Source organism: Nonomuraea sp. NPDC049649, assembly GCF_040675175.1.
Lineage (GTDB): Bacteria > Actinomycetota > Actinomycetes > Streptosporangiales > Streptosporangiaceae > Nonomuraea.
Map to the genome: position 1 here is coordinate 1 of NZ_JBFAOH010000043.1, position 56,280 is coordinate 56,280.

The following is a 56,280-nucleotide window of genomic DNA, read 5'->3' on the forward strand; positions in this document are numbered from 1 at the left end:
GGTCGCGTTTGTCATCTCTCCAGCGGGGTGCCCTCTTCCGCCTGCCCGGGCCAGGGGTGGGGCCGTCTCACCAGTCGAGAACGCATCGGCCTTGGCCATGCTCCAGCGACGGCGATGGTTGTCCACAGGGACGGGAATCCATGCCTTTGCCGTCAACCCGCGGGTCTAACCTCGCTCCGGGCGTTACGTTGGCGCCCGAATCCGACCGAGGAGACGACCCATGCGGATCATGCTCACCGTGCTCGGCGAGCAGGGCGATCGTGACGTCGTGATCAACGGTGACGACGACGCCACCGTGGCCACGGTGAGCGCCGCCCTCGGCGATCTGGGGCCGCTCGCCCCCGTCGTCCGCCTGCCCCGGGCCCGGGCGCCCTACGGCATGTCCCCCGACCCGGCCCACCGGGCGCCCTCCGCCCCCCACCCGTCCCCGCTGCGCGGCACCGGCCTGCGCGGCGTGCCCGGCCAGCGGCGTCCCGCCCACGACATGGGCCACCGGCCCGCCCCGCCCGCCGAGGCCGCCTTCCTCTGGCACAACGGCCGGCCTCTCGACCCGCGCGCCCCCGCCCGTGCCGTGCTGCGCGACGGCGACAAGGTCACCCTCGACGCGCGGCTCGCCCGTACCACGATCGTGGAGGAGCCCGCGGGCGTGGCCGAGGTCCGCGTGGTCGGCGGCCCGGCCGCCGGGGCGGTGCACCGGCTCGGCCTGGGCGCGCACGTCATCGGCTCCGACCCCAGGTGCGCGATCGCCGTGGCCGACCCCGCGCTCGCGCCCGAGGCCGTCGTCGTCCGCGTGACCCCCGACGCCATCACGGTGGAGCGGGCCCTGCGCGCCGCCCCCGAGCAGGCGCGGCTCAGGCTCAAGGGCCGCTGGGCCGACGAGGTCGCCGAGATGTCCGCCCGGGTGGCGGAGCGGGAGGCCGCCGAGTTCGCCGCCGAGGCCGGCCTGCCGCCGCCCGAGCTGGGCTCCGAGCCGCTGGGAGAGGCCGTCGAGTGGCCCGGCGACACGCTGCTCTCCTGCGGCTCCTCGCTGTTCACGCTGACCGCCGTCGAGCCGCGAGACGCCCACCTGACGCCCCGGCTGGAGGGCGGCGTCGCCTACAACCGGCCGCCCCGGCTGCGCCGTCCCGATGTGCGTCGTACGTTCAAGAAGCCCAAGGAGCCGACCCGGGCGGAGGGCATGCGGCTGCAGCTGCTGGCCGCGTTCCTGCCCGCCGTCGTCGGGGTCACGCTCGCGTACGTGCTCGACCAGTGGTACTTCCTGCTGTTCGCGCTGATGACGCCGGTCATCATGATCGGCCAGTGGTGGAGCGACCGCCGCCACGGCAAGAAGCAGCACCGCAAGGCCATGAAGGAGTACCGCGCGCAGCTCGCCGCCTACGACGAGGAGGTGGAGGCGGCCAGGGCCGCCGACGAGCGGCGGCGCCGGTCCGACTCCCCCGACCCGGCCCAGGTGCTGCTGACCGCCATCGGCCCGCGCCGGCGGCTGTGGGAGCGCCGGATCCACGACGACGACGCGCTCAAGCTGCGGGTCGGGCTCGCCGACCTGCCCGCCGACCTGGAGCTGAGCGAGGAGCAGGGCGGGGCGATCGACCCGCCGCTCTGCCGGGCCGTGCCGGTCTCGCTGCCGATGCGCAGGCTCGGCGTCGCGGGCGTCACCGGCCCCCGCGACGCCGCCACCGGCCTGGCCGGATGGCTCGTCGGCCAGGCGGCGACCCTGCACAGCCCGCGCGACCTGGCCATCGTGATCCTCTCCGCGCACCCCGACGGCGAGCGCCGCTGGGGCTGGGCGCGCTGGCTGCCCCACTGCGCGCCGCGCGGCGGCGAGGAGTGCCTGGCGCTGATCGGCGCCGACCCGGAGTCGGCGGCCAAGCGGGTCGCCGAGCTCGTCGCCCTCATCGACGAACGCCAGAACACCGCGATCCCCGAGCTCGGCAAGGTCCCGACCGGCTGGGACGACCTGGGCGGGCCGGAGCCCCCGGCCTTCGCCGCGTTCGACACCCGCCCGTACGACGTGCTGGTCATCGTCGACGGGGCCCAGGCGCTGCGCGGCGTGCCGGGCATGCCGCAGGTGCTGCGCCAGGGGCCCCGGGCGGGCGTCTACACGCTGGCGCTCGACGAGGACCAGCGGCTGCTGCCCGAGGAGTGCGCCACGGTCGCCGACTGCGGCGACGGCGACCAGGTGGTGCTGCGCGGCGGCGGGCTCGACGTCATCGGCCCCGTGCTGGCCGACCTGGTGCCGCCGTCCTGGTGCGACCGCCTGGCCCGGGCGCTCTCCCCCATCCGCGACGTCAGCAGGCAGGACTCGGAGGGCGCCCTGCCCGACTCGGTGCGCCTGCTCGACCTGCTGGGCCTGCGCTCCGCCACCGGCCGCGAGCTGGCCGCCCGCTGGCGCGACCGGGGCTCGACCGAGGCGGTCATCGGCATGGACGCCGACGGCCCGTTCGCCGTCGACCTGCGGGTGGACGGCCCGCACGCGCTGATCGCGGGCACCACCGGCGCGGGCAAGTCCGAGCTGCTGCAGACGCTCATCTGCGCGCTGGCCGTCGCCAACCGGCCCGACCAGCTCACGTTCGTGCTGATCGACTACAAGGGCGGCGCCGCCTTCAAGGAATGCACCCGCCTGCCGCACACCGTCGGCATGGTCAGCGACCTCGACGGCCACCTCACGCAGCGCGCCCTCGACTCGCTGGCGGCCGAGATCCGCCGCCGCGAACGTCTCCTGCTCGCCGCCGGGGCCAAGGACATCGAGGACTACGCGGGGGCCGAGCCGATGCCCCGGCTGGTGCTCATCATCGACGAGTTCGCGGCGCTGGTGGCCGAGCTGCCCGAGTTCGTCGCGGGCCTGGTCGACATCGCCCGGCGGGGGCGCTCACTGGGCATCCACCTGATCCTGGCCACCCAGCGGCCGGCGGGCGTGGTCACGGCCGACATCCAGGCCAACACCTCGCTCCGGATCGCGCTGCGGGTGACCGAGCCCGCCGAGTCCTCGGACGTCATCGACCTGCCCGACGCCGCCCACATCTCGAAGAACACTCCCGGGCGCTGCTATGTGCGCTCGGGGATGGGGGCGGCGTCGGCGGTGCAGACGGCCCGGGTCGGCGGGCGGGCCCCGGCGGCGGCCGGCCCGCACGACAAGCGGGCCGCGAGCGTCCGGGTCATCGACGTCGGATGGCGCGAGGTGGGGCGGCCGCTGCCCCGGCCGCCGGAGCCGGAGGAGGACGCGGAGGTCACGGACCTCACGCTGGTGACGGACGCGCTGATCGAGGCGGCCCGGCTGGCCGGTGTGCCCGCCCAGCCCAGCCCCTGGCTCGACCCGCTGCCCAGCCACCTCGTCCTGCCTCTGCCCGACACCGCCTCCGCCGGGTCGTCCTCACCGGACTCGGGCGCCGGTGCTGTGCCCGGAGTGCCGCCACTTCGAGCTTCGGGGGTTCCGTTCCGTGGTGAGGCCGGTCCTGCCCTGGTGAAGGGGCCTGCCGAGGAGGAATTCGGCGAGGTGGCGCCGGTGCCGTTCGGGATCACCGACCGGCCGTGGGCGCAGGACCGGCGGCCGCTGACGCTCGACCTGGCTCACGGAGGGCACCTGCTGATCGCGGGTGCCGCGCGCAGCGGCCGGTCGACGGCGCTGCGGACCATCGCCGGGTCCATTGCGGCGCACGTCTCCCCCGCCGACGCGCACGTCCACGCGATCGACTGCGGGTCGGGGGCGCTGCTCCCGCTCGTGGCGATGCCCCACTGCGGGGCGGTGGTGACCCGTGACCAGCTCGACCGGGTGGAGCGCCTGCTCACCAGGCTCCGGGCCGAGGTCGGCCGGCGTCAGCAGCTGCTCGCCGAGGCCGGGCACGCGTCCCTGGCCGAATACCGGCAGGCGGGTCACCGGCTTCCCTGGCTGGTGTTCATGCTCGACCGCTGGGAGGGGTTCGTGGCCGCGTTCGAGGGCTACGACTACGGGCGGCTCATCGAGGCGCTGCTCCAGCTCCTGCGGGAGGGCCCGGCCGTGGGGTTGCGGGCGGTCATCACCAGCGACCGGTCGGGGCTGCTGGGGCAGGTGTCCACGATCTTCGAGGACCGGCTGCTGCTGCGCCTGTCCGATCCGGCCGACTACGGGCTGGCCGGTTTCCCGGTCAAGGGGCTGCCTTCGTCGATTCCGCCCGGCCGTGCGCTGTCTCTCGGCGACCACGGCATCGTCGAGCACCACATCGCGCTGCTCGCCTCCGATCCCGCCGGTCCCGCCCAGGTTGCCGCGTTGCAGGCGCTCGCCCGTACCGCCGCCGAGCGGATGGCGGGCGGCGATCGGAGCGGTGCGGGCGGCGGGCTGTGGCGTGAGGTCGGTGAGAAGCCGCTGCGGGTGGATGCGCTGCCGATGCGGGTCACGGCGGCGGAGGCGCTCGCCCTCGACCCGTCGTTCAGCCCGCCGTCGCCGCTCTGGGCGCTGGTGGGGGCGGGCGGCGACGCGCTCGCGCCGCTGGGGCTCGACCTGCTGGCGCACGGGCCGGGCGCGGTGATCGCCGGTCCCTCCCGTTCCGGCCGCTCGTCCGCGCTGATGACGGCGGCCCGGTCCCTGATGTCGCGGGGCACCCCGGTGATCGCCGTGGCCCCGCGGCGCAGTCCGCTGCGGGAGCTGGACGGGGCGCTGGCGGTGCTCGGCGGTGACGCGACCGACCTCGCCGAACTGGTCGCCGACCTGAGCCAGTACGTGGTGCTGGTGGACGACGCCGAGCTGGTCAACCCCGACTCGCCGCTCGGGACCGCACTGGAGGAGGTGCTGCGTTCCGGCCGGGACGGCGACCACGGGCTGCTCATCGCCGGGACGACCGGGGACCTGGCCGTCGCCTACCGCGGGTTCGTCGCGGAGACCCGCAAGTCCCGTACGGGGGTACTGCTCGCGGTGCAGGGCCAGGCCGACGGCGACCTGTTCTCCATCCGCCTGCCGCGCGGCACAGCAGGAGGCCCGCCAGGCCGGGGCTTCCTCGTGACCACCGGAAACATCACCCCCATCCAGACCGCCCTCCCCAGCCTGGGGTAAGCGGATAGAGCCAGGCCCAACCCGGCAAGCAAAGCCGGACAGCGTCAGCCTGACCCAGCCAGACGCGTGAAGCCGGGCGGCGTCAGCCCTAGCGCCCGGCGGGTGAGGCCGAGCGGAGTCAGCGGGTGCGGCAAGTCGACAGGTGGCTCCGGGCGGCGTCAGCCGATCCTGCTGCTGACCGAGCCGGTGTCGTCGCCCCAGACGTCGTCGTCCTCGTGCAGCCAGGTCGTCGACTCACGGTCCTTCGACTCACCGCCGCCGCCCGCGCCGCCCGCGCCGCTCATCGGGAGGAAGGGCATGCCGCCGCCGACACCGGTGCCGGCGCGGGTGCTGAGGCTGGTGGGCTGGCCAGGGACGACTCCGCCGCCCGTGCCGGTGCCGCCGTAGGTCCCGTACGTGCCGGGCGTCGTCGGGTGAGTGGGGGCGTTGTAGCCGGAAGTGGTCGACGTCGGTGACGTGATTCCGGGGGTGGTCGGCTTGTAGTCCGCCAGGCTGGTGGTGGAGCCGGCCCCGTCCCCCGACGGATCGCGGTTCAGGCCGGGAGTGTCACCGACCGACGGCGGGGTGCCCGCGCCAGGGTAAGTGGGGACGTCCGTGCCGGAGGGGTTGGTGGAGCCCACCGGGGTGGTGCTTCCCGGCGGCACCGTGGTTCCGGGTGGGTAGCTGCCGTTCGGGTCCACGCCAGGGGTGCGGGCGAAACCGGTGCTCGGGTCGTACGCGCCGAGGTCTGGACCGTTGACGGCGCCTACACTGTTTCTGCCCCCGCTCAAGTCGGCTCCGCCGTTAGAGGGAAACGTGTAACCTCCGGTGTTGCCGGTGGTACCGGAAGGGTACGGGATCTGCGTCGGCTCTTCCGCTGGGGGCTTTGGAGGGCTGATTTTACGCAAACCGGTCTGGATGGACTCTGGGATGTCTCTGTACACGCTGTCGAGGTCACTGGTGAAGATGAGCAGGTGCTGACCAGCGTGGTGGTTCGGCGATCCCCATTTGCCCGTGGCGTTGTCGCCGTTGTGATAGCCGGTGTAGGTGGCATAGAAGTCCGGGATACTGTCATTCCAGGTACCACCCAATAAGCCGCCCTGCGGGACCCAGGTCGACATGATGCCCTTCACCGGATCGTTGACGAATGCCTGATGCCTGGTCACCACAGTGGCCAGGTTGTCAATGGGCGAATGCATCTTCTTGAGCTTCTCGGACAGCTCGCCCATCGTCTGGTACAAGATGCCGAGCGCTGTCTGGGCTTCTACCGCGGCTTCGCCGCCCCACACTTCGGCGAGCTTCACGGCTTCTTTCCTGATGGCCTCCCTGGCCGTCTCGACCGCATCCGAAGCGTCTTTGTAGCATGTCGCCGCCTTGCTGATGGTCTGAGAATCGAGACCTTGGATGAGGTTCACGACCTCGGCGACGTTGCGATTCTCGGTATCCGCACCATAAACACTGCATGTGTTCTTGATGACGTGCTGCTTGAATTCGGTGTCACCCATCCGGATCAGGCCCCTAGATTGGCTATGTTCGTCACCCGGTAGGTGCCTGCCCCCTCTTCCACCAAGGTGATCGCGGTGGAGAAGTTCTCCAGAACGTCCTCGTAGACGTCGAGGAACGCCCGTTCCGCGGACTCCAGCGTGGTGGCGAACTCCTCGCCGCCTTCCCAGCGATCGACGGTCTTCAACTGCGTGGTCACCAGCGAGAGCGTGCCGTTCACGCTCAGGTCCTGAATCGAGCCCGAGCGCGTGCCGTAACCACCACCGCCGATGGGCTTCATGATCTCGCGTAGCTCCTTGGCGATGGCCGCGATCTTCTCGGCGTCATACTCGACGCCGTCGTCCTCGGGGTCCAGCCCCGGCCAGTCCTCAGGCGGTCGCGTTAGCGTCACGAAACCTCCCCGTTCGGTACTCGATCAAGCACTTTAGTCGAAGAGTTCCTTTGCCGCACAGAAGACACATAGTCAACTTGCGTAACATGTGGCGCTATGCAGACCCAGAAGGATCTTTACCAGGCGCACCGTCTCATGACTCAGCGCCTGGGTCTGGCGCTGATGCGGGGCGAGCCGGACCTCCCCGAGTCGCCGATGCGCCGGCAGACCGTGGCGACGTTCGCGGGGATCCTGGTGGCCGTCCTGGTCACGGCCGCGTTCGGGATCTGGGGGCTGCTGAGCCCAGGGAACGCCACCAAGCTGACCGACCCCGGGCAGTTGCTGGTCGAAGAGGAGACCGGCGCCTCCTACGTCTACAACCAGCAGACCGGCAGGCTGCAGCCGGTGGCCAACTACGTCTCCGCACGGCTGCTGCTCGACAGCGACGACGTCAACGTCAGGGCGGTGTCGGCCGCGTCGCTGGCCGGCTTCGCCCGCGGGCAGGAGGTCGGCATCCAGGGGGCGCCGAACTCGCTGCCCGACAAGGAACGACTGGTCAAAAGCCCGTGGTCGGTGTGCGTCGTGGAGGGGGCCGACGCGGCTGGAGTGCGCAGGCCGTTCGTGACGCTCGTGGCCGGAACCGAGCTCGGCGGGACGCCCGTGGGCGACGAGGCGCTGGTCGTCAGCGACGGACAGCAGAACTGGGTGCTCTGGGCCAACCAGCGCATGCGGGTGGCGAACGTGAACCGGCTCACCGACCAGACGCCGCGCCGTGTCCCCGCCGCGTGGATCAACGCCATCCCGGCGGGCGTGGACTTCGTCGCGCCCAAGATCGCGCAGCGTGGGAAGAGGGTGAAGGGGCCGGACGGCAGGGCGTCGCGGGTCGGGCAGGTGTACAAGGTGGAGTCGGTGGCGGGTGCGGCCGAGCGGTGGTACGTGCTGCTCGCCGACGGTCTCGCCCCGATCGACCACACGCAGGCGATGCTGCTGCTCCTGGACCCGGCCAGCAAGGCCGCCTACGGCAAGCGGCCGGTGCGGGAGACGGCGATCGACGCGGCGACCGCCAACGCCGCCAAGGCCTCCGCGCGGCGCCTGCTCGACAGCGGGCTCCCGGCCACCATGCCGAGCTTCCGCTCGCCCGGAATGTCGGCGCCGCTCTGCGCGGTGTACGCGGACACCGTCAGGGGCTCTGCCAAGGCCGTGCTGACCACGGGCAGCCGGATCGGCATCCCGACGCCGGGGGCGAGCGCCGGCGGGGACAAGGTCGACCAGGTGCTGCTGCCGCCGGGCGGCGCGGTGCTGGCGGGAGTCCTGCCGGGTGAAGGCCAGTTGTCCTCGGTGAACCAGTACTGGCTCGTCACCGACCAGGGCAAGCGGTTCCAGCTGACCTCGGCGGATCTGGTGAGCAAGCTCGGGTACGACGCGGAGGACGTCGCGCCGGTCCCCGCCCACCTGCTGCGGCTGATCCCCGACGGTCCGGTGCTGGACCCGGCGGCGGCCCGGACGCCGGTGCAGGAGGTGCAGCCGATCCAGCGGCAGGCCGGTCAGTGAGCTTCTGGCTCGTCCAGCTCTTAGACCGGGGTCGCCGCCCCTCCGGAGTTCGTCGAGCCGTCCTACTGACTGGAGCCCTCTGACTCCGTCGAGCCGTCCGGCTTCGTGGGGCTTTCGCCCTCCGCCGGTGTGAGCGTGCCTGACCTTTCGTCGTACTCCATGCCGACGTTCATGAACGGCATCTTCATGCTCGACGGGTCCGTGGGGTCACCCTTCATCGACGTGTCCCTCGGGACGGGGTCGAGGGTCGGGAACATCCGGGCAGTGGTGTGGGTGTAGGCCACGACCCCCGTCATGACCAGGGCAAGGATGCCCATCGCCCTGACGTTGTTCGCGAGGATTTTTCTGAGGGCCGCGAGAATGGCCTTGCCCAGAGCAGCGCTCAGGCCGTACACGGTCACGGCGGCGACCGGATGCCAGCGGGTCGCGAAGCAGAAGACACCCCAGGCGAACATGACAGCCGCGATGCCGAATACGACCCAGGAGACGATTTTGAGAAACTCGGCCGTCGAGGAGACGGAACTGCCGGTCTCGTTCCGGATCTCTTTGAGATCCCCGATCGATGCTACGAAGTTGCTGTGGACCTGCTCGAATGACTGGAAAGCGCCCCCTTCCCAGGTGGCCTCTTTCTCCAGCCGCTCCTTGAGCAAATTCAGCTCTCGTAACAGCTGGTCGAGCTCCTCGGTCACCCCATCCTCATCACGGGTACGCCAGTTCTTGGCGGAGTCCGCCATGCCATCGGGGTTGGACACCAGGGTGCCGATCGCGATGGCGACGTAGAACGCCCAAGGTTGGGCGATCATGAACGCGGCCGCAGTCGACATGGAGGCAGCGGCGGCGAAGGCGTTCTTGCTCACAGCTCCTCCTGCCCGATCACCTGAGGCGCGATGTCCTCGTCGCCGCCCCAGACGCCCTCGTCCTCGGACAGCCCGACGGTCTTGTCGCGGTCGCGTTCCTCGTTGTTGCCCGCGCCCGCGCCACCCATCGGCATCATGGGCATCATCGGCATGCCGGGCCCGCCCGCTCCGCCGCGGAGTCCGGCCGCGGCGCCGGGGGCGAGGCCGTTGCCTCCACCGGTGCCGGGCACACCGGAGATGGGATTCCCGGTGCGGGTGTTGAGGCCGGTGACCGACGGATCGGCGGACGCCATATTCGGCGTGGTGGGGTTGTAGGACGACAGATCGGTCTTGTTCGGATTCAGTGCGGCGTCGAGGTCGGGAACTCGGGTGTTCACCGGGTCGGTGCTCGGCAAGTTCTGCTGCGGCAGATCAGTGCCAGGAAGACCGGTGCCCGGCAGATCCACCCCGGGCGGATTCGTCCCGGGCAGGTCGCTGCCCGGGAGATCGGTGCCGGGAAGGTCAGTACCGGGAACATCCGTTCCAGGAAGATCTGTGCCGGGCAGCTTCGTTCCCGGCAAATCTGTCTTGGGCAGGTCTGTTGTGGGCAGACCGGTGCCGGGCATCTGCGGACCCCCAAGGCCTGGCATGTCGCCGAGCCCATCGGGCAGCCCACCCTTGCCGCCTGGCGGCCCTCCGCTGTCGTCGTCGGCCTTGCGGTAGTTCTCGTCGGCCGACTTGAGCGCGCCTTCCCAGCTGGCCAGCGCTGTCTTGGCGCGCTCCAGCACCTTGCGCTGGGAGTCGATCGCCGATTCGTGCGCGCTGTGGACGCCGAAGCCGAGTACCCCGAAGTGGGGCCACGGCACGCTCAACGTGTCCGCTTTCCCTTCGAGATTCTGAAAAAGGCCAACGTTGCCCTGAATTTGCCCGCTGACGCGGTCAAGTCCCCCCTTGGTGAAGGAGATGTTCGACGACGGCTTGCCGTCGGGGCCGAACGAGGGGAAGGAAGGCCAGTTGTCGCCCATCAGCTCATCCGATCACGGGGTCCGTCGTGTCATGGGCGGTCGTCCAGCAGTTGGGGTCTTCCGAGAGGTACGTGGTGCGCTCGAGGTCGCTGTGGCCGCCTCCGCCGCCCGCGCCGCCGCCCATCATCGGCATCATCGGCATGCCGCCCGCCATTCCCGGGGCGCCGCGCCCGCCGGCCAGCATCGAGACCTGACCGGGGCCGCCGACTCCCGGTGAGCCGATCACCGAGGGGGTGCCGGGGGACGAGCCGATCGGGGTGAGCACGCCGGGCGGGTTCACCGTGGGGGTCGTCGGGGTGAAGGTCGTGGGGGTGACGGTGTTGGGCGGCGGGGTGAACGCCAAGTCCGTCCGGCGCGGGTCCACCGGGTTCCTGCCGTCGGTGGTGGTCTGGTCTTCCCCTCCGATCACCGGCGGTGTGGTGCCGTCGTCGGGCTGCGTGTTCTGGCCCGGGTCCTGGAATTCGGGCGAGGCCGGGTCCTGAGCGCCCGGGGGGGTGGAGCCGTCCGGGTTGGGATCGGAAGAGCCGTCTGGGTCGGAGCCTCCTGGGTTCGTCCCGCCCGGGTCCGTCGCGCCGGGGTTCGTTCCGTCCGGATTCGTACCGCCCGGATTCGTCCCGCCGGGGTACGTGATGCCCGGAGTCGTGCCGCCCGAGGTCGGTCCTCCCTGGGTCGTGCCGCCGCCGCCCGTGGGATCGCTCCCCAGCGAACCGAAGGTGGGGCCTCTGCCGCCGGAGCCCGTCGGGTATCCCGGATCGCCGTAACCGCCGGAGCCTCCGGGAAGGCTGACCGTCGGGAGCTCGTACATGATGTACTGCGGAACTTCGAAGTTGTAGATCGAGACGATCTCGGTGTTGAGCTTGTGCAGCGCTTCCTGTGCCGCCTTGTCCCTGGGACTGTCGATCAAGTTCCAGCTGTGCCCGGAACCGTAGGCCGTGTGGTTCCCGGACCCTGATGTCCAGATCGGCGTCTTCTGGGCTTCCTCCTTGGCCGTCGTGAGGTCGTCGGCGTACTTGGTCAGCGCGCTGCCCATCTTCTGCATCTTGTCGGCCAGTTCGAGGCCGGTGGCGTGCAACAGCAGCAGCGCTTCGCGGGCCTTGGCCGCGTCCGGCCCCTTCCAGATCTGGGAGATCCTGGCGGCGTGCGTCTCCAGTGCGCTGACGGCCTGATTCACCTTGCCGGAGGCGAACGTATACGTCTGGCCGGAGCCCCTGATGTAACCCGGGTCGGTGTTGCTCAGCCAGCTGTTGATCTGCTCGTAGGACGCTGTCGGCTTCTCACCCGACGGCGCCTTGGTGTAGGAGGGGATGACGACCGTTTCCCGCTTACTCACCTGGCGTTCACCCCTCGTTGGCTACGCGTGCGCCGTCGTGGTTGTCGGCACTGGCCTCGACCGCCTCGACCACGCTGGTGTACGCGTCGATGAACTTCTGGTAGACCTCGGCGAACTTCTTGCCCGCGTTGTGCGAGCCGACCGTCTCCGCGAGGGCGGACGCGTCGGGCCAGCTGCCGATGTGGGTGGTGGTCAGCGGGATGTCGCTGTCCGTGGGCTCGCTGGCGGTCGAGATCTGGTTGACGTTGCCATTGGGCCGCCCGCCGTTGCCCAGCATGGCTTCGAGGTTGATCCTCAGTTCCTCAGCGATGGCCCGGATGTCGGACGGCGAGTTCTCTCGCTCGTCGAAGAGGCCGGAATCGATCGGAAGGTCAACTTCATCCCCAGGCGGGACACCCATGCTCCGTCATGCCTTTCCCTAGCAGCAAGACTCTCGGCCACCGCCGACCGTACGATGACCGAGAGGTGGTACGAATCGACTAGTCAGTCCAGATGCTGATGTTGCGCCGCTCGGCTTCCTGGTAGTTGCCCTTGGCGACGTTCACCGCCGACGCGGCCTGGAACAGCTGCTGGCCCATCGCCTTCTCGTGGGCGTTCCACTGCTGCCGCTTGGTCTCGAAGAACTTCTCGGCCTCGCCTTCCCAGCTGGACCCGAGTTCGCGCTTGATGTCCTGGTAGAGGTCGTCGGTGGCCCGGTCGAGCTCGGTGACGATCTTTTTGAGCTCCTCGTAGGCATGCTCCATCGAGCCGAATCGGACATACGTGTAGTCGTCAGCCGTCATGGCGTTCCCTCCGAATCTGCTCAGCGGTTGGCGTTGATGAGGGAGTCGATGCGCCCGGCCTCACCCGCGCCGACGAAGCCGCCGGCGATGTCCATGTTCTGGTCGGCGGCGTTGCGGTAGACGCCGGCGCCGATGTTCAGGCGGTCGTAGATGTCTTCGAGGATCTTGATGACCCCCTTGAACTCGGTGTCCCACTGGGTGAGGGCCGTGGCGAACTTCTGCGCCGCGCCGCCCTTCCAGCCCTGGGTGGTGAGGTCGGCCTTGATCTGCTCGACCCGCTGCCGCATGCCCTCGATGTACTGCGCGGTGTCCTGGCAGTAGCCTGCCGCGGTGGTCAGCTGGGTCGGACTCGCCCCGTACAAGCTCACTGGACCCTCCAAGTCCTCAGCGGACGATCAACCAGAGATACGGTCTGACCCCCCGCGAACAACATCAAAAAGCATGCTAGTCAACATCGGCCCCAAGATTCCCACTAATCTCAGATAACGGATTTGTCGCACTGTAGCGACGCTTCGGGGACCGCTCCGGCCGCGGAGCCGGGTGAACTGACACCGGCCGCGGGTTCGATGTGGTGGCCTCAGTCAGAGCTGATACCGCCGGCGGATGCGGTCGAGCTCCCCCATGACGTCGTTGAACGCCTGGTCGTAGACCTTCTCCACCCGCTTGATCTCGTCGATCATGGCGTCCTGGTTCTCGGCGGCCTTCAGGGGGTTGTCCTTCTCGCCGAACACCTCGCCGGCCATCTCGGTGAGCCTGCGCTGGAAGTCGTCCGTCGCCTCGGCCAGCACCTGTTTGATCAGGTCGGCCAGCTCGCCCGAACTGAGCCGCATGGCCTTGGGGTGCAGGGTCAGCTCGCGCACGCCGGTCTGGCCGTACTCCACGACGACGAAGCCGTCCTCGTCCTCGGCCCGGCCCACGCAGTCGCCCACAACCCGCTGGAACTCCTCCAGACGGGCGAACTGGTCGTCCATGCCGCTGAGCAGCTTGTCGATGTCGATGTTGGCGAAGTCGCCGAAGCCCTGCATCCCCTCAACCTCCCGTACGAGTTCAGCCGGACAGCCCGCGCACCCACGTGTAGACCTCCAGGACGCCCAGCGCGAGCGGGAAGAGCTGGACGATCAGCGCCATGTCGAGGATGTCGGCGGCGCGCCCCCAGAACGGCGACGGCTTCCCCGTCGCGAGCCAGACCCCGATGCCCACCGTCATCAGTGCGAGCCAGAGGATCCCGGTGGCCAGGGCCACCGAGCCGACGATCCCGCCCTCGCCGGCCATCGAGATCGCCAGCATGGCCGGGCCTGCCAGGCCGGTGCCGATCAGCCAGAGGCGCTGGCCGAGCCCGTGGAAGATCCGGGCCCGCATGATGAGCGTGAGCGACAGCGACACCGTCATGGCGGTGGCGACCCAGCCGTCGGCGAGCACCAGCAGCAGCAGGGCGGCCAGCGAGCTGAGCGCGATCGCGGCGATCATTCCGGTGGCGTAGCCCTGGGCGACCCGGGTGCGTTCCTGGATGGCCGGGGCGTCCAGGCGCTGGTTGTCGTTGCGCAGTTCCTCGGCGGTGGTCGGCATGGCGGGCAGCGGCACCTTGGCCAGCCGGAACGACAGCGTGGGCACCAGCGGGCTGAGCGCCAGCAGCAGCGCGACGGCCAGGGCGGCGACCCCGGCGGGCGGCGGCGACCACACCATGATGACGGCCGAGCAGATCCCGCCCACGGTGGCCGCCCCGGCCGTGCCGAGGAAGCCGGGCACGCCGTCGCCGATCAGCGCGCCGGCCACCGCGGCCACCAGGGCCAGGCAGGCCAGCGCCGCCAGCAGGTGCGGGACGCCGATCCCGGCGGAGGTCCCGGGCGCGAACAGGCCGGCGACGAACCCGTACGGCAGCGCCGCGTGCCCGATCAGCGCCCCGGACATGGAGTCCCCGACCGCCCGCGACAGCAGGGTGCCGGTGACGATCAGCAGCAGTGCCAGCAGCCCGGCCACGATGGCGACGGTCAGCGCGGGCATGCCGGACATCGCCAGCCCGGCCGCGCCCAGGACGAGCAGGGCGGTCGCGCCGCCGGCGCCGGTGATTCTGGTCTGCTTGGCCGTCCAGGCGCCGCGGCCCTCGCGCACCCCGGTGGCGACCAGGTCCGCCACGTCGTCGTACAGGGCGGGCGGCAGGATCGCCTCCCGCGGCCGGAGGTAGAGGATCTCACCGTCGAGCACGCCCAGGGTGCCCAGGCTCTGCCCCAGGTCGAGCGGTGCGCCGCCGAGCCGCTGCAGGGTCCAGCCGGGGGCGGCGGCGGAGTCACCGCCCACCTCGCCCAGCGCGCGCAGCAGGCTGGGCAGCACGTTCGGCAGCGGGATGTCGGCGGGCAGCGCCAGGTCGGCCTTGCGCCGCGGGCCGACGATCGTCACGTGGCACTGGGCCGGCAGCGGCACCGGAACCTGCGGCAGGGCGCCCTGCTGGATCGGCCCGCGGGGCGGTCCGGGCGGCCCGGATAACCCGCCGGGGCCCCGGTAACCGGGCGGCGGCCCCTGCATAGGCGGCGGTCCGGGAGGGGGAGTCGGCGGGCCGGGCGGTGGGCCCTGAACCATCTGTCCCAACGTCACTCTCCGCTCCACCGGTAGTCATGGACAACAGAGAACATATCGGGTCTCTTCTGGTAAGAACGTCTCGATGAGCATCGTCGTCGTACGCCGCCCGGAACGCCGCCCCGGCCCGCAGCCGCCACGCGGCGAGGTGCTGCTCGAGTCGCCTCCGGAGATTCCCGAGGTCCAGCCGCAGGGCTTCATGATGGTCCTCACGTACCTGCCCATGCTGGCGGGCGCGGCGGCGATGGCCCTCATGTTCACCGCCTTCGGCAACGCCAACCCGATCATGTACGTGGCGAGCGGCCTGTTCGCGTTATCCATGGTCGGCATGACGCTGGGCCAGATCGGGCGCCAGGCCGGCGAGCGCAAGCACAAGCTCAACGGCGCCCGCCGCGACTACTTCCGCTACCTGGGCCAGGTGCGCAAGAAGACCCGCCGCGCGGCCAAGCAGCAACGCGAGGCCCTGGAGTGGAGCGGGCCCGAGCCCGACGCGCTGTGGTGGATCGCCATGGGCCCCCGGCTGTGGGAGCGGCGCCCGCGCGACGAGGACTTCGCCACGGTGCGGCTCGGCACCGGCGTGCAGAAGCTGGCCGTCCAGCTCATCCCGCCGGACTCCAAGCCCGTCGAGGACCTGGACGCGCTCTCGGCCGGCGCGCTGCGCAGGTTCATCAGGGCGCACTCCACGGTCGCCGAACTGCCGGTCGCCGTGGCGCTCGGCTCGTTCGCCAGGATCCGCGTCAACGGAGACCCGGGCGCCGTGCGCGACCTGGTGCGCTCCATGATCGCCCAGTTGACCGTGTTCCACTGCCCCGACGACATGCGGATCATGGTGTGCGCCGCGGCCGACCGGATGCCGCAGTGGGAGTGGGTCAAGTGGCTGCCGCACGCCCTGCACCCCGAGGAGGTGGACGCGGCCGGGCAGGTGCGGCTGATGACCGAGAACATGAGCGAGCTGGACCGGCTGGTCGGCGGCGAGCTCAAGGAACGCGCCCGGTTCCGGCCCGGCGCCGCGGCCGACTCGCTCCCGTACCACGTGCTCATCCTGGACGGCGGGCACGTGCCGCAGGACTCGCAGCTGGGCAGCGACGCCATCCAGGGCGTCACGGTCATCGACCTGTCGGGCTCGTCCGCCGACGTGGAGGAGAAGAGCACGCTGCGGCTGGACGTCCGGGCGGACGGGTTCCACATGGTGAAGCTCGACCACGCCGGCAAGGAGCACCGGACCCGGCTCGGCGATCCCGACCGGCTCGACTACCTGCGGGCCGAGGGCCTGGCCAGGCAGCTCGCGCCGTTACGCACGTCGGCCTCCGGCGGCGGCGACGCCGAGGACGTGCTGACGGCCAACACCACGCTGTCCGATCTGCTGGGCGTCGGCGACCCGGCGCTGCTGGACCCGGCGGTCTCCTGGCGGCCGCGGGCCGGACGGAACCGGCTGCGCGTGCCGATCGGCCTCGGCGCCGACGGCCGGGTGGTGGAGCTGGACATCAAGGAGTCCGCGCAGGGCGGCATGGGGCCGCACGGGCTGGTCATCGGGGCGACCGGCTCCGGCAAGTCGGAGCTGCTGCGCACGCTGGTGCTCGGCATGGCGATGACGCACTCGTCCGAGATCCTGAACTTCGTCCTGGTCGACTTCAAGGGCGGCGCGACCTTCCTCGGCCTCGACTCGCTCTCCCACGTCTCGGCGGTCATCACCAACCTGGAGGACGAGCTCCCCCTGGTCGACCGGATGTACGACGCGCTGCACGGCGAGATGGTGCGCCGCCAGGAACTGCTGCGGGCGGCCGGCAACTACGCCTCGCTGCGCGACTACGAGCGGGCCAGGGAGCAGGGCGCCGAGCTGGCGCCGCTGCCGACGCTCTTCGTGGTGCTGGACGAGTTCAGCGAGCTGCTGTCGGCCAAGCCGGAGTTCATCGAGCTGTTCGTCATGATCGGCCGGCTGGGCCGCTCCCTGGGCGTGCACCTGCTGCTGGCCTCGCAGCGGCTGGAGGAAGGGCGGCTGCGCGGACTGGACACCCACCTGTCGTACCGGATCGGCCTGCGGACGTTCTCCGCGATGGAGAGCCGCGTGGTGCTGGGCGTGGCCGACGCCTACGAGCTGCCGTCCGCGCCGGGCAACGGCTACCTCAAGTTCGACACCACCGGCATGACGCGTTTCAAGGCCGCGTACGTGTCGGGCCCCTACCAGCCGGACGGCCGCCGCGCCGCCTCCGACGACGGCCAGACGATCGTGCGCCAGGTCGTCGAGTACGGCTCCGCGTACGTGCCGCTCCCCGCCACGCCGAAGCCCAAGGAGGAGGCCCCGGCGGCGGAGGTGGAGGAGCGCTCCTCGCAGACCAGCCTGCTCGACGTCATCGTGGGGCGGCTGCAGGGGCACGGCCCGGCCGCCCACCCCATCTGGCTGCCCCCGCTCAGCGAGCCGCCCACGCTGGCGCACCTGCTGCCGCCGCTCACGGTGACCCAGGAGCTCGGGCTGTCCACGCCCGGCTGGAACGGCAGGGGGACGCTGCACGCCGTCATCGGCATCATCGACAAGCCGTTCGAGCAGCGGCGCGACCCGTACTGGCTGGACCTGTCCGGCGCGGCCGGGCACGTCGGCGTGGCCGGCGGGCCGCAGAGCGGCAAGAGCAACGTGCTGCGCACGCTGATCACCGGCATGGCGCTCACCCACACCCCGCGCGAGGTGCAGTTCTACTGCCTCGACTTCGGCGGCGGCGGCCTGGCCGCGCTGGAGTCGCTGCCGCACGTCGGCGGCGTGGCCACCAGGCTGGACACCGACCGGGTGCGCAGGACCGTGGCCGAGGTGTCGGGGATCCTGCGCCAGCGCGAGCAGGGCTTCGCCGAGCGCGGCATCGAGTCCATCGCCGCCTACCGCAAGATGGTCGCCGAGGGCTCCGTCGACAGCGACGGCTTCGGAGACGTGTTCCTGGTCGTCGACGGCTGGCTGACGGTCAGGCAGGAGTTCGAGAGCCTGGAAGCGGTGATCACCGACCTGGCGGCCCGCGGTCTCGGATACGGCATCCATGTGGTGGCCTCGACCAACAAGTGGTCGGAGTTCCGGCCGAGCATCAGGGACCTGTTCGGCACCAGGATCGAGTTCAAGCTGGGCGACGCGTACGAGTCGGAGATCAGCAGAAAGGCGTCCCTCGCCGTCCCGGAGGGCACCCCGGGGCGCGGCCTGACCAGGGACGGCATGCACTTCCTCGCGGCGCTGCCACGGGTGGACGGCAAGCGCGGCGCCGAGGACGTCTCCGAGGGCATGCGCGCGCTGGTGGACAGCGTGAAGCAGGCGTGGCGGGGGCCGAAGGCGGCGCCCGTGCGCCTGCTGCCGGCGCTGCTGCCCGCGGCCGACCTGCCGGGGCTGGAGCGGACGGGCCCGCGCCGGATCCCGATCGGCATCGACGAGGACTCGCTCTCCCCCGTCATGCTCGACTTCGAGAACGACCCGCACTTCGCGGTGTTCGGCGACAACGAGTGCGGCAAGTCCAACGTGCTCAAGCTGATCATGGAGGGCGTGGTCGCGCGCAGGACGCCGAGCGAGGCCATGATGATCGTGATCGACTACCGGCGGTCGCTGCTGGACACGGCCGTGACGGACCACCGCATCGGCTACGCCGCCTCCAGCACGGCCGCCGCCGAGCTGATCCGGGACGCCCGCTCGGCCCTGCTCAAGCGGCTGCCGCCGGCCGACCTCACCCCCGAGCAGCTGCGCTCGCGGAGCTGGTGGCAGGGCTCGGACCTGTACATCGTCGTCGACGACTACGACCTCGTGGCGACCTCCAACAACCCGCTGGCGCCGCTGGCCGACCTGCTGCCACAGGCCCGCGACATCGGGCTGCACCTGGTGCTGGCCCGGCAGAGCGGCGGCGCCGGCCGCGCCATGTTCGACCCGGCCGTACAGCGGCTCAAGGAGATGGCCAGCCCGGCGCTGATCATGTCGGGCAACCGGGACGAAGGCCAGCTGTTCGGCAACGTCCGGCCGCAGCCGCTGCCCGCGGGACGTGGCTTCTACGTCGACCGGAGGACCGGCTCGCGCCTCATCCAGACCGCCTACCTGGAACAGGAGCAGCCGTGACCTTCATCGACGTGCACACGCAGGCGATCGAGGAGTGCGCGGGACAGGTGCTCCGCGTGAAGAACATGCTCCACGTCGACGACGCGCTCCACGGCACCGAGCTGAAGGCGCCGGACAAGGACATCGACTCCGCCATCTTCGGTGACCTGGACGGCGCGGAAGGAGTCGCCGGCAAGATCGACGCGGTCTGGGACTCGGTACGGGAGGACCTCGGCGCGGGGCGTAACCGCCTGGGCAACGTCGAGCGCGCGCTCGGCGAGGTCACGGGCAACTTCCGCGGCGCCGAGGGGGTCTCGGCCGTATGAGCGTCGTGTCGGAGCTCTCCACGCTCAAGGAGAAGCTGGCCGGCAACCCCCAGGCGATCAGGGACCTGGCGGACGGGCTGCGCACGGTCGGCGGGCACGTCTCCTCCGCCACCGACCTGCTGGTCGGGAAGGTGAACGAGGTCGGCAAGGCGTGGGAGGGCGAGTCCGCCGGCGCCTTCACCCGTTACATGAAGGCCTACCCGACGGCCGGGAACGATCTCCGGACCGCGCTCTCCTCCTGCGCCACGGCCCTCGACACCCTCGCCACCGCGCTGGAGACCGCCCACGGCACGGTCGAGGAGCTGCACGACGCGGCCGTGACGGCCGACGGCGAGTACCGGGGCTCGCACGCCGACGCCACTCAGGCCGAGATCGACGCGCACGTGAAGAGCACGCTCGGCGGCGACCCCGTCGGCGACGCCAGCGAGGCCGTGGGCGAGGCCGAGGAGGCGCTGACCACGGCCAAGACCACGCTGACGACGCAGCTGGGCGAGGAGGGCTTCGGTTTCTTCCGCGGCATCCGCCAGCCCGGCGGCGCCGACTTCCTGACCGAGAAGCGCGAGCCCGACTGGCGCAAGGTCCCCGGCTACACCCCCACCGCGTACTTCGAACCGACCGGCTACGACCCGACCACGTTCGCCGGGGGCGGCGACCCGGGGGCCGTCTTCTACGGCGGCGGGGCCGGCGCGGCGTCCTCGTACGGCAACGTCCCGGCGCCGCGGGCCCAGGTGGTCGAGTGGATCAAAGAGGCGCTCACCGTCATCAAGTCGCCGGAGATGGCCGCGATCATGCGCCAGCGCGGCCTGGACGTGAGCGACCTCGACCCCGACGACCCGCAGGACGTCCAGCGCATCTGGACGATCATCCACCACGAGTCCGGCGGCAACCCCAACGCGATCAACAACTGGGACATCAACGCCCGCAACGGCGTGCCGTCCCAGGGGCTCATGCAGACCATCCCGCCCACGTTCAACGCCCATCACCTGCCCGGCTACGGCCAGATCCGGGAGCCGGTGGACAACATCATCGCCGGGGTGCTCTACACCTACAGCCGGTACGGCGACCTGGCCGGACATCCCGGCATCGCCTCCCTGGAGCGCGGCGGCGGCTACAAGCCCTACTGACCCTCAGGGAAATCCTCGGTTACGCGGACCTGAACGATGATCGCATTTTCGCCTTCACCTGGGCGAACGCCGGTTTCCGCGGCGTGTTCGGGTGCTAGAAAGATCGCGTGTCGACCGATTCACTGACCAGCCCGTGCCCGCACACCCCCGCGTGCCCGCCGCCCGTCTGCCTGCCAGAGGCGCTGCGGACCGCGCCGCCCCCGGCCACCACCGGCGGCACCGACCCAAGCGGCTACGAGAGCACGATCAGCCACATCGACGGGTTCGCCGGCACATTGACAGAGGCCGCGGAGGGCGTGGGCCTCATCAGGCAGCGGACCCCGCGGTTCGAGGGCTGGAACCTGGTCCCGCTCGCCGGCGTCCCCGCCGTCGGCCTGCTGTTCGCCGGCCGCTTCAACGCAATCGCCGACACCTGGGACGACAGCGCGGGCATCCTGAGCGACGTCCTGCTGACCGACTCCGGGAAGGTGGGCAGGTCGGCCGCTAACTACCGGCAGGCGGAGAGCGCCTCATGACGACTCCCCCGAACCAGCCGCCCAAGCTGGTCGTGCCCGGCCAGACCACGCCCCCGCAGGGCACCCAGCCGCTCTACCTGGCGGACAACCGCGGCACGGTCACCAGGACCGTCCAGGTGCCGCCCGCCGTCACCCGCACCGACCCCGGCTTCTTCAAGCGCCTGGTCACCCAGCTCAACCCGCTCCGGCAGACCACCAGGGGCGCGATGCTGCTGTCCGGGCTCGGCGTGGCCGCGCTCGCCATGGACGTGGCGGCCACGGCCAATCTGGGCAACCCCTTCCTCTTCTACGACCGGCGCGAGACCTGGAAGGAGATGTCCGGCTCGCTGGAGGGCGGCAAGTGGAACGTCTGGCGCGGCTACTTCGACGACGTGGCGCCGAACTGGAAGGGCCAGGCCTCCTCGATGCTGAACCAGTACGTCCGGTTCAACGTCACCGGCCTGTTCGACCAGCTCGGCAAGGTCGGCGACGAGATGAGCGGCGCCATGCACAACCAGTTCAAGGAGGTCCTCGAGTACGACCTGTCCGTCCTGGGGCTGTACGCGGGCTCGGCGCCGATCCTGCGGGCCCTGGCGGCCATGAGCGCGCACCCCGTCGGCCGGGTCGCCCTCATGACCCAGGTCGGCGTCTTCACGACCGCGCTGGGCAACCTTGTCAAGCAGTTCGCCGACGTCTACAACTCGTACGAGGGCGACCTCAACAAGCTGGAGCTGAAGCTCAACGACCTCAGGGGCGCCTTCTACCGGTCCGGCGACCCTGACCTGGGGCCGCGCGACCTGGGCCTGTCGTCCACGATCGAGGACCCGGGCCGGACAGGCGACCTGTGGGTGCCGGCGCCGGAGGCCGGATGAGCGAGATCGGCAGGTTCGCATCAGGCGGGGAGGGCGACCTCGCCGCCCTGCTGCGCGAGGTGAACGGCTGGACGGCCGGGCTCTCCGGCACGCTGGACGAGCTGGCCCGGGAGACGTTCGACGGCACCGACGCCGGCGGCACGGTCAGGGCCCGGATCTCCGGAGCCGGACGGCTGCTCAAGCTGGACATCGACGCGAAGGGCCTGCGCGATCTGGACCACGTCGAGCTGGCCGAGGCCGTCAAGGAGGCCGTCGGGGCGGCCCACGCGGCGCTCGGCGACCAGCTCACGGAACTCACCGGCGAGACGTCCGGGGACGCCGCCGATCCGCTGGCGGCCCACGTCGAGCGCGTCATACGGGAGGGATGAACGGTGGGTGACATGGACGAGGCGATGGCGCGCCTCGACGAGATACTCTCCTCCGCGCGGCGGGCCGAGGAGACGGCGGCGCAGTGGAGCGCCCGCCGGTTCACCGGCCGCGCCGACGGGGGCCGTATCGTGGCCACGACGGACGCCCTCGGCGTCCTGCTCGACCTGAGCATCCACCCGCTGAGCCGGAGCCGGCTGGACGCCCGGCGCCTCGCCGACGAGATCCTCTCCGCCATCACCAGGGCGGAGCGGGATGCCGAGAGCGCCATGCCCCGCCTCCCCTGACAAGCCGGGAAGACAGAACCCCTCCGGAACGGCCCGGAGGGGTTCTCACGATCGAGGTCAGCCGCAGTTGGCCCAGTCTGACCGGAATCCCTCATCACCGACGCTGCCGGCGAAGCGGACACACTTCCCCTTGGCTGACATCTTGACCGGCCCGGCGTAGTACTTGTAGTTGCCCCGTTCGATCTTGGAGTCGCCGCCCTGCACCTCCAGGGCCGCGCTCACCTCGGTCGCCTTGCCGAGGTTCGCCCTCTTCAGGGTGACCACGCAGTTCTCACCGGTGTCCCTGCTGTAGAGCTGGTAGGTCTCACCACCGGGGTAGCTCTCCTTGCGCTGCACGTAGAAGCCCTCACCGCAGACCTGGACGGCCGTGTACGGGTTCGTCGCCGGAGGCTTGGCCGTCTTGGTCGCCGTCGGCTTGGCGGTGGCCGTCGGCTTGGCGGTCGCCGTCGGCTTCGCAGTCGCCGTCGGCTTGGCGGTCGCCGTCGGCTCGGCGGTGGGCGTCGGCGTCTCCGTAGGCGTCTCCGTGACGGTCACCGTCGGCACCGGCGTCTCCGTGGGCGTCGGGGTCGGCGTCTCGGTCACGGTGACCGTCGGCGTCGGCGTCGCGGTCACCGTGACGGTCGGCGACGGGTGGACCATGTCCGTCGGGGTAGGCGTCGGAGTCGGGGTGGGCGTCGCCTCCGGAGTCGCCGTCACGGTCACCGTGGGCTGGACCGGGGTCGGCTGCACCACCGGCTGGGTGACGATCGGGGCCGGCGTCGGCACCGTGGTCAGGTCGGGGGTCGCCGGCGGCTGCGTCGCCCAGTCGTTGGGCAGCACCATCGGGCCGACGTCGTTCGCGGCAGCGGTCGGGCTGGCCCACGGCACCACCACCTCGGGCTGGCCCTGCTCGGGCTGGCCCTGCGGCTGCCCCTGCTGCGGCTGGCCCTGCGAGGGCGGGTTCTGCTCGGCCAGGGCGACGCCGTTCTCCACCTTCTCGCTGCCGGAGCCGCGCCTTTCGGCCTGGTCACCGGCCGCGGCGACCGGCTCGAAACGCTGCGTCGAGGCGTACTGGTTGGCGCCCCAGAGCCCGGCACCGGAGAGCAGCGCCAGCGCGCCCACCGCGGCGACCAGCCCCACAGGGAACTTGCGCGGCGGGCGGGAGGACACGGTCTGACCGGCGACGGCGGCCTGGGGTGCCGGCTCCTGGGGCGGCTCCCACGCCGGTCCGCCGGGCGGCACCGGCACGCCCTGCACCGGCTCGCCGCCGCCCGGCAGCGCGCCCTGCGGCGGCGGGCCCCACGTCTGCCCGGCCTCCGGCGGCACACCGCCGGCGGGCGGCCCCCACGTCTGCCCTGGGTGCGGCGGCACACCCCCGGGGGGCGGGCCCCACGTCTGCCCGGCCTGCGGCGGCACGGGCACACCCTGCAAGGGCTCCCCGTCGGACGGAACGCCCTTGGCGAGGCCGGCGGGCCCGCCGCGCTTGTCGCCGAGGAGCTGCAGCAGCGCCATGTAGGTGGTCGGCCGCTGCGCCACGTCCTTGGAGAGCGCCGACAGCACCACCCGGCGCAGCGGCTCGGCCAGGTCGCCCAGCTCGGGCTGCGCGTTCAGCACCGCGCCCTCGTCCTGGCCGAACGGCGGCTGCCCGGTCGCGGCGAACGCCACCGTCGCCGCCCAGGCGAACACGTCGGCGTAGGGGCCGTACGACAGGCCCCGGAGCTGCTCGGGCGCCCGGTAGCCCACCTCGCCGACGGGCTCGCCGAGGTCGATGTCCGTCACCCGGGGACCGTCGGGGCCCATGATCACGTTGTGCGGGGTGAGCCCGCGGTGGGTGATGCCGGCCAGGTGCACCGCGGTCAGCGCGGTGAGCACGCCGACCGCGACCCGTTCGAGCGCGTCGCCGTCGAGAGGGCCGTCCGCGGCCACGACCTCGGCGAGGCTGCGTCCTTCGACGTGCTCGCGTACGAGGTAGCGGTGGTCGTCGTGTTTCCCGGCATCCAGCGTCCTGGCGACGTACGCGCTGGAGACGCGCTGGACCCCGGTGAGCCGGGCTACGTCGTCGCCCTCCTCCGCCGTGGGAGGCAGTAACTTGATCACTCTCTGCGGCGCGTCGTCGGACTCCTTGCCGAGGAACGCCGCTCCGCGCGGACCGTCGGCCAATCGCCCCAAGACGACGTACGCGCCCAGCTTCTCGGGATCACCCGGACGCAGGGGGTGCATCTTCGTCCCTTCAATAATCCAAGATCCTGAAGGGACATTGAATCGCATGCGTCACAGACGTAGCAGTAGTTTCACTGACAAATTGACTATTTCATCCACAAGTCGTAATCAAGACACCCTTCCGGCGCGCCAGCCCCGCCGCCGTCCCAGCGGAACGAGCAGCGCCAGCGCGCCGGCCACCATGGCGGCCAGCAGCGCGCCGGCCCCCACCGCCGTGGCGATCCCCTCGGCGGTCTCGTCGCGGGACGGGACCTTGGCGATCGCGTCGGCGGGCAGCGCGGACGGTGGCGGATCGGCCACCACGGGCACGCTCGCGTTCTCGTACGGGAGCACCGCCGTGAGCGCGAGCACCGGGTTCACCATGCCCGCGCCGGTGCCCGCGCCGGCCGCGCCGTCGGCGGTGGCGATGATGCGCCGGCGCACCTGCTCCTGGTTCAGCCCGGGGAAGCGGGCCCGGACCAGGGCGGCGGTGCCCGCCACGTACGGGGTGGCGTAGCTGGTGCCCTCCAGCCCGCGCCGGTAGCTGCGGCCCGGCCAGGGGGCGGTGAGGTCCGTGCCGGGGCCGATCACGCCCACGGGGGTGGCGGCGTTGGACGAGTCGACGCGGCTGCCGTCGGGCGCCGCCCCGCCCACGGACAGCACGCCGTCGTAGGCGGCCGGATACGCGGGCACGTTCTCGTCGTCGGGGCCGGTGACGTTGCCCGCGGCGGCCACCACGACGATGTCGGCGGCCAGCGCCCGCTGGACGGCGGCCCGCAGCGACGGATGGTCGGAGGCCCGGACGGAGACATTGATCACATCTGCGCGGGCGGCGACCGCGTCGTTGATCGCGTCGACGAGCTTGGCGATGTCGCCTTCGCGCTTGTTGCTCTGCTTGACCACCACGAGCTTGGCGTCCGGGGCGACGCCGTGGAAGGGAACGCCGGCCAGGTAGCGGGCGCCGATGATGCCGGTGACGGCGGTGCCGTGGCCGACGCAGTCGTGGTGGCCGGTGTGCGTCTGATCGATGACCTTGGAGATGCGCAACTGCGGATGGCGGTAGTCGACGCCGCTGTCGACGACGGCGACGGTGACCCCGGCGCCGGTGGTCAGCCGCCAGGCGGTCTTGATGTCGAGCCGTTTCTGCGCCCACGGCTCACCGGCGGGCAGCTTGACCGTGCCCTTCTCCGGTTTGCAGTCGTCCGGCGCGGCCGCCGCCGGGGCCGCGGCGAGGTGCAGGGCGAGCAGGCTCGCCAGGAGGACGCGCACGATCATGTCGGGAGAGCGTAGCGCGCCCGTTCCGCCCTGGTGGAGGCCTCGGCGGGACCGGGGCCTCCACCACGGCGCACTCAGCGGGTGGCGGACTCGATGTTGCCCCGGTAGGTGTCGATGACCCGGGACGCCTCGATCAGCTCCTCGGTCATGCGCTGGAAGGCGGTCCGGTAGTTCTGCCACGCGCCCTGGAACTTCTGGGCGCCGGGGCCGGTCCAGGCCGTGCCGACCTTGGCGGCCTCCTTGTCCAGCGCCGACATCGTGGCGCGCACGGCCTCGGACTGCTGCTTGAACTGTGCGGACATCGCCTGCATCTCCGCAGGGTCGCCGCCGAGCATGCTCTGGCTCATGCAAACCTCCTGGCTGGGAAGCTGGATTCGGACGGGGAAGCGCCCTCACCCTAGATGCGCCGTGACCGCCTGGACGGCCTCTATACCAAGCGGCTATCAGTCCATCAGACCGCCCCACCTGCAGATGATCGATTTAGAGCACCTAAACTCCCCTTCAGTAGTCACCCAGGAAGGATGGATGTCGGGTGCAGAAGGTTCTCATCGCCAACCGCGGCGAGATCGCCGTCCGGGTGGCTCGCGCGTGCAAAGACGCCGGGATCGGCAGCGTAGCCGTCTACGCCGACCAGGACCGTGACGCGCTTCACGTGAGAGCGGCCGACGAGGCCTACGCCCTGGGCGGCCAGTCCCCGGCGGAGACCTACCTCGACATCGGCAAGCTGCTCGACGTCGCGGCGCGCTCGGGTGCCGACGCGGTCCACCCCGGCTACGGCTTCCTGGCCGAGAACGCCGACTTCGCGCGGGCGGTCACCGACGCCGGCCTGATCTGGATCGGCCCGCCGCCCGAGGCGATCGCCGCGCTCGGCGACAAGGTGCAGGCCAGGCACATCGCCCAGAAGGTGGGCGCCCCGCTGGTCGCCGGCACCAAGGACCCGGTCTCCGGGGTCGAGGAGGTCGTGGCGTTCGCCGAGGAGCACGGCCTGCCGATCGCGATCAAGGCCGCGTACGGCGGCGGCGGGCGCGGCATCAAGGTGGCCCGCCGTCTGGAGGAGGTCCCCGAGCTGTACGAGTCGGCGGTGCGTGAGGCGACGGCCGCCTTCGGCCGCGGCGAGTGCTTCGTCGAGCGCTACCTCGACCGGCCCCGGCACGTCGAGACCCAGTGCCTGGCCGACCGCCACGGGAACGTCGTCGTCGTCTCCACCCGCGACTGCTCCCTGCAGCGCCGCCACCAGAAGCTGGTGGAGGAGGCCCCCGCGCCCTTCCTCAGCCAGGAGCAGATCGACATCCTCTACTCCAGCTCCAAGGCCATCCTCAAGGAGGCCGGCTACGTGGGGGCGGGCACCTGTGAGTTCCTCGTCGGCCAGGACGGCACGATCTCCTTCCTGGAGGTCAACACCCGCCTCCAGGTGGAGCACCCGGTGACCGAGGAGATCGCCGGCGTCGACCTCGTACGCGAGATGTTCCGGATCGCCGACGGCGAGCCGCTCGGCTACGACGACCCGGAGCTGCGCGGCCACTCGTTCGAGTTCCGGATCAACGCCGAGGACGCGGGCCGCGACTTCATGCCCGCGCCGGGCACGCTCACCGCCATGCGGGTGCCGTCGGGCCCCGGCGTCCGGGTGGACGCCGGCTACGAGGCCGGGATGACGGTGCCGGGCGCGTTCGACTCGCTGGTGGGCAAGCTGATCGTGACCGGCCGCACCCGCCAGGAGGCGCTGGAGCGGTCGCGGCGGGCGCTGGCCGAGTTCGAGATCGACGGCATGCCGACGGTGCTGCCGTTCCACCGGGTGGTGGTGTCGGACCCGGCGTTCACCTCCGAGCCGTTCACCGTCCACACGCGGTGGATCGAGACCGAGTTCGAGAACACCATCGCCCCGTACGCGGGTGAGATCGCCGCCGACGAGCCCGAGCCGCGTGAGACGGTCACGGTCGAGGTCGGCGGGAAGCGGCTGGAGGTCGTGCTGCCCGGCGGGTTCGGCGCGGCGACGGCGGGCTCGTCCGCCGCGAAGAAGCCCCGGCGCTCCGGCGGCGGCGCGAAGAAGGCCGCCGCGGGCGGCGACGCGCTTGTCTCCCCGATGCAGGGCACGATCGTCAAGGTCGTGGCCGGCGACGGCGACACGGTGGCCGAGGGCGACACCGTGGTGGTGCTGGAGGCCATGAAGATGGAGCAGCCGCTGGCCGCGCACAAGTCCGGGGTCATCACCGGCCTCACCGCGGAGATCGGCCAGACGGTCACGTCCGGGGCGGCGATCTGCGAGATCAAGGACGCGTGAAACCGGGCCCGCCGCGGGCCCGGTTTCGGAGCTGCCGGAAGTCCGGGACGCGCGTGGTTCAGCGAGACTGCGCGCTCCCGGAAGGTTCATGGCGGGTAACGTGCGCAGTGAGGAACTTCGCCGACCGCCCGTTCGTCCTCATGGGCGAAGGAGGCTTGCTGCCAATGAAAGATTCGCTGCGCCGCGCAGGGGCCGCGATCGCGGTTCTTATTGCCGGTCTGATGGTCACTCTTGCGCTGTCCCCTGCCGCCCAAGCGGCGGCGGCGCCGCCCGACGCCCAGACGGTGCTCTCCACCTGGAAGGGAGGCGACCCGCTCTTCGTGGCCCCGGGCTCGTCGCTCAGCGCCGACCAGCAGTCGGAGATCCGTGACGCGCTCAAGAGCTCGAAGAACAAGATTTACCTGGCCGCGCTGCCCGACAACACCGTGACCGACCCCGCCGGCTACATCAAGCAGCTCGGCGACGCGGTGAACGCGGCCAAGCAGGGCGGCCAGTGGACGGTCGCCGTGCTCGACGGCCCGTCGCTGTTCGCCGCGTCCAACTTCGGCCGGGCCGGCATGACCGACCAGCTGTCGAAGCTGGCGGTGCGCAACAACGAGGACGTCGTCTCCGGCATGGAGGACTTCATCGCCCGGGTCAACCTGATGGCCGAGGGCAAGACCCGTTCGGCCCTCGACTCCGGGCCGATCAACGACGGCAGCGGCTTCGGCGCGCTGGCCACGCTGGGTGTGCTCGCGCTGGCGGGCGGCGGCGGCTACTTCCTCTACTCGCGCAACAAGAAGAAGAAGCAGGCCATCCAGGACGCCAAGGACCTGGCCGCGGTCAAGCAGACCGTCGAGGAGGACGTCACCAAGTTCGGTGAGGAGATCACCGCGCTCGACACCGACGTGGTCCTCGCCGGCCAGGGCGGCGGGCACATCGAGGAGTGGCAGCAGGCTCTCGACTCCTACGAGAAGGCCAAGACGCAGCTCGCCGCGATCGAGCGGGCCGACCAGGTCCGCGAGGTCACCGGCACCCTCGAGGAGGGCCGTTACGCGCTGGCCGTGGTGAAGGCCCGGGTCAACAACGAGCCGGTGCCCGAGCGGCGCGCGCCCTGCTTCTTCAACCCGCAGCACGGCCCGTCGGTGCGCGACGTGCGCTGGGCTCCGGCCGGCGGCGCGGTGCGCGACGTGCCCGCCTGCAAGTCCGACGCCGAGGCGGTGGAGCGCGGCTTCGACCCGCAGATGCGCGAGGTCATGGTCGACGGCCAGATGCGGCCCTACTACGACGCGGGCCCGGCCTACCAGCCGTACGCCTACGGCTACTACGGCGGCTTCGGCGACATCATGACCGGCATGTTCATCGGCACCATGATGGGCTCCATGATGGGCTGGGGCATGGGCGGCATGATGATGGGCGGCATGATGGGCGGCGGCTACGACGCCGGCGCCGGTGGCGGCGACTTCGGCGGTGGCGGCGATTTCGGCGGCGGTGGAGACTTCGGCGGCGGTGGCGGCTGGAGCGACTTCGGCGGCGGCGATTTCGGCGGCGGCGACTGGTAATCCCGTCCTCAGCTGACACGAGAGCGCGTCCCCTTCCCTGGGGGCGCGCTCTCGTTCTGTTGAGGGCCCGGCTTTGGCTGAAATTCCGAAATTACGTAGTATCGAAGTATGAAGCGAGCCGCACTACTGGCCGCCCTCGTCGTGGCCGCCCTCGCCCTGTTCGTCTCCCCCGGCCCGCCGCGGCTGGGCGCCGCGACGACCGGCGACGCCACCCTGGCGGAGCTGGTACGGGACGCGGCGGGTGACGGCGCTCACCGGGGCCTGTCCGTGGCCCTCATCGAGGACGGCCGGGTCCGGTACGCCGGAGCGGGCGACACCGGCGGCCCCGACGCCCGCCCGGTGGACCAGGACACGCCCTACGAGCTCGGCTCGATCACCAAGCCGCTGACCGGGATGCTGCTGGCGAGCCTGGCCGGGGACGGCCTCTCCCCCGACACCCCGGTCCGTGAGCTGCTGCCGGACGTCCGCTTCTCCGATCCGGCGGTGGGCGCGGCCACCCTCGCCGAGCTGTCCTCGCACCGCGCCGGGGTGCCCAGTGTCCGCTTCACGCCCGCCGCTTTCCTCCGCTCCTACCTGTACGTCTTCGCGGGCGAGAACCCGTACGGCACGGCGGGCGTCGAGAGCATGCTGAACGACGCGGCGGCGGTCTCGGCGCGGGACCGGGGCGAGGTCTCGTACTCGAACCTGGGCGCGGCGCTGCTCGGCGAGGCGCTGGCCCGGCACGCCGGGACCGGCTACGAGGACCTGCTGCGCGCCCGGATCCTCGGCCCGCTCGGCATGGACGCCACCGTCGTGGTCCAGCCCGACGAGCCGCTGCCCGCCGGGCACGCGCACGGCGCGGGGGCGAACGGGCAGCCCGCGGAGCCCTGGCGCGACCACGGGCACGCGGGGGCGGGCGGCGCTGTCTGGTCCACCGCGCACGACGTCGCCCGGCTCGTCCAGAGCGTGATGGCGGGCTCCGCGCCGGGCGCGGACGCGGCCACGCCGCGCTTCGACGCGGGCGAGAACGAGCGGGTGGGCTACGGCTGGTTCACCACCCGCTACGGCGACCGGGAGATCACCTGGCACAACGGCGGCACCGGCGGGTTCCGGACGTACGCGGGCTTCGACCGGGCGTCCGGGCAGGGCGTGGTCGTCATGGGCAACACCGGGACGCCGGTGGACGGCATCGGCCTGCGCCTGCTCGGTGTCGAGGCCCCGGACGGCGGGAACCCGGACTTCCGGCCGCTGATCTTCGCCCTCGTCTTCCCGTTCGCCGGGCTCGGGCTGCTCTACTCGGCGTTCCGCAACCCGGGGCTCGACCGGCTGTCGGTGGTGCGGCGGGGGCTGTGGGCGGCGCTGTTCCTCGGGCTGGCGTACACGGCGGGCGGCTGGGACGTCGTCCCGCCGTTCGTGTGGGCTCTCGGCGCGGGCGTCCTGGCCGCGGCCATCGCCGCCTGCGCGGCCCGCTGGCCTGCCCTGCCGCTCAGCGCCAAGCCGGTGAAGTGGCACACCTGGCTGTCCCCCGCGTTCCCGGCGCTCCTGCTGGCCGGTTTCGCGCTCGTCCTGACGACCTAGGCGCTGGAGCCGGCCGGTTTCGCGTTCGTCCTGGCGACCTAGGTGCTGGAGCGGAGGGCCAGTTGCGGGGTGAGCAGGGTGGCCTCCGGGACGATCTTGCCGTCGAGCTTCTCCATCACCAGCCGGACCGCCTCCCGGCCCACCTCCTCGGCCGGGATCAGCACCGAGGTGAGCGGCGGGCTGGCGCGCTCCGCCACGTCGTCCGGGCAGATGGCGACCACCGCCACGTCCTCGGGGACGCGCCGGCCGAGCTGGCGCAGGGCGCTCAGCACGTGACCGACCGCGGCCTCGTTGTGGACCACGAGCCCCGACAGGTCCGGCTGGTCCCGCAGCAGCCTGCTCAGCGTCGCGTACACCTCGTCGAACGTCTCCTCGCAGGGCAGCGCCAGCCCCTTCACCCGGTGCGCGGCGACGGCGGCGACGAAACCCTCCCGGGTGCGGCGCGCGAACCCGGTGCCGCGCTCGTACACGACGGCGGGCGCGCCGAGCAGCGCGATGCGGGTGTGGCCGCGCTCGGCCAGGTGGGCGACGCACTGCCCGCCGGCGGCGGCGAAGTCCAGATCGACGCAGGTGAGGCCGGCCGGTTCGGCGGGGAAGCCGATGAGCACGCTGGGCTCGGCCAGTTCGCGCAGGAGCGGCACCCGGTTGTCGTCCAGTTCGACGTCCATGAGCACGAACGCGTCGACCAGCGCGCTGGCCGCCACCCGCCGGATGCCGTCGGTGCCCTCGTCGGCGGTCAGCAGCAGCACGTCGTGGTCGTAGCGGCGGGCGGCGGTGACGACCGCGCTGGCGAAGCGCATCAGCACGGGCACGTGCATGCCGGCGCGGAGCGGCAGCACCAGCGCGATCACGTTGGCCCGCTTGCTGGCCAGCGCGCGGGCGCCGGCGTGCGGGTGGTAGCCGAGCGCGTCGATGCTGTCGAGCACCCGCCGCCGGGTGCCGGCCGAGATCGTGCGTTTGCCGCTGAGCACGTACGAGACGGTGCTCACGGCCACTCCGGCGTGCCGGGCGACCTCGGTGATGGTGACCGTGCGCCCGCTCATGTCGCCGCCGCGAAGTCGATCTGGCTGAGCGTGACGCCTTCGTTCTCGAACACGACATAAAGATCGTGCACTCCCGGCGAGGCCGCAAGGGAGGCGGCGATGGGATGCAGGTCGTACCGCCCGGTCCGGGGGACGGGGAAGGTCGCGACGGTCCGCCCGTAGAGCGGGTCCCCGATCCGCAGCGTGAGCACGCCGCCCTCGGTGCTGCCGAGCACGGCCAGGCAGGAGGCCGCGCCGGTGAGGTCCACCTGCCGGAACAGGATCCAGGCGCCCTCGGTGTCGGCCCGGACGGCGTCGCCGCGCTCGCGGCTCGCCTCGGTGAACGTGATCGCGTCGTACTCGTCGTGGTCGGCGGCGCGCAGCGGGCCGCGGCGCGGCGGGACGGTCTCGCCGTCGATCTCGAAGCCGGCGGTGACGCGCAGGTCGGTGGCGCTGCGGCCGGCCATGAGCCGGTGCCGGGCCCGCTCCACGACGAACCGGCCGCGGGTCACGTCCCACCAGGCCAGCTCCCGTACGGGCAGGTCGAGCCGGACGGTGCGGCTCTCGCCGGGCGCGAGCCGGACCTTCTCGAAGCCGCGCAGGCGGCGCAGCGGCTGCTTGACGCGGGAGCGCCGCTGGTGGGTGTAGAACTGGACGACCTCGACGCCTTCGCGCGGCCCGGTGTTGGTGACGGTCACCTCGGCCCGGACCGTCTCGCCGTCGACCTCGGCGGTGAGGCCGGAGTAGCCGAAGCCGGTGTAGCTGAGCCCGTGCCCGAACGGGTAGCGCGGCGTCCCCCGGAAGTACATGTAGGTGGCGTCGGCGGTGATGATGTCGTAGTCGAGCAGGTCGGGCAGCTCCTGCTCGGAGCGGTACCAGGTCTGCGTGAGGCGGCCCTCCGGGTCGGCGTCGCCGAACAGGATCTCGGCCAGCGCGTGCCCGTACTCCTGCCCGCCGTGCGCGGACCAGAGCACCGCGGGCACCCCGGAGGCGGTCCAGGTGAGCGGGCAGCCGCTGCTGATCACCATGACCGTGCGCGGGTTGGCGGCGTGCACGGCCTTCACCACGGCGTCCTGGGCGGGGGCGAGCGCGAGCGTGCCGCGGTCCTCGGTCTCACGGCCGTTCACCAGCGGGTGGTCGCCCACCACGACGACGGCCACGTCCGCGGCGGCGGCCAGTCCGGCGGCCTTCACGGCGCCGCTCTCGACCACGTCGAGCTCCAGCCAGAGCGCCTGGTCGGCGTCGTCGACCAGGCGGAGCGTGCCGTCGCCGGCGGCGCCGACGTAGCAGCCGGTGGAGATGTGCCGCAGCGTCACGGAGCCGCGCGGCCGCTCCTCGATCCGGAACGTCTGGCGCACCTCCCACCCGTTCGGCCCCGGCTGGTCGTTGACGAGCACGCCGTCGTCCACGGAGACGAACCGGCCGGTGGCCGCGGCGCGCAGCGCGTAGGCGCCGCCGCCCCAGTCGAACACGTCGAACTCACCGGGCTCGGTGCCGAGGCTGAGCGGCCCGCCCGCCGGGTCGGCCGTCACGCCGCCGGCCTCGGCGGTCAGCGTCACCCGGTCGACGCCCTCGCAGAACACGGTCTCGCACCGCTCGGCCAGCCCGCCGCGGGCTGTCACTGCGTACGGGAGCGTCCCGCTGTACCAGTCCTCCATGAGCGTGTCGCCGAGCTGGCCGATCACCGCGACCGTGGTGACGCCGCCGAGCGGCAGCAGCCCGTCGTTCTCCAGCAGCACGAACGAGCGCCGCGCGGCCTCGCGGGCGAGGTCCTGGTGGCGCGGGCAGTTGACGACTTCCTCGGTGATGTGGTCGTACGGGGTCGACGGGTCGAACTCGCCGAGCCGGAAGCGGATCGACAGCACGTGGCGCACGGCGGCGTCGATGTCGTCCTCGGTGAGCAGGCCGCGTTCCAGGGCCTGCCCGATGTGCCCGAGTGTGTCCTCGGCCCGGTCGTCGTCCTGGGTGAAGCTGTCCAGCCCGGCCTTGATGGCGTGCGCGTACGCCTCGGCGGGGTCGTCGTGGTAGCCCTGCAGCGTGAACAGGTTGCCGGGCGCGTAGGCGTCGCTGACCACGAGCAGGTCGTCCGGCGCCCAGGCCCGCAGCACCTCGCCGATGAGCGGGCTGAGGTGCGCCGGGCGGCCGTTGACCAGGTTGTAGGAGGGCATGACGGCGACTGCTGCGCCCTGCTCCAGGGCGGGCCGGTAGGCGGGCAGCTCGTACTCGTGCAGCACCCGGGGCGGCAGGTTGCTGGAGGTGACGCAGCGGTCGGTCTCGTTGTTGTACGCGAGGAAGTGCTTGAGCGTGGGGGCCGTCTTCAGCACCTTGGCGTCGCTGCCCCGCAGCCCCCACGCGTACGCCGCGGCCATGAGCCCGGTCAGCCACGGGTCCTCCGAGTAGCCCTCCTCGTTGCGTCCCCAGCGCGGGTCCCGCAGCGGGTTGACCACGGGGGCCCAGACGTTCCGGCCGGCGCCGGTCGGGTCCTTGTGGTGGAAGGCCAGCACCTCGTCGGAGGTGGCCTCGCCGACGCGGCGCACCAGCTCCGGGTCCCAGGTGGAGGCGAGCCCGATGGCCTGCGGGAACACGGTGGCGGGGCCCAGCCAGGCCAGGCCGTGCAGGGCCTCGGTGCCGGTGCGGAACGCCGCCACGCCCAGCCGGTCGACGGGTGCCTGGTACTGGTGGAGCAGACCGATCTTCTCCTGGAGCGTGAGCCTGCCCGCCAGGTCGGCGATCCGGTGGTGGAGGGGTATCTCGGGATCGCGGAAGGGTTCGTGCATGGCCATCCTCGGGGGGTGTCGAAGCGCTTCGATGACCGGCCGGTGGGGGTTGCGTCGGTGTTTCCGGAGTTTCATGAAGGGTGCACGCGTTTGTGAACCTAGGTCAAGAGGTTCGTGAGATTCCGCCCGGCAATCTTCCCGAATCGAGCGAGTCGAGCACCCGCGCCGCCCCGCCCAGAGCCGCCGCGTCGTGGCCGAGCGTCGAGGCGACCACCTCGCAGCCCCCGGCGTCCGGCGCGATGGCGCCGTCGCGCACGGCGGCGCGCACCGGCTGCAGCAGCCACGGGGCCAGCGGCACGTAGTAGCCGCCGAGGATGACCACCCGGGGGTTGAGCAGGTTCGCGATGATCGACACGCCCCGGCCCAGCCCGGCGCCCACGGCGTGGAGCGTGGCCAGCGTGGCCTCGTCACCGGCCTTGGCCGATCTGACGACCTCCTCCAGCTCGATCTCGATCTCCGCCGGGGACGGGTCGGCCCGGCGCAGCACCGCGCCGATGCCGGCCACCGCCTCCAGGCATCCGCGCCGCCCGCAGCGGCAGGGGGGACCGTCGGGGTCGAGCTGGACGTGGCCCAGCTCGCCGCTGTAACCCAGGCCGCCCCGGCGCAGCCGCCCGTCGAGGATGACGCCCGCGCCGACGCCCATCTGACCGGTCAGGTAGACCAGGTCGTCGGCTCCCGCATGGCCTCCGAAGCGCTGCTCGGCCAGGGCCGCGAGGTTGGCGTCGTTGTCGACCTGGACGGCGAAGCCGGGGTCGCGCAGCGCCTTGGTCAGGTCGCCGCCGATGTCGGCGTCGCGCCAGCCGAGGTTGGGCGCGATCCGTACGATGCCCTGCACGTCGACCAGGCCGGGCACGGCGACCGCGAGGCCGAGGACCTGCCGCTCCTCCTTCGCCATCCGGTTGACCACCCGCCGGACGATGGCGGCGACGTTGGCCACCCCCTGGTTGACCGAGTCGCCCGCGCTGAAGGAGCGCCGCCAGGCCAGCAGCCGCTCTCCCGCCAGGTCGGTCGCGACGGCCGAGACGTAGTCGACGTTGATCTCGACGCCGATCGCGGCGTACGGGGAGCCGTCGAGGACCAGCATGGTGGCGGGCCGGCCGACGCGGTTCTCGGTGAGGCCGGTCTCGCGCACCAGGCGGCGGTCGATCAGGTCGGCGACCAGGCTGGAGACGGTCGCCTTGTTGAGCCCCGTGTTCGCGGCGATGTCGGCGCGGGAGCACGGCGCGTGCTCGCGCACGAACCGGAGCACGACCGCGAGGTTGGTGGCCCGGACGTCGGCGAAGTCCGCCGGCTGCGGGCCGGTCGTGGAAGTGATCAAATCAGCCCCGTTCCCACCGAGAAGTGCCCCCAGCATGCCGCATCGCGGGCTCCCTTCACCAACCTGTGACCGTGACGCTCCCTTGTGGTCGCGGTCACAGTCTACTAATTTGTTTGGGCGTAATACCAACTAATTAATCCTAGTTGGCCACCCCCATTCGGAGAAGGGTGCGAGCGATGAATCCGACGACTCGCCGAGGGTTCCTCAGCCTGGCCGGCGCGGGCGTCCTGGCGGCGGCGACCGGCTGCGCCGAGAAGAGAGGCCCCGCCCAGGGCACCGCGGTCGCCGCCGACAAACTGGCGAGCCTGGTGCCCACCCGCGTCCCGTTCGAGATCCCCGGCCTGAAGCCCGACCTGCCCGGCAGCGAGTTCGTCGCCCCCGGCTTCCTCACCCGGCCCGCGCAGATGGTCCAGGCGGTCACCGCCAAGCCGATCACCAGCGGCTCCGAGGTGACCGCGATGACCCCGCTCTGGGGCACGGTCCCGCCCGGGCTCGGCGACAACTCCTACTACGCGGCCGTCAACGAGCGGCTGGGCGGCACCGTACGGTTCAACATCTCGGACGGCAACACGTACGTGCAGAAGGTCTCCACCCTGCTGGCCAGCGGCGACGTCCCCGAGATGATGCAGATCCCCGGCTGGGAGCTCATCAAGATCGCCCGCTTCACCGAGGCCGCCAACAAGCTCTTCGCCGACCTGTCGCCCTTCCTGGCCGGGGACAAGGCCAAGGACTTCCCGCTGCTGGCCAACTACGACACCGCCGCCTGGCAGTACGGCGTGTTCGGCGGCGTCTTACAGGGCATCCCCTGGCAGAACGACCCCTTCCCGTTCGCCCTCTTCGTCCGCCAGGACATCCTCGACGAGCTGGGCCTGCCGCACCCCAAGACCACCGACGACCTGCTCACGCTGGGCAAGGAGCTGACCGACCCCAGGAAGAAGCGCTGGGCGTTCGGCGGCGTCGACCAGGAACTCCAGCGCGCCTTCGGCTCTCCCCGCGAATGGCGCAAGACCTCCCAGGGCACGCTCGTCCACAAGTACGAGACCGAGGAGTTCGCCGCCTCGGTGGAGCTCCTGACCAAGCTCTTCGAGAACGGCTGGGTCCACCCCGAGGTCGTCGCCAACGCGTTCGCCGACCAGAAGGCGCCCTTCGGCAGCGGCCAGCTCATCATGATGAAGGACGGGCTCGGCGCCTGGCACGAGAACCTCGGCCGCTTCCTGCCGGACAACCCCGACTTCAACCAGCAGGCCGTGGCGCCGTTCGCCGCCGAGGCCGGGCAGGCGCCGATCGTCTGGCGCAACGAGCCCGCCAGCATGTTCTGCTTCATCAAGAAGGGCCTGGACGAGGCCCGCACCCGCGAACTGCTGGCCATCGCCGACTGGTGCTCGGCCCCGTTCGGCACCCAGGAGTACGAGCTGGTCAACAACGGCGTCGAGGGCGAGCACTACACGGTCGAGAGCGGCAAGGTCGAGCAGACCGCGCTGGGCCGCAAGGAGGTCGCGCCCACGTACATGTTCCTGTCCGGCCGGCCGCCGGTGAACGCCATGAGCCAGTACGAGGGCCTGGTCCAGTCGCTGTGGGACTGGTCGAACGGCGCGGCCAAGTACCTGGAGAACGACCCGTTCGTGGGCATCCGGGTGGAGACGCCGTCGAAGATGGCCGGCCTGGTCCAGCCGACCGAGGACAAGCTCAACGAGATCTACCGGGGCAAGCGGCCCGTCTCCGAGTGGAAGCAGATCGTCAAGGAATGGCAGGAGAAGGGCGGCAACGAGGCCCGCGAGTTCTACAGCGAGGTCGCCCGGGAGAACGGCCGGCTGTGACTCCCGGCACCACGGCGACCGTGGCGAAGCCGGTGCGGCGCGGCTCGTCCGGGGCCCGGGGCAAGCCCGTCACCTGGCGGGCCAAGCTGCGCCGCGACTGGCCGCTGCTGCTGATGAACCTGCCGATGCTGGTGCTGGTGGTGGCGTTCTGGTGGATCCCGGGGCTCGGCAACGTCATCGCCTTCCAGGACTACAGCCCCTACTCCGGCGGCATCCTGGGCAGCCCGATCATCGGCTTCACCAACTTCGCGCTGCTCTTCCAGGACCCGCAGTTCCTGCGCGCGATCGTCAACACGCTGTCGATCACCGCCTTCCAGCTGGTCTTCTACTTCCCGGTGCCGATCATGCTGGCGCTGCTGCTCAACAGCGTGGTCTCGGCCAGGCTGCGGGCGTTCGTGCAGGGCGTCGTCTACATGCCCTACTTCTTCTCGTGGGTGCTGGTGGTGGCGATCTTCCAGCAGATGTTCGGCGGCGCGGGGCTGCTGGCCCAGCTGCTGCGCGAGCGCGGTCACGAGGGCGTCGACTGGATGACGAACTCCGACACGTTCATCCTGCTGCTCACCACGCAGACGATCTGGAAGGACGCCGGCTGGGGGGCGATCATCTTCCTGGCCGCGCTGAGCACGATCAACCCCAGTCTGTACGAGGCGGCGGCGGTCGACGGCGCCAAGCGGTGGCGCCGGATGTGGCACATCACGCTCCCGGGGCTGCGGCCGGTGATCGTGCTGCTGCTGATCCTGCGCCTGGGCGACGCGCTGAACGTCGGCTTCGAACAGTTCATGCTGCAGCGCAGCGCGGTCGGCAGCGAGGTGTCGGAGGTGTTCGACACCTTCGTCTACTACTCGGGGCTCAACACCGGGGATCTGGGTTACGGCGCCGCCGCCGGGCTGTTCAAGGGCCTGGTCGGGCTGCTGCTGATCATCGCGGCCAACCGGGTGGCGCACGCGTTCGGCGAGCGAGGAGTGTATTCGAGATCATGAGGAAGAAGAAGCCGTCGGGGCTGGCGGCGTGGGAGGAGCCGCCCTCGCCGGTCGGGCAGGCCGGCAAGGGCGTGGTGCTGGCGGGCATCGTGCTGGCCGTGCTCTTCCCGCTCTACACGATCGTGCTGACGAGCCTGAGCTCCAAGGCGACGGTGAACCGGGTGGGCGGGCTGGTGCTGGTCCCGGACGGCATCACCTTCGACGCCTATATCCAGATTTTTTCGGACACGGTGGTGCGGCGGGCCGTGCTCGTCGCCACCGGCGTCACCCTCGTCGGCACCGCCCTCAGCCTGGGCGTCAGCATCCTCGGCGCCTACTCGCTGGCCCGGCCCGGCTCGTTCCTGCACCGGCCGCTGCTCTTCGCGGTGCTGCTGATGTTCGTCTTCTTCCCGGGCATCATCCCCGTCTACCTGATGGTGAGCGGGCTCGGGCTGAAGGACAGCTACTGGTCGCTGATCCTGCCGACGGCCGTGTCGGCCTTCAACGTGGTGGTGCTCCGGGCGTTCTTCATGAACATCCCCGGCGAGATCATGGACAGCGCCCGGATCGACGGCGCGGGCGAGTTCCGCATCCTCTGGCGGATCGTGCTGCCCATGTCGAAGGCGGTCACCGCCGTCGTCGGCCTGTTCTACGCGGTCGGCTACTGGAACGCCTGGTTCAACGCCATGCTCTACCTGGAGGACACCCGCAAGTGGCCGCTCGCGCTGGTCTTGCGGCAGTACGTGGTCGACTCGAACCCGCTGCCCACGGCGACCGTGGGCGTGACCGGCGCGGGCGACACCCCGCCGACGCTGGCCATCAAGATGGCGATCGTGGTGGTGGCCGTGGTCCCCGCGCTGGTCATCTACCCGTTCGTGCAGCGCCACTTCACCAAGGGCGTGCTGATCGGGGCCGTCAAGGGCTGATCCGCGACGGCAGCCACCAGTTCCAGCGGCCCATCATCGCCACCACCGCCGGGACCAGCACGCCGCGGATGAGCGTGGCGTCGAGCAGGATGCCCAGGGCCAGCCCGCTGGCGAACACCTTGACGTCGAGCTCCGGCGTCATGGCCAGCGCCGCGAACGAGACGAACAGGACCAGCGCCGCCGAGGTGACCAGCCGCCCGGTCCGGCCCACGCCCGCCACGACGGCGTGCCGGGTGTCGCCGGTCCTGTCGTACTCCTCGCGCATGCGGGCCAGGATGAACACCTCGTAGTCCATGCTGAGCCCGTACAGGAAGGCGAAGATCGTGAGCGGCACGAACTCGCCGATGGAACCGGTCGGCTGGATGCCCAGGATCTCCCTCGTACCCCAGCCCCACTGCCACAGCAGCACCATCGCGCCGAGCACGGCGCCGAGAGACAGCAGGTTGAGCGCGATCGCCTTGAGCGGCAGCAGCAGCGACCGACGAGCTGGCGGAGCGGGTCGCGTTCGTGCTGATCGGCACGTCCGGGTTCGGGCTGGCGGCGCTGACTCTGCTGGCCGCCCTGCTGATCCGGCGTGGCCTGCGCCCGCTGGACCGCATCGTCGGCACGGCGGCGGCGATCGGCGGCGGCGACCTGGGGCGGCGGGTCGAGGCCGGGCCGCCGGGCACGGAGGTCGGGCGGCTCGGCGACGCGCTCAACGCGATGCTGGGCCAGATCGAACGGGCCTTCCGCGAGCGGGAGGAGTCGGAGGACCGGCTGCGCCGGTTCGTCGCGGACGCCTCCCACGAGCTGCGCACCCCGGTCGCCACCATCCGCGGCTACGCCGAGCTGTTCCGGCGCGGCGCCGCGACCCGGCAGGACGACCTGGAGAAGGCGATGCGCCGGATCGAGGCGGAGGCGGCCAGGATGGGCTCGCTCGTGGACGAGCTGCTGCTGCTCGCCCGCCTCGACCAGGGCCGCCCACTGGACCGCGCCCCCGTCGAGCTGACCGAACTGGCCGCCGACGCCGTGGCGGACACGCTGGCGATCGACCCGGACCGGCCGCTGTCGCTCGACTACGACGGCCCGGTCCGGGTGACCGGCGATGCCGCCCGGCTCCGGCAGGTGGTGGGCAACCTCCTGGCCAACGTGCTCGACCACACCCCGACGGGCACCCCGGCCACGGTGCGGGTCGGCCTCGACGGCGGTCGTGCGCTGATCGAGGTCGCCGACGCGGGGCCGGGGATGGCGCCGGACCACCTCGCGCGGGTGTTCCAGCGCTTCTACCGGGTGGACCACGGCCACGGGCGCGACACCCGGAACGGCGGCGCGGGCCTGGGCTTGTCCATCGTCGAGGCCGTGGTGACGGCGCACGGCGGCGACGTCTCGGCGCGCGCCGTCCCCGGCGGGGGAACCTCCTTCCTGGTGCGGCTGCCCGTCTCAGAGCGCTAGACGAGCGTGCAGGTGAGTGCGGCTGTCCGTCTCAGGACCCGGGCGTGCAGGTGGGTACAGCTGCCCGTCTCAGAGCACTAGACGGGCGTGCAGGTGAGAGTAGGTGCGGCGCCGCCGGCGCTCTGGCTGCCGTTGAAGCCGAACGACGTGGTGGCGTCCGGGGCCAGGTCGCCGTTGTAGGCGGCGTTGGTGACGCTCACGTTCGCGCCCGACTGGGTGTGCGAGCCGCTCCAGAGCTGGGTGATGCGCTGGTCGCCGGGCCAGGTCCAGGTGACCCGCCAGCCGGTGATGGCCGAGCTGCCGGTGTTGCGTACCGTGACCTCGGCCTGGAAGCCGCCGGGCCACTCGTTGCCCGCCTGGTAGGTGGCCGTGCAGCCGGTGCCGGGGGTGACGGTGGGCGTCACGGTCGGGGTGACGGTGGGCGTCACGGTCGGAGTGACGGTTGGGGTCACCGTGGGGGTGACGGTGGGCGCCGGGCCGGTGCGGTCGCCGTAGATGATGCCGCGGCCGTTGGTGCCCAGGTAGACGCGGCCGTACACGCGCGGGTCGCCGGTGAGCGCCTCGCCCATGTTGCCCCACTGGTGCTCGTCGTCGTTGATCCGGACCCAGCTCCCGCCCGCGTTGTCGGAGCGGTAGAGGCCGGTGACGCCGTCGATGGTGGCGACCGCGTAGATGGCCATGTAGTCGGCGCCGGGCGCGGCCTTGCCGAAGCCGACGTTCACCGAGCCGGTGATGCCGGAGACCTTGGTGAAGGAGGCGCCGCTGTCGGTCGAGTGCCACAGCCCGCCCTCGCCCGCCAGCCAGATGTCGCCCTCGATGCCCGGCACGGCCTTGAACTTGCCGGTCTGGGGCAGCCCGGAGGCGGCGGTGGCGGTGAACGACGCGCCGCCGTCCGTGCTGACGTGGAAGCGGCCGCCGGCGAACCCGTAGAACTTCGAGGAGTTCTCCCGGTCGGACTCGACGATCGCGTCCGTGGGCAGGCCCTGCACCTGGGTCCAGGAGTTGCCGAAGCCGACCGAGTAGTGCGGGGTGACGCCGCGCGGCGCCCAGACGAAGCGGGAGCCGTCGGCCGCCGCCGCGACCGTGCCGCCCTCGTTGATGCCGCCGGGCTCGGTGCCCTGGAACCAGTTGGCGCCGCCGTCGGTGGAGAAGGCCACGTGGCTGTCGTTCGGCCGGTCGGCGTCGGTGAAGTTGCCGGCCCGGACCATGACCGACGGGTTCTGCTCGGCGTAGTCGAGGCTGGTGGTGGAGGTGAAGTTCGGCGAGGTGAACATCATGGCCGGGACCGCGTCCAGGTCCGTGTGCCGGAACCCGGCGATGTCGCCCAGGCCGCTGATCAGCGGGGCGCCGCTGGGCGGGCTGATCAGGTCGAGCACCGCGGTCTCCTCCAGGCCCCTGACCATCGGCTTGATGGTGAACTGACCGCCGGAGTCCCACTGGGTGAGGTTCTCGGTGCCGTAGATGGTGGCGCCGGTCCCGTACATCATCCGGTCGGAGTCGAACGGGTCGATCTCCAGCGACTCGGTCATCCAGCCGAGCTTGGGCGTGACCTCGGGCGGCTGCGGGTCGGTGCCGAAGGTCAGCCAGGGCACCTCGGAGATGTCCATCTCGTAGCGGAAGCTGCGGTCGGGGTAGGAGGTCCAGTCCCAGACCCGGGTCCAGGTGTCGCCGGAGTCGGTCGACCGGAAGAAGATGACGTCGGGCCACCAGGAGATCTGGGTGGCGACCATCAGCGTGCCGGGGTTCTGCCGGTCGAGGGTGAGGCCGCTGTAGCCGAAGTAGCCGTCCTCGCTGGACGACGGGACGGGGCTGACCTGGGTCCAGTCGCCGGTGGCGGTGTCGAGCCGCCACACGTCGCCCTTGGCGCCGTCGTACGGGCCGCTGGTGTCGCTGGTGGCGATGAACAGGTGGCCGTTCTCGGCGTCGAGCACGCCCTTGTGCGCGATGTAGCCGGTGGGCTGGCCCGCGACCCGCTGCCAGGTGGCCCCGGCGTCGGTGGTGCGGTAGACGGTGTTCTGCTTGTCGGCGACGCCCACGTAGATGGTGCTGGTGGCGGCGCCGCCGCTGGACGAGCGCGGGTCGAAGGTCACCCAGACGACGCCGGGGCGGTGGCTCTGGTAGCCGTTGGGGTCGCCCGGGTCGTCGGCGTGGTCGCCGGCGTTGGGGAAGCTGGTCACCTTCGACCAGGTGGCGCCGTGGTCGGTGCTGCGCCACAGGCCGTTGCCGTTGGGCGCGCCGAAGTACAGGACGCTGTTGCGGTTGGGATCGACGGCCAGCGCCTCGCCCATGCCGCGGCCGGGCATGTTGCCGCCGAGCTTGAACGGCAGCTCTGCGGCCTGCCAGGTGTCGCCCTTGTCGGTGGAGCGGAGGATGGCCCCGTTGTTGGGGTCCCAGTCGTTGGTGTACATGCCGACGGCGGCGTACAGCCGGTTGGTCTGGACGGGGTCGGTGGCGAGGCTGATGACGCCGTTCCAGCCCCACTTGTCCCAGCCCACCCAGTCGAGCAGCGGTGTCCAGGTTTTCGACGACTGGTTCCAGCGGTAGGCGCCGCCGATGTCGGTGCGGGCGTAGATCAGGTTGCGTTCGCCGGGGTTGAAGACGATGCCGGGCACGAACCCGCCGCCGTCGATCCGCACGTTCTTGAAGGTGTACGGGTCCGCCGCGACGGCGGAGACCGGGGTCATCCGCACCACTGCTGTGGCCAGCAGGACGGCGGTGATCGCGAGCAGGCTGAGTAATGCCTTTCGCATGAGCGGCTCTCCCTTTCCTGGCACGCCGCTTCGGCGCACCCGAGGACAAACAGATGACCGCCATGCACGACCAGGTTGCAGGACCCTGACCATCGCCGCGCCCTCGCGCATGAGCAATCAAAAGGCTCACATACGCCTCACCGGCCCGTCAATAGTTTGGACGCACAACGAAATAAGTCGGCCCGGCGCGGAGCCATGCTCTCCGCGCCGGGCCGACGGTTCTCAGCGGGCCAGGGTCAGGTCCCGGAGCCGGACCTCGCCCCGGAACACCACGTACAGGTCACCCTTGCCGCCCCGGATGTCGGCCGTGACCGTCGTGTACTCGTACACCCCGCCCGTGGCCGGCACCCGCACGGAGGCCAGCAGAGCGCCCTTCGGCGAGCCGCGCCGGAGCTCGATCCCGCCGCCCTCGGCCGAGGCGACCCCGGCGCTGAACCGGCCGCCGTAGACCGCGTCGGCGAACAAGATCCAGCCGCCGTCCGACCCCGCCACCACGTCGCCGCGCACCTTGTCCTCGTCGGCGAAGGCGACGCCCGCGTAGTCGTCGAAGTTCATCGCCCTGGTCGGCTCGGTGAGGTCGCGCGGCGGCACCTTCTCCCCCTTCACCTTCAGCGTCGTGCGCTGCCGGATCCGGTCGGAGGCGGAGCCGACGAGCACGTCGTGGGTGGCGTCCTCGACCACCCACTTGTCGCGCGTCTGGTCCCAGACCGCCAGGTCAGACTTGGGCAGCCGGAACGTCACGGTCTCCGACTCGCCCGGCGCCAGCGCGATCCGCTGGAAGCCGCGCAGCCGCTTGACCGGCTGGTCGAAGCGGGACCGCCGCTGGTGGGTGTAGAGCTGGACGACCTCCTCGCCCGCGACCCGGCCGGTGTTGGTCACCTTGACGCTGACCTGCTCGCCCCGGACCTTCAGCCCCTGGTAGCCGAAGGTGGTGTAGCTGAGCCCGTGACCGAAGGCGAACAGCGGCCGGTCCTTCTGGTACAGGTACGTCATCCCGGTCTTGGCCAGGTCGTAGTCCAGGATGCTCGGCAGCTTGTCGCTCGCGTACCAGGTCTGGGTGAGCCGCCCGGCCGGGTTGACGTCGCCGAACAGCACGTCGGCGACCGCGTGCCCGGTCTCCGCGCCCGCGTGCGTGGTCCACAGCAGCGCCGGGGCGTCCACGATGACGGGATAGCTGGTCTCCAGCACCACCACGGTCTTCGGGTTGGCCTTCCGCACGGCCTCGATCAGCCGCCGCTGCCCGTCGCCAAGCCGCAGGTCGTCGCGGTCGTGGAACTCCCGCCCGTGCACCCACGGGTGGCTGCCCACCACGACGACCGCCACCTCTGCCTCGCGCGCCTGCTCGGCCGCCGCGGCGATGCCGTCGGAGACGACCTCCTTGGCGAACCGCGCCGCCTCCGCCTTCGGGGCCAGCGCCAGCGCGCCGTCCGCGGTGACGCTCACGTACGGGTCGGGCAGGGCGAACCAGTCCTCGACCGTCTCGAAGCCCGCGTACCGGATCAGGTAGCCGCCGTCGCCCTGCTTCTCCAGCGCGAACTGCTGCGACACGTACCAGCCGTTGGGATCGTCGTCGTCGGTGTCCAGCGAGCGCCAGTCGCCGCCGAGCAGCTTGCCGTTGCCCGCGTTGCGCAGCGTCGAGACGCCGCTCACCCAGTCGGTCACGTCCCACAGCGAGGCGGGCGTGGGGACGGTGTCGGTGAGGGCGGCGTTATCGTCGGGGCCGGTGCCGGTGGCCGTCACGTACTTGCCGGACTCGACGTGCTTGAGCGCGATCCGCTCCAGGCCCTCACTGGTGGTCACGTCGGCGACCCGCTCCTTGATCCCGTCCAGCGGGGTGACCTGGTACGGCATCCTGCCCGCGTACCAGTCGCTGTAGAGCCTGTCGGCCAGCGGGCCGACCACGGCGGCCGACTTCGGCGACTTCAGTGGGAGCGTGCCGGAGTTCTTCAGCAGCACCGCCGCCTTGGCGGCGGTCTCGCGGTTGAGCGCGCGGTGCGCGGCGCTGTCGATCACGTCCGGGCCGATGTTCCTGTACGGTCCCCCGTCCGGGTCGAAGTGGCCCAGGCGGAACCGGATGGTCAGCGCCCGGCTCACGCTCCGGTCCACGTCGGCCTCGGTGATCAGGCCGCGGTCCAGGGCGGCGGTGAGGTGCTGCCGCATCGGGCCGGCGTCGCTGCCGTCGACGGTGAAGCTGTCCTGTCCGGACTTGAGCACCGCGGCGAACGCCTCGGCCTTGTCGTCGAAGTACCGCTCCAGGTCGGTGAGCGCGTGCGGCCCCCAGGCGTCGCTGACGTTGTAGAGCGTCTTGTCCGTCCACGACCTGACGACCTCTTCCAGGTCGGCGTTGACGTGGTTGGGCCGCCCGTTCACCAGGTTGTACGAGGCCATGACCCCGGTGGCGGCGTCGGCCGAGATCGCCGCCCGGAACGGCTGCTCGTAGTACTCGTGCTTGAGCCGGGGCGTCAGGTTGGAGGAGGTGAGGCTCCGGTCCACCTCGTTGTTGTAGGCCAGGTAGTGCTTCAGCACGGGCGCGGTCTTCAGGTAGAACGGGTCGTCGCCCTGGAGTCCCTTGCCGTAGGCGGTGGCCATGGCGCCGGTCAGCAGCGGGTCCTCGGAGTAGCCCTCCTCGTTGCGGCCCGCCCGCGGGTCGCGCAGCGGGTCGACCACCGGCGCCCAGACCTGCAGCCCCCAGAGCGTCGGGTCGGTCGCGTGGTAGCCGCGCACCTCGTCGCCGACGGCCGAGCCGACCTTCTTCACCAGCTCCGGGTCCCACGTGCTGGCCAGGCCGACGGCCTGCGGGAACACGGTCCCGCTCGCCAGCTTCTGGTTCCAGCCGTCGTTCAGGTCGTTGGACCAGGCGACGCCGTGCAGCGCCTCGGTGCCGTTCTTGTGGTACGGGATGCCCAGCCGCGGGATCGCCTCCTGCGACTGGTGCAGCAGGCCCAGCTTCTCCGGCAAGGTGAGCCGGCCCAGCAGGTCGGCGACCCGCTGCTCCACCGGCAGCGACGGGTCGCGGAACGGGAGGTCCTGCGCCGCCGCGGCGGGCGCGGTGAACACCCCCGCGACCAGCGTGAGCGCTAGCGGGATGCCTAACCATCTCTTCATGGGTTCTCCTCGGGAGGGGGGTGGCTCACTTCACGGCGCCGACCGTGACCCCGCGGGTGAGCGTGCGCTGGAAGATCAGGAAGAACGCGACCGCCGGGACGATGCCGAGCAGGGCGGAGGCGCTGGACATGGTGGCGTCCATGTACCGCTCGCCCTGCAGCACGCCCAGGGCGACCGGCACGGTCTGGTTGTCGTTGGAGATGAGGAAGATCAGCGGCAGGAAGAACTCGTTCCAGGTCCAGATGAAGAAGAAGATCAGCAGGACGCTGAGCGTGGGCCGGCTGATCGGCACCACCACCCGGACCAGCGCCCGGAACCGCCCCGCGCCGTCGATCTCGGCCGCCTCCAGGATCTCCTTGGGGAACTGGCCGAGCACCGCGCTGAGCAGGTACGTGCCGAACGCCGCCTGGATCACCGTGAAGATGATGATCATCGACAGCCGGGAGTCGTACAGCCCGGCCTCCTTGGCCAGGTAGTACAGCGGGTAGACCAGCGCCTCCTGCGGCAGCGTGTTGGCCACCAGGAACAGCACCAGGATCGACAGCCGCCCGCGCACCCGCCCGATGCCCAGCGCGTAGGCGTTGAGCACCGACAGCACCACCGCGAGCACCGCCACCGAGCCGCTGATGAGCAGGCTGTTCCAGAGCTTCTGCCCGAAGTCCACCCGGACCCAGAAGTCGACGATGCCTTGCAGGTGGAGCCCGCCGGGCAGGCCGAGCGGCCCCTCCGAGGCGTACTCCTCGGGCGTCTTGACCGCGTTCAGCGCCACGAGCACGAACGGGAAGATCATCACCAGCGCCGCCACCGTCAGCGACACCAGCACCGCCCAGCGTCCAGGCCCCCTCATGACTCACGCTCCTGGATCCGCAGGAACAGGAACGTCACCACGACGATGATCAGGGCCAGCACGGTCGCGATCGCCGACCCGTACCCGACGTCGCTCTTCTGGAAGAAGTTCAGATACGAGAAGTACGACGGCACCAGCGTGGCGTTGCCCGGCCCGCCGCGCGTCAGCACGAAGATCGGCCCGAACACCTTCAGCGCGGCGATCGTGCAGGTGAGCAGCACCACGAAGATCTCCGGCCGGATCTGCGGGATCGTGATGTGCCACACCTTGCGCCACCACGACGCCCCGTCCAGGTCGGCCGCCTCGTAGTAGGCCGGGTCCACCCGCTGCAGCCCCGCCATGAAGATCACCACCGGGTAGCCGAGCTGGAACCAGACCATCACCGCCATCACCGTCGCCAGCGCGAGATCGGGGTCGCCCAGCCAGTCGAGGTCGAGGCCGAACGCCTGGTTGATCGCCCCGTACGACGGATGCAGCATCCAGCCCCACACCACCCCGGCCACCGCCACGGGCAGCACCTGCGGCAGGTAGTACATGGCGCGCAGCGCCGAGGCGGTGCGCGGGCCGAACCGCTTGCCGATGAAGTCGAAGAGCGCCGCCGCCAGCAGCAGGCCGAGCACCGTGGGCACGACCGCCATCGCGAAGATCAGCGCCACGTTGTTCTGGAACGACAGCCAGAACCGCTCGTCCTCCAGCAGCCGGGCGTAGTTCTCCAGCCCGGCCCACCTGGGCGTGCCCACCCCCGACCAGCGGGTGAAGCTCACGCCCAGGTTCATCAGGAACGGCACCACGATGACGACCAGGAACAGCACCAGGCTCGGCACCAGGTAGAGCCAGTAGCCTTTCTTGCGGACGCGCATCTAGTTACCGAGGTCGGCGAGGTTGTCCTCGTACGGCTGCGCGATCTCGTCGAGCATCCCGGCGGGCTGCTTGCTGCCGTTGATGAGGTTCTGCGTCGCGGCGACCAGCACGTCGTAGTAGCCGGGCGCCGGCCAGTCGGGGTAGAACGCCAGCCCGTCGCGGCCGGTCAGCGTGTTGAAGGACTCGATCAGCTCCTTGCTCTTGGCGTCCGTGATCGCCTCCGGGTCGGCCGCCACCGGCACGCCGCCGGAGTTGCCCAGCAGGTTCTGGATCTCCTTGCTCATCGTGATGTCGATGAACTCGGCGGCCAGGTCCTTGTTCGCCGACTTCTCCGGCACCACCCAGATGTTGCCGCTGGAGCCGGGCGCCATCGTGGCGCCGGGGAACAGGAAGTGGCCCCACTCGAAGTCCTTGATCTCCGAGGCGAACCGGCCGTACCACCAGCTCCCGCTGATCATCATCGGGTGCTTGCCGTTCATGAACGCCACGCCCATGTCCTCGGCCTTGACCCCGGCGGACTTCTCGTCGACGTACCCCTTGGCCACCCAGTCGGCGAACGTCTGCGCGGCGTAGGTGAACTCGGGGCCGTGGAAGTCGACCTTCCCCTGGTACGCCTGGAAGGCGTCCACCCACGCCCGGTCGGCCTTGCTGAGCGCGAGCTGGTAGAGGATCTGCTGCGCCGGATACTCGGCCCCGGCCGTGCCGATCGGCGTCACCCCGGCCCGCACGAACGTGTCGAGCGCGGCGGTGAACTCCTCGAACGTCGCCGGCACCTCGACGCCGTGCTTCTCGAACAGGTCCTTGTTGTAGTAGACCATCACGAACTCGCCGTAGTTCGGGATGCCGTACCAGTTGCCGGAGCCCATGACCCCGCGCTCGTCGTACCGCGCGGTGGTCTGCAGGCCGCCGGGCAGCAGCTTGTCCCAGCCGCGCTTGGTGACCTCCTCGGTCAGGTCGGCCAGCAGCCCCTGCTTCGACAGCAGGCCGGCGGTCGCGTTGCCCTTGTTGTACTCCATGACGTCGGGCGCCTGGTCGGAGTTGAGCACCATGCTGGCGGTCTTCTGGATCTGCTCGAAGCTCTTCTCCTCGAACTCCACCTTGACGTCCGGGTGGGCGGCCTCGAACTTCTTGATCGCCTCGGCCCACGCCTTGCCCATCGCGGACTCGGCCGCCTCGTAGTGCCAGAGCCTGAGCACCCGCGGCCCGTCGGCGGGCGCCTCCTCCGAACCGGAACCGCAGGCCGAGAGGGCCAGCACGAGAGCTGCCAGCGCCGCCACGCCAGACTTTCCGATCATGTCTCCTCCTGGGTGATGACGGCCCGGCCGGGCGCGCCCGGCACCGGGGCGAACTCGACGGCGGCGACCCGCTTCGGCCCGGTCACGCTCACGCGCAGCGTGTCGCCGTCCCGGACGGCCGTGACGGCGGTCTCCCCGTCGGTGTCGTGAATCCGCATGCGGCGGTCGCCGCCCCCGAAGGCGACCAGGGTGATCCGGTCAGGCGTCTCCACCGTGCCGCCGGAGTCGGCGACCGGGATCAGCGCGCCGTACCGGACGAAGAGCGGGAACTCCTCCAGCGGCTTGGCCACCCGCACGTACCGGGAGCCGGTGTGCACCTCGCCCGTCCACCAGTCCACCCACTCGCCCTCCGGCAGGTAGACGTCCCGCACCCCGCCCGGCGAGATCATCGGCGCGACCAGCAGGTCGCGGCCGAGCAGGTACTGCAGGTCGGCCTGCCAGGCGACGGGGTCGCCAGGGTGGTCGACGCAGAGCGCGCGCATCATCGGCGCGCCCGTCCGGGCGGCGTCCACCGCCGCCGAGTAGATGTAGGGCATCAGCCGGTAGCGCAGCCGGAGCGCCGCCACCGCGTGCTCCTCCACCTCCGGGAACTCCCACGGCTCCCGGGTGGTGGTGCCGTGCAGCCGCAGCAGCGGCGAGAGCGCGCCGAACTGGGTCCACCGTACGAACAGGTCGTCGCTGGGCCGCCCGGTGAAGCCGCCCGCGTCATGGCTCCAGAACGGCACCCCGGACAGGCCGTGCGCCAGCCCGCCGCGGATCGTGCTGCCCATCGACGCGTAGCTCGTGTACGAGTCGCCGCTCCACTGTGCGCTGTGCCGCTGCCCGCCCAGGTACGACGAGCGGGCCCAGACCAGGTCGTGACCGTGGACCTCGCGGGTGACCTCGGCGACCGCGTCGTTGAACAGCAGCGTGTAGACGTTGTGCAGGTCGGTGCCGGTCATCCCGTTCGAGGCCACCGCGTCGTGCGGGACGCCCTCGGCGAAGTCGGTCTTGAACGCCTGCACGCCCTGGCGCAGCAGCGCCCGCAGCCGCTCCTGGAACCAGCGGACGGCGCCGGGGTGGGTGAGGTCGAGGATGCCGCAGGCGGGGTAGGAGCCGTGCCAGGTGTCGGCCACGTACGTGTCCCCATCCGGCTTCTTCAGGAAATATCCCGCTTCGGCGGCTTCCTGGAAGTCCGGGCTCCTGTGGGAGATGTACGGGTTCATCCACAGACAGACCTTGAACCCCATCCGGTCCAACTCTGCCAGCATCGCCTCCGGCTCGGGGAAGTTCTCCGGGTCCCAGCGCAGGTCCGACCAGTGCCCGACGGTCTGCCAGTAGGTGTCCAGGTGCAGCACGTCGCACGGAATGCCGCGCTCCCGGATCGTCCGCGCCCTGGCCAGCACCCGCTCCTGGCTGTCCACGCAGAACCCGGAGGAGATCCAGGTGCCGAACGCCCACTTCGGCGGCAGCGCCGGCCGCGAGGTCAGCCCGTTGTACCGCTCCAGCACCTCGGGCGGCGTCGGCCCGGCCAGCACGTAGTAGTCCAGGACGTCGTCGGGCACCACGATCTGCACCGCGCTGTGGGTCGACTGGCACACGTCGAACTCGATGGGCGCGCCGCTGTCGACCAGCACCCCGTACCCCTTGCTCGACACGTACAGCGGAACGTTCTTGTACGCGCGCTGCGACTCGGCGCCGAAGGCGTCGAAGTTCCACATCAGCGGGCGCTGGCCGCGCTTGTCGAGCGGCGCGAACGACTCCCCGAACCCGGCGAACACCTCGTCGGGCGGGGCCTCGAAGCTCTCGTGGAAGGCCACGTGCGCGCCCCCGGCGGTGGACCGCCCGAACGGCAGCGTACGCAGCCGGCCACTGATGTCGGTGTGCCCCCGGTCCTGCTCCAGCAGCGCGTCGCCGGCGGCGTCGGTGAAGCGCAGATGCCACGGCTCCAGCGTGATCTCCGCCCGCAGCGAGCCCGCGTCCACCACGATCGGCTCCCCGGGCGTCACCTCGGCCCGCGCCCCCGCGTACGACCCCGGCCTCACCAGCGCGACGGCCCGCTCCGAACGGGGCCGGGCGTCGGCGTCCTCGCTCAGCCGGACCCGGATCACGCCCTCGCCCGCCACGCCGACCTGCACGACCAGGCTCTCCTCCGCCGCGGTGACGGCCTTCAGCATCACTCCCGCGCCGTCGGCGGCGACCAGCTCGGCGGCGGTCAGCGCGGACAGCCCGCCCTCACCCCGGGTGCGCACCGGCAGCTCGGGCGGATCGGCGACGTGGTACTCATACGCGACGAGCGGGGGGCGGTAGGGCATGGACGCTCCTCTTCCAGACAGCGCGGAACTCGTGACTTAGTTTGGTGTCCATACCAACAAACGTCAACGTCTTCCCAACGGCCGGAACAGGAGTCCACCCATGACGAACCAGCCCCACAGCCACCTCACCCCCAGCGCCCGCCCCCGCCACTCCCCCATCCACGGCACCGGCCTGTTCGCCGTCGCCCCCATCCGCCGCGGTGAGATAGTGATGCGCCTCGGCGGCCGGCTCATCGACGACGACGAACTGGCCCGCCTCACCCCGCCCTACAGCAGCCTCACCGTCGAGGAGGGCGTCCACCTGCTCCTCGACCCCCGCCACCCGGTGCGGTACGGCAACCACTCCTGCGACCCCAGCCTCTGGCACCAGGACGCCACAACCGTGATCGCCCGCCGCGACATCAGCCCGGGCGAGGAGCTCACGATCGACTACGCCACCCACACCGGGGTCGAGTCATGGACGATGACCTGCCACTGCGGCGCGCCGCTCTGCCGCCGGATGGTGACCGGCCGCGACTGGCGCCTGCCCCGGCTCCAGGCCGCCTACGGCATCCACTGGACCCCGCCCCTGCTGGCCCGCATCAACGCTCTTCCATAGCGGCGTCGAACCAGGCGGCGGCCGTGGGGGTCAGCAGGAGAACGATGACCGCCACGGAAAGCACGAAACTAAGGAGAACACTGAAATCTCCCTCGGTGACCAGCACCACGACGGACATCGTCGCCGCCACGGCCTGAATCGCCACGCCCATCCATCGCACCCAAGGCCGGCGACTCCGCATCCCGAACACCACGACCCCGATGGCCACGCCTACCCCGACGATGAGGAGCGCCTCTGGGATGAAAACTCCGCCGAGCACCAGCGGTATCACCAGGATGGCGAAGAGAAAGACGGCCCCAGCCAACTGCACGGACATGATGATCCGAGCCACCCGCACCGAGGTGGGCATGATCAGCTTCTGGGAGGGGTGCATAAGGTCATCCAATGCAGGTGGGGGGCGGATTTTTTCTCCAGCCATTATGATCAATACTTGCACAACTGGCACGAGTAATCACCCGCTGCTCTTTAGTGCACTTCCCGGAAACGCCACAGCCTGGCATTTTGCCAAAGCAGCAAAGAGGTTTGCGTTCCGGGCGGGTCACTCCGCATAGTGTGCGCGGAGGTGGTCGACATGACCGAGCAGCTGAACGACAGCTATGACGTGATAGTGGTCGGCGGCGGCGCCGCGGGCCTCAACGGGGCGCTGATGCTGGCGCGGGCCCGCCGGACGGTGCTGGTGATCGACGCGGGCGCGCCGCGCAACGCCCCCGCCGAGGGCGTGCACGGGCTGCTGGCCCGCGAGGGCATGCCGCCGGGCGAGCTGCTGGAGCGCGGCCGGGCGGAAGTACGCCAGTACGGCGGCCAGGTGGTGACCGGAGAGGTCGAGACCGCGGTCCGCGACGAGACCGGGTTCGGGGTGACGCTGGCCGACGGCCGGACCGTCCGGTCGCGGCGCCTGCTGGTCACGACCGGCCTGGTGGACGTGCTGCCTGATGTGCCCGGCCTACGGGAGCGGTGGGGCCGAGACGTCGTGCACTGCCCGTACTGTCATGGCTGGGAGGTCCGCGACGGGGCCATCGGCGTGCTGGCCAGCGGCCCCCTGTCGGTGCACCAGGCGCTGCTGTTCCGCCAGTGGAGCGCCGACGTCACGTACTTCGCGCACACCAGGCCCGCCCCCACCGGCGAGGAGGCCGAGCGACTGGCCGCGCGCGGCATCAAGGTGGTCCACGGCGAGGTCGCGTCGCTGGAGATCGTCGAGGACCGTCTCGTGGGTGTACGGATGAGCGACGGCACCCTCGTCAGCCGCGACACCGTGGCGGTGGCGACACGCATGGAGGCCCGGGCGGGCTTCCTGGCCACGCTCGGACTGCGACCGGTCGAGCACCCCGCCGGCGTCGGCGAACACATCCCCGCCGACCCGACAGGCCGCACCGACGTGCCGGGAGTCTGGGTGGCGGGCAACGTCACCGACCTGTCCGCCCAGGTCGGCCCCGCCGCCGCGGCCGGAGCCGGCGCCGCCGCCCAGATCAACGCGGACCTCATCGAGGAGGAGACCCGCCAGGCGGTCGCCGCCTACCGGGAACTGCTGTCGGCGGGCTCCCGATGACCTTCACGAAGGCGTACTGGGACGAGCACTACGACAGCCGGGCCCCGGGCGCGGCCCACCCGCCCAACCCCTACCTGGTGGCGGCGGCCCAGCACCTCCCGCCCGGCAGAGCGCTGGACGCGGGCTGCGGCGAAGGAGCCGAGACCATCTGGCTCGCCACCCGCGGCTGGCAGGTGACGGCGGTGGACATCGCCGCCACCGCCCTGCACCGGGCCCGCCGCCGCGCCGAGACGTCCGGCCTCACGGACGGCATCGACTGGATCCAGGCCGACCTGACCGAGTGGACACCGGCCGAGGGGCAGTTCGACCTGGTCTGCTCCCACTACGTCCACCCGGCGACATCCCCCGGCGACCTGTTCCGGCGGCTGGCGGCGGCGGTCGCCCCCGGCGGCACCCTCCTCCTCGTCGGCCACCACCCGTCCGACCACCACACTTCGGGCACCCCGGAGGCCCACGTCGAGATCGGAGACCTCGCGGCCGTCCTCGACCCCGCCCAATGGGACATCGTCGTGGCCGAGGACAGATCCCGCACGATGTCACACGGCGGTCGCGAGATCACCCTGCACGACACCGTCCTCCAGGCCCGCCTGGCCGGCTGAGCAGACTACCCCGGTGAGCTTCGGCGTCTATGCCCGTAAGGTGCGCGACCCCGGTCTTCCGGTATCGATGGCGGGTTTCGGCGCTCCGCTCGTGTGTGCAGTTGTACCGGCCTCTCGGCTTCAACGCGACGCTGAGCTACCTCGAATCGAAAGTCGGGCGATTTCAGCGTGACGAGGCCGCACTGCTCGCCGCTCTGGACCTCATCGAAGACAGCCGCGCTGTTCTCCGTGCCGAGCTTCTGGCCTATGCGAGGGAACGCCGCGAGGCCAAGAGGCAAGGGCGGAGAACTCCGCGGGCGGGGGATGTCAATCCGAACCATCAGTTTCGGTGGTACTGGTATGGGGCTCCTCGGGAAGCCGCTCGGCACGCTTTGTGGTAGTGGTGGCGGCGATTTCCTCGGCTGGGGCTTTCTGGAACTGCGAATGTTCTGGAGCTGAAGGGAATCGTCGGGGATTATCTGGAGGCTGGTGACAGGCTCGGGGAGGCTGAGCGCCGGCTTCTCAGTGCCCGGGTGAAGGGGCTTGAGGAACGGCTGGCCAAGCTGGATTTGCTGGATGCGGTGCGGAACATCGAGGTGGCGATTTGCTCGGTGGATTTGTGATTGCTCGAATGCGGGGATAGAGCCCAGGTACGCCCACAACTCGTGTCTGCCGAGCTCATATACGGCAGCCGTAGATTGTTGTGATTCAATCAGTTCGTGGGTTTCTGGACTACCGGAGGCTCTCACCGATGTAGGCCAGATGCGGATCGGCGAAGAATGACCGCACCAGTGCGGGCAGCTTCTGTAACCGTCGCAGCGCGCCCAGAGCGAGAGC

The 56,280-nt window shown here is 71.1% G+C and carries 43 protein-coding genes; 19 read left to right on the forward strand and 24 right to left on the reverse strand.

What is annotated here, in order from left to right; translation table 11 throughout:
- The first annotated feature begins 220 nt into the window (after positions 1-220).
- On the forward strand, positions 221-5,023 hold the full coding sequence (locus AB0J42_RS32340; RefSeq protein WP_364301218.1) for an FtsK/SpoIIIE domain-containing protein: 4,803 nt from the start codon (positions 221-223) through the stop codon (positions 5,021-5,023).
- A gap of 158 nt (positions 5,024-5,181) precedes the next feature.
- Here AB0J42_RS32340 and AB0J42_RS32345 read toward each other — a convergent pair whose 3' ends face one another.
- The gene (locus AB0J42_RS32345; RefSeq protein WP_364301220.1) at positions 5,182-6,507 is read right to left on the reverse strand and encodes a hypothetical protein; all 1,326 of its coding nucleotides are present in this window, start codon (positions 6,505-6,507) and stop codon (positions 5,182-5,184) included.
- A gap of 5 nt (positions 6,508-6,512) precedes the next feature.
- Positions 6,513-6,896: a hypothetical protein gene (locus tag AB0J42_RS32350; RefSeq protein ID WP_364301222.1), complete on the reverse strand. Its 384-nt coding sequence runs from the start codon at positions 6,894-6,896 to the stop codon at positions 6,513-6,515.
- A 96-nt stretch (positions 6,897-6,992) separates the two neighbouring features.
- Here AB0J42_RS32350 and eccB point away from each other — a divergent pair, with 96 nt between their 5' ends.
- Entirely contained in the window at positions 6,993-8,426 is a 1,434-nt protein-coding gene (eccB, locus tag AB0J42_RS32355; protein WP_364301224.1) for a type VII secretion protein EccB, read from the forward strand.
- A 62-nt stretch (positions 8,427-8,488) separates the two neighbouring features.
- Here the strand turns inward: eccB and AB0J42_RS32360 are convergent, their stop codons facing one another.
- The 8 genes from AB0J42_RS32360 to eccD form a co-directional block, all read right to left on the reverse strand.
- Positions 8,489-9,283: a hypothetical protein gene (locus tag AB0J42_RS32360; RefSeq protein WP_364301226.1), complete on the reverse strand. Its 795-nt coding sequence runs from the start codon at positions 9,281-9,283 to the stop codon at positions 8,489-8,491.
- Positions 9,280-10,287: a hypothetical protein gene (locus AB0J42_RS32365; protein WP_364301228.1), complete on the reverse strand. Its 1,008-nt coding sequence runs from the start codon at positions 10,285-10,287 to the stop codon at positions 9,280-9,282. Before AB0J42_RS32365 ends, AB0J42_RS32360 begins: the two co-directional genes overlap by 4 nt.
- 4 nt (positions 10,288-10,291) lie before the next feature.
- Positions 10,292-11,617 (reverse strand): hypothetical protein, encoded by a 1,326-nt coding sequence (locus AB0J42_RS32370; protein ID WP_364301230.1) that lies wholly within the window; start codon positions 11,615-11,617, stop codon positions 10,292-10,294.
- A gap of 7 nt (positions 11,618-11,624) precedes the next feature.
- Positions 11,625-12,017, reverse strand: coding sequence for a hypothetical protein (locus tag AB0J42_RS32375; protein WP_364301232.1), 393 nt, complete (start codon positions 12,015-12,017; stop codon positions 11,625-11,627).
- Between the two features lie 79 nt (positions 12,018-12,096).
- The gene (locus AB0J42_RS32380; protein ID WP_364301234.1) at positions 12,097-12,399 is read right to left on the reverse strand and encodes a WXG100 family type VII secretion target; all 303 of its coding nucleotides are present in this window, start codon (positions 12,397-12,399) and stop codon (positions 12,097-12,099) included.
- 20 nt (positions 12,400-12,419) lie between these two features.
- Positions 12,420-12,767 (reverse strand): WXG100 family type VII secretion target, encoded by a 348-nt coding sequence (locus tag AB0J42_RS32385; RefSeq protein WP_364301236.1) that lies wholly within the window; start codon positions 12,765-12,767, stop codon positions 12,420-12,422.
- Positions 12,768-12,980: 213 nt separating this feature from the next.
- Positions 12,981-13,424 (reverse strand): YbaB/EbfC family DNA-binding protein, encoded by a 444-nt coding sequence (locus AB0J42_RS32390; RefSeq protein ID WP_364301238.1) that lies wholly within the window; start codon positions 13,422-13,424, stop codon positions 12,981-12,983.
- Between the two features lie 22 nt (positions 13,425-13,446).
- Positions 13,447-14,919 carry a type VII secretion integral membrane protein EccD gene (eccD, locus tag AB0J42_RS32395; RefSeq protein ID WP_364301240.1) on the reverse strand — a complete coding sequence of 491 codons (1,473 nt, stop codon included), beginning with the start codon at positions 14,917-14,919 and terminating at the stop codon, positions 13,447-13,449.
- Between the two features lie 136 nt (positions 14,920-15,055).
- Here eccD and eccCa point away from each other — a divergent pair, with 136 nt between their 5' ends.
- The 7 genes from eccCa (at position 15,056) to AB0J42_RS32430 (ending at position 22,490) form a co-directional block, all read left to right on the forward strand.
- On the forward strand, positions 15,056-19,042 hold the full coding sequence (gene eccCa, locus AB0J42_RS32400) for a type VII secretion protein EccCa (protein WP_364301242.1): 3,987 nt from the start codon (positions 15,056-15,058) through the stop codon (positions 19,040-19,042).
- Entirely contained in the window at positions 19,039-19,347 is a 309-nt protein-coding gene (locus tag AB0J42_RS32405; RefSeq protein WP_364301244.1) for a hypothetical protein, read from the forward strand. The genes eccCa and AB0J42_RS32405 overlap by 4 nt, the downstream gene beginning before the upstream one ends.
- Positions 19,344-20,471 carry a transglycosylase SLT domain-containing protein gene (locus AB0J42_RS32410; protein WP_364301246.1) on the forward strand — a complete coding sequence of 376 codons (1,128 nt, stop codon included), beginning with the start codon at positions 19,344-19,346 and terminating at the stop codon, positions 20,469-20,471. Before AB0J42_RS32405 ends, AB0J42_RS32410 begins: the two co-directional genes overlap by 4 nt.
- A gap of 107 nt (positions 20,472-20,578) precedes the next feature.
- Positions 20,579-20,986 (forward strand): hypothetical protein, encoded by a 408-nt coding sequence (locus tag AB0J42_RS32415; RefSeq protein WP_364301248.1) that lies wholly within the window; start codon positions 20,579-20,581, stop codon positions 20,984-20,986.
- Positions 20,983-21,837: a hypothetical protein gene (locus tag AB0J42_RS32420; protein WP_364301250.1), complete on the forward strand. Its 855-nt coding sequence runs from the start codon at positions 20,983-20,985 to the stop codon at positions 21,835-21,837. Before AB0J42_RS32415 ends, AB0J42_RS32420 begins: the two co-directional genes overlap by 4 nt.
- Positions 21,834-22,205: a YbaB/EbfC family nucleoid-associated protein gene (locus AB0J42_RS32425; RefSeq protein ID WP_364301252.1), complete on the forward strand. Its 372-nt coding sequence runs from the start codon at positions 21,834-21,836 to the stop codon at positions 22,203-22,205. Before AB0J42_RS32420 ends, AB0J42_RS32425 begins: the two co-directional genes overlap by 4 nt.
- A gap of 12 nt (positions 22,206-22,217) precedes the next feature.
- A complete protein-coding gene (locus tag AB0J42_RS32430; protein WP_364301302.1) occupies positions 22,218-22,490 on the forward strand; it encodes a YbaB/EbfC family nucleoid-associated protein in 273 nt (90 codons plus the stop codon).
- A gap of 57 nt (positions 22,491-22,547) precedes the next feature.
- On the opposite strand, the gene AB0J42_RS32435 is transcribed toward AB0J42_RS32430, so the two are convergent.
- The 3 genes from AB0J42_RS32435 to AB0J42_RS32445 all read right to left on the reverse strand — a co-directional run bounded on the left by AB0J42_RS32435 (position 22,548) and on the right by AB0J42_RS32445 (position 26,290).
- Positions 22,548-24,689 carry a serine/threonine protein kinase gene (locus AB0J42_RS32435; protein WP_364301254.1) on the reverse strand — a complete coding sequence of 714 codons (2,142 nt, stop codon included), beginning with the start codon at positions 24,687-24,689 and terminating at the stop codon, positions 22,548-22,550.
- A 108-nt stretch (positions 24,690-24,797) separates the two neighbouring features.
- Positions 24,798-25,943, reverse strand: coding sequence for a S8 family serine peptidase (locus AB0J42_RS32440; protein WP_364301257.1), 1,146 nt, complete (start codon positions 25,941-25,943; stop codon positions 24,798-24,800).
- 74 nt (positions 25,944-26,017) lie between these two features.
- Positions 26,018-26,290: a WXG100 family type VII secretion target gene (locus tag AB0J42_RS32445; protein WP_364301259.1), complete on the reverse strand. Its 273-nt coding sequence runs from the start codon at positions 26,288-26,290 to the stop codon at positions 26,018-26,020.
- A gap of 185 nt (positions 26,291-26,475) precedes the next feature.
- On the opposite strand from AB0J42_RS32445, the gene AB0J42_RS32450 reads away from it, so the two are divergent.
- The 3 genes from AB0J42_RS32450 (at position 26,476) to AB0J42_RS32460 (ending at position 31,319) form a co-directional block, all read left to right on the forward strand.
- Positions 26,476-28,221 (forward strand): biotin carboxylase N-terminal domain-containing protein, encoded by a 1,746-nt coding sequence (locus tag AB0J42_RS32450; protein ID WP_364301261.1) that lies wholly within the window; start codon positions 26,476-26,478, stop codon positions 28,219-28,221.
- Positions 28,222-28,385: 164 nt separating this feature from the next.
- Positions 28,386-29,762, forward strand: coding sequence for a hypothetical protein (locus AB0J42_RS32455; protein WP_364301263.1), 1,377 nt, complete (start codon positions 28,386-28,388; stop codon positions 29,760-29,762).
- Between the two features lie 108 nt (positions 29,763-29,870).
- Positions 29,871-31,319 (forward strand): serine hydrolase domain-containing protein, encoded by a 1,449-nt coding sequence (locus tag AB0J42_RS32460; protein ID WP_364301265.1) that lies wholly within the window; start codon positions 29,871-29,873, stop codon positions 31,317-31,319.
- Positions 31,320-31,357: 38 nt separating this feature from the next.
- Here the strand turns inward: AB0J42_RS32460 and AB0J42_RS32465 are convergent, their stop codons facing one another.
- The 3 genes from AB0J42_RS32465 to AB0J42_RS32475 form a co-directional block, all read right to left on the reverse strand.
- Entirely contained in the window at positions 31,358-32,362 is a 1,005-nt protein-coding gene (locus AB0J42_RS32465) for a LacI family DNA-binding transcriptional regulator (RefSeq protein ID WP_364301267.1), read from the reverse strand.
- Entirely contained in the window at positions 32,359-35,118 is a 2,760-nt protein-coding gene (locus AB0J42_RS32470; protein WP_364301269.1) for a glycoside hydrolase family 3 C-terminal domain-containing protein, read from the reverse strand. The genes AB0J42_RS32465 and AB0J42_RS32470 overlap by 4 nt, the downstream gene beginning before the upstream one ends.
- 103 nt (positions 35,119-35,221) lie before the next feature.
- Positions 35,222-36,436, reverse strand: coding sequence for an ROK family transcriptional regulator (locus AB0J42_RS32475; RefSeq protein ID WP_364301271.1), 1,215 nt, complete (start codon positions 36,434-36,436; stop codon positions 35,222-35,224).
- Between the two features lie 176 nt (positions 36,437-36,612).
- Between AB0J42_RS32475 and AB0J42_RS32480 the strand changes: the two genes are divergently transcribed.
- Genes AB0J42_RS32480 through AB0J42_RS32490 form a run of 3 tightly spaced genes read left to right on the forward strand, consistent with a single transcriptional unit; the run spans position 36,613 to position 40,138 of the window.
- A complete protein-coding gene (locus AB0J42_RS32480) occupies positions 36,613-38,253 on the forward strand; it encodes an extracellular solute-binding protein (protein WP_364301274.1) in 1,641 nt (546 codons plus the stop codon).
- Between the two features lie 20 nt (positions 38,254-38,273).
- On the forward strand, positions 38,274-39,233 hold the full coding sequence (locus AB0J42_RS32485) for an ABC transporter permease subunit (RefSeq protein WP_364301276.1): 960 nt from the start codon (positions 38,274-38,276) through the stop codon (positions 39,231-39,233).
- Positions 39,230-40,138 carry a carbohydrate ABC transporter permease gene (locus AB0J42_RS32490; RefSeq protein WP_364301278.1) on the forward strand — a complete coding sequence of 303 codons (909 nt, stop codon included), beginning with the start codon at positions 39,230-39,232 and terminating at the stop codon, positions 40,136-40,138. Before AB0J42_RS32485 ends, AB0J42_RS32490 begins: the two co-directional genes overlap by 4 nt.
- Here AB0J42_RS32490 and AB0J42_RS32495 read toward each other — a convergent pair.
- Positions 40,128-40,613: an MMPL family transporter gene (locus AB0J42_RS32495; protein WP_364301304.1), complete on the reverse strand. Its 486-nt coding sequence runs from the start codon at positions 40,611-40,613 to the stop codon at positions 40,128-40,130. The two genes, AB0J42_RS32490 and AB0J42_RS32495, sit on opposite strands and share 11 nt — an antisense overlap.
- A 32-nt stretch (positions 40,614-40,645) precedes the next feature.
- On the opposite strand from AB0J42_RS32495, the gene AB0J42_RS32500 reads away from it, so the two are divergent.
- Positions 40,646-41,569, forward strand: a complete 924-nt coding sequence (locus AB0J42_RS32500) for a HAMP domain-containing sensor histidine kinase (RefSeq protein ID WP_364301280.1) — start codon at positions 40,646-40,648, stop codon at positions 41,567-41,569.
- A gap of 77 nt (positions 41,570-41,646) precedes the next feature.
- Here AB0J42_RS32500 and AB0J42_RS32505 read toward each other — a convergent pair whose 3' ends face one another.
- The 6 genes from AB0J42_RS32505 to AB0J42_RS32530 form a co-directional block, all read right to left on the reverse strand.
- Positions 41,647-44,319, reverse strand: a complete 2,673-nt coding sequence (locus AB0J42_RS32505) for a cellulose binding domain-containing protein (RefSeq protein ID WP_364301282.1) — start codon at positions 44,317-44,319, stop codon at positions 41,647-41,649.
- Positions 44,320-44,541: 222 nt separating this feature from the next.
- Entirely contained in the window at positions 44,542-47,424 is a 2,883-nt protein-coding gene (locus AB0J42_RS32510; protein ID WP_364301284.1) for a glycoside hydrolase family 3 C-terminal domain-containing protein, read from the reverse strand.
- Positions 47,425-47,449: 25 nt separating this feature from the next.
- The gene (locus AB0J42_RS32515; RefSeq protein WP_364301286.1) at positions 47,450-48,271 is read right to left on the reverse strand and encodes a carbohydrate ABC transporter permease; all 822 of its coding nucleotides are present in this window, start codon (positions 48,269-48,271) and stop codon (positions 47,450-47,452) included.
- Positions 48,268-49,131, reverse strand: a complete 864-nt coding sequence (locus AB0J42_RS32520) for a sugar ABC transporter permease (RefSeq protein WP_364301288.1) — start codon at positions 49,129-49,131, stop codon at positions 48,268-48,270. Before AB0J42_RS32520 ends, AB0J42_RS32515 begins: the two co-directional genes overlap by 4 nt.
- On the reverse strand, positions 49,132-50,427 hold the full coding sequence (locus tag AB0J42_RS32525; RefSeq protein ID WP_364301290.1) for an extracellular solute-binding protein: 1,296 nt from the start codon (positions 50,425-50,427) through the stop codon (positions 49,132-49,134). It lies immediately after the preceding gene.
- On the reverse strand, positions 50,424-52,721 hold the full coding sequence (locus tag AB0J42_RS32530; protein ID WP_364301292.1) for a TIM-barrel domain-containing protein: 2,298 nt from the start codon (positions 52,719-52,721) through the stop codon (positions 50,424-50,426). The genes AB0J42_RS32525 and AB0J42_RS32530 overlap by 4 nt, the downstream gene beginning before the upstream one ends.
- Positions 52,722-52,821: 100 nt before the next feature.
- On the opposite strand from AB0J42_RS32530, the gene AB0J42_RS32535 reads away from it, so the two are divergent.
- Entirely contained in the window at positions 52,822-53,319 is a 498-nt protein-coding gene (locus AB0J42_RS32535) for an SET domain-containing protein-lysine N-methyltransferase (RefSeq protein WP_364301294.1), read from the forward strand.
- On the opposite strand, the gene AB0J42_RS32540 is transcribed toward AB0J42_RS32535, so the two are convergent.
- Positions 53,303-53,668 (reverse strand): hypothetical protein, encoded by a 366-nt coding sequence (locus AB0J42_RS32540; RefSeq protein WP_364301296.1) that lies wholly within the window; start codon positions 53,666-53,668, stop codon positions 53,303-53,305. The genes AB0J42_RS32535 and AB0J42_RS32540 overlap by 17 nt on opposite strands.
- Positions 53,669-53,890: 222 nt before the next feature.
- Between AB0J42_RS32540 and AB0J42_RS32545 the strand changes: the two genes are divergently transcribed.
- Positions 53,891-54,865 carry an NAD(P)/FAD-dependent oxidoreductase gene (locus tag AB0J42_RS32545; protein WP_364301298.1) on the forward strand — a complete coding sequence of 325 codons (975 nt, stop codon included), beginning with the start codon at positions 53,891-53,893 and terminating at the stop codon, positions 54,863-54,865.
- Complete coding sequence (locus AB0J42_RS32550) at positions 54,862-55,464, forward strand: class I SAM-dependent methyltransferase (RefSeq protein ID WP_364301300.1); 603 nt, start codon at positions 54,862-54,864, stop codon at positions 55,462-55,464. The genes AB0J42_RS32545 and AB0J42_RS32550 overlap by 4 nt, the downstream gene beginning before the upstream one ends.
- Positions 55,465-56,280 lie beyond the last annotated feature (816 nt).

Excerpts from the sequence above, each read along its gene's own strand:
- AB0J42_RS32340 (WP_364301218.1), top strand. The coding sequence starts at position 221 with ATGCGGATCATGCTCACCGTGCTCGGCGAGCAGGGCGATCGTGACGTC.
- AB0J42_RS32345 (WP_364301220.1), bottom strand. The coding sequence starts at position 6,507 with ATGGGTGACACCGAATTCAAGCAGCACGTCATCAAGAACACATGCAGT.
- eccB (WP_364301224.1), top strand. The coding sequence starts at position 6,993 with ATGCAGACCCAGAAGGATCTTTACCAGGCGCACCGTCTCATGACTCAG.
- AB0J42_RS32365 (WP_364301228.1), bottom strand. The coding sequence starts at position 10,287 with ATGGGCGACAACTGGCCTTCCTTCCCCTCGTTCGGCCCCGACGGCAAG.
- AB0J42_RS32375 (WP_364301232.1), bottom strand. The coding sequence starts at position 12,017 with ATGGGTGTCCCGCCTGGGGATGAAGTTGACCTTCCGATCGATTCCGGC.
- AB0J42_RS32380 (WP_364301234.1), bottom strand. The coding sequence starts at position 12,399 with ATGACGGCTGACGACTACACGTATGTCCGATTCGGCTCGATGGAGCAT.
- AB0J42_RS32390 (WP_364301238.1), bottom strand. The coding sequence starts at position 13,424 with ATGCAGGGCTTCGGCGACTTCGCCAACATCGACATCGACAAGCTGCTC.
- eccD (WP_364301240.1), bottom strand. The coding sequence starts at position 14,919 with ATGCAGGGGCCGCCGCCCGGTTACCGGGGCCCCGGCGGGTTATCCGGG.
- eccCa (WP_364301242.1), top strand. The coding sequence starts at position 15,056 with ATGAGCATCGTCGTCGTACGCCGCCCGGAACGCCGCCCCGGCCCGCAG.
- AB0J42_RS32410 (WP_364301246.1), top strand. The coding sequence starts at position 19,344 with ATGAGCGTCGTGTCGGAGCTCTCCACGCTCAAGGAGAAGCTGGCCGGC.
- AB0J42_RS32420 (WP_364301250.1), top strand. The coding sequence starts at position 20,983 with ATGACGACTCCCCCGAACCAGCCGCCCAAGCTGGTCGTGCCCGGCCAG.
- AB0J42_RS32425 (WP_364301252.1), top strand. The coding sequence starts at position 21,834 with ATGAGCGAGATCGGCAGGTTCGCATCAGGCGGGGAGGGCGACCTCGCC.
- AB0J42_RS32430 (WP_364301302.1), top strand. The coding sequence starts at position 22,218 with ATGGACGAGGCGATGGCGCGCCTCGACGAGATACTCTCCTCCGCGCGG.
- AB0J42_RS32435 (WP_364301254.1), bottom strand. The coding sequence starts at position 24,689 with ATGCACCCCCTGCGTCCGGGTGATCCCGAGAAGCTGGGCGCGTACGTC.
- AB0J42_RS32440 (WP_364301257.1), bottom strand. The coding sequence starts at position 25,943 with ATGATCGTGCGCGTCCTCCTGGCGAGCCTGCTCGCCCTGCACCTCGCC.
- AB0J42_RS32445 (WP_364301259.1), bottom strand. The coding sequence starts at position 26,290 with ATGAGCCAGAGCATGCTCGGCGGCGACCCTGCGGAGATGCAGGCGATG.
- AB0J42_RS32455 (WP_364301263.1), top strand. The coding sequence starts at position 28,386 with ATGAAAGATTCGCTGCGCCGCGCAGGGGCCGCGATCGCGGTTCTTATT.
- AB0J42_RS32460 (WP_364301265.1), top strand. The coding sequence starts at position 29,871 with ATGAAGCGAGCCGCACTACTGGCCGCCCTCGTCGTGGCCGCCCTCGCC.
- AB0J42_RS32465 (WP_364301267.1), bottom strand. The coding sequence starts at position 32,362 with ATGAGCGGGCGCACGGTCACCATCACCGAGGTCGCCCGGCACGCCGGA.
- AB0J42_RS32470 (WP_364301269.1), bottom strand. The coding sequence starts at position 35,118 with ATGCACGAACCCTTCCGCGATCCCGAGATACCCCTCCACCACCGGATC.
- AB0J42_RS32480 (WP_364301274.1), top strand. The coding sequence starts at position 36,613 with ATGAATCCGACGACTCGCCGAGGGTTCCTCAGCCTGGCCGGCGCGGGC.
- AB0J42_RS32490 (WP_364301278.1), top strand. The coding sequence starts at position 39,230 with ATGAGGAAGAAGAAGCCGTCGGGGCTGGCGGCGTGGGAGGAGCCGCCC.
- AB0J42_RS32505 (WP_364301282.1), bottom strand. The coding sequence starts at position 44,319 with ATGCGAAAGGCATTACTCAGCCTGCTCGCGATCACCGCCGTCCTGCTG.
- AB0J42_RS32510 (WP_364301284.1), bottom strand. The coding sequence starts at position 47,424 with ATGAAGAGATGGTTAGGCATCCCGCTAGCGCTCACGCTGGTCGCGGGG.
- AB0J42_RS32515 (WP_364301286.1), bottom strand. The coding sequence starts at position 48,271 with ATGAGGGGGCCTGGACGCTGGGCGGTGCTGGTGTCGCTGACGGTGGCG.
- AB0J42_RS32520 (WP_364301288.1), bottom strand. The coding sequence starts at position 49,131 with ATGCGCGTCCGCAAGAAAGGCTACTGGCTCTACCTGGTGCCGAGCCTG.
- AB0J42_RS32525 (WP_364301290.1), bottom strand. The coding sequence starts at position 50,427 with ATGATCGGAAAGTCTGGCGTGGCGGCGCTGGCAGCTCTCGTGCTGGCC.
- AB0J42_RS32530 (WP_364301292.1), bottom strand. The coding sequence starts at position 52,721 with ATGCCCTACCGCCCCCCGCTCGTCGCGTATGAGTACCACGTCGCCGAT.
- AB0J42_RS32535 (WP_364301294.1), top strand. The coding sequence starts at position 52,822 with ATGACGAACCAGCCCCACAGCCACCTCACCCCCAGCGCCCGCCCCCGC.
- AB0J42_RS32540 (WP_364301296.1), bottom strand. The coding sequence starts at position 53,668 with ATGCCCACCTCGGTGCGGGTGGCTCGGATCATCATGTCCGTGCAGTTG.
- AB0J42_RS32545 (WP_364301298.1), top strand. The coding sequence starts at position 53,891 with ATGACCGAGCAGCTGAACGACAGCTATGACGTGATAGTGGTCGGCGGC.
- AB0J42_RS32550 (WP_364301300.1), top strand. The coding sequence starts at position 54,862 with ATGACCTTCACGAAGGCGTACTGGGACGAGCACTACGACAGCCGGGCC.